This is a genomic window from Phocaeicola coprocola DSM 17136 (assembly GCF_000154845.1).
GTDB lineage: Bacteria > Bacteroidota > Bacteroidia > Bacteroidales > Bacteroidaceae > Phocaeicola > Phocaeicola coprocola.
On sequence record NZ_DS981510.1, the window covers coordinates 1 to 57,671 of the forward strand.

The following is a 57,671-nucleotide window of genomic DNA, read 5'->3' on the forward strand; positions in this document are numbered from 1 at the left end:
TTTTCCAAGGAAACATTCATAACACCTATGTGTGAGAACGATTTCCATGTCATCAGCCGCTTTCGGAATGACGTAATCCTGTACTATCCGACATTGGAGCAGAAAACAGGAAAACGTGGTCATCCCAAGTGGTTTGACGGCAGGATTGACTTTGCCAATCTGGATTTGACCCGGTGCAAGGAATACGAGGTGAACAAAGGAAAGCTATACGGATTGAGGGTATATGCAAAAGCTCTCAAAAGGTATGTTTCCTTAGCCGTCTGGTATCCGATGGACGGGAGGACAGACAAGTGGCAGCTTTACTTCTCTACAGACGATTCCATGGATGGACGTGAGGTGCTGGATTATTACAGAACCAGGTTCCAACTGGAATTTTGCTTTAGAGATGGCAAGCAGCATGCAGGAATCACCAACTGCCAGTCAACCGACTTCAGGAAGTTGGATTTTCACTTCAATGCATCGCTCGCAGCTGTCAACTTGGCCAAAGCGGCATGTAAGAGGCTCGGAATAGCCTATTCCATATCCTCTTGCAAGTCATTCATACACAATGCTTATATGCTTGAACGATTTATTTGCGTGTTCGGGATTAACCCAGACATGCAAGTTATTGACAAACTTTTCAAAGAACTCATTTTATTTACTGCCAGAGCCGCTTAGGCTTGGCGAATTTTTAACGAACTATTATATCTTATATGCTTTTTTAAATTGATTGCTGTTTTAATCCAAATATAAATAATCGTAATGCACCAGCGGTCGCTGCCCATGCATGCCTAGCATTTCGCGTGCTTCGGCAGAATCCACCCCGATACGTCCTACTCCTATCTGACGTCCGCGCGCATCCATTATCTTTACAATATCATCCTTTTCAAACTCTCCTTCAATAGAAACGACTCCAACCGGAAGTATACTTACAGCCTTCTTTCCCTTCACAGCCTTAACAGCCTGTTCGTTCAGATGCAGTTCGCCTTTGGCAAATCCTTCACTATGAGCGATCCATTTCTTTACGCTCGAAACAGCTTCAGAAGAAGGCACAAAACGAGTACACACGGTTTCGTCTGGATGCTGCAGCAAATCCAGCAGAATATTGTCTTTCTTTCCGTTGGCGATAATGACAGTAATCCCTTCGTCGGCTACCTTGCGGGCAATAGTTGTTTTGGTAAGCATGCCTCCTCGGCCAAAGCCCGACTTTTCTGTCTGAATGTAGTCGGACAAATCTTTCCCTTGCTCCACTTCACGTATCACCGAAGTACCCGGCTGCGAGGGCGAGCCATTGTAGATACCGTCGATATTACTCAGAATTATCAACGCCTGGACATCCAGCATAGAAGCAATCATGCCCGAAAGCTCATCATTATCCGTAAACATCAGTTCGGTTACAGAGATGGTATCATTTTCGTTTACAATAGGTATTACTCCACTTTCCAGCATCACACGCATACAATTTCGCTGATTCAAATAGTGGCGACGAGTAGAGAAGCTCTCTTTTGTGGCCAACACCTGTCCCACGGCAATGCCGTGCTCACGGAACAATTCATAGTAGCGATTAATTAATTTGGCTTGCCCCACAGCAGAATACAGCTGACGCTGCTGCACACTGTCGAGTTTCCGTGATACTTTAATCTCACTTCTTCCCGAAGCGACTGCACCTGAAGAGATAAGCACTACCTCTACTCCCGCTTTACGGAGCTCAGCTATCTGGTCCACCAGCGCCGACACACGAGTTACATCCAGTGTTCCGTCGCGACGGGTAAGCACATTGCTTCCCACTTTTACTGCTATCTTTGTAAACTGAAATGCCATAATAAACTTCCGTTTCTTTTCGTCCGGCAAATATAACTTTTTACTTCGTAATGCAAGCGAATAGCCTGAATAAAATATAAATTTGTTACTTATTGACACATATCAAGCCAAAATAAAGAGAAAATCAGTACCTTTGCGTGACAAAAAATTAACACATTATTTAATATGGTCAAAGCTATCTTCTTCGACATAGACGGAACATTAGTATCGTTCAATACTCATTCTATCCCAGAGTCCACCCAAAACGCATTAAAACAATTGCGGGAAAAAGGCATCAAAGTATTCATAGCCACAGGACGTCCTAAAGTTCTGATGATGGATGCGGTAGGTCATTTGCCCTTCGACGGATTCATTACTCTGAACGGAGCGCATTGTTTTACTTCCGATCATCAGGATATTTATAAAGGAAGAGTACCCGAAGAAGATATCGAACGCCTCATCGATTATCATCAACAACATCCGGAAACTCCGTTCGTCTTTGTACACGATGATGAATGGTTTATTACGAATGTCAATGAAGCTGTAAAAGATGTAGCCAAGCTAATTGAAATCAGTCTTCCTCCCATACGCCCGATAGAAGAGGCACGTAATAAGGAAATCTTACAAATCATGGGGTATTTCAAGGAAGATCAGGATCTGGAAGTATTCCGCAATGTCCTGACTCATTGCGAGCCAATGCGCTGGTATCCGCTTTTTGCCGACATCATAGCACGTGGCAACAGTAAGAGTAAGGGGATAGATCACGTGCTGGAATATTATGGTATCGACCTGAAAGATACAATGGCTTTTGGAGATGGAGGGAATGATATTCCGATGCTCGGACATGCCGGTATTGGCGTAGCAATGGGCAATGCTTCTGATGAGGTAAAAGCCGCCGCAGACTATGTAACGACTTCGGTCGATGAAGACGGCATTATGAATGCACTGAAACATTTCGGAGTATTATAAAAAAACAGCGGCATGAGAACATAAAACACATGCCGCTGTTTTTTCAAAGTGGATCCTTACAACCAAAGTTTCGCCAGATAGTCGTAATGACTGCCTTCCTTTATAATCTGAGCATGAAAGCCATATTGTGAGACATAAGCAGAAAGGGTATCGAAATCCACATACAGCCAGTCGAACGAATCGCCTTTCACTTGTTTATACTGCATTTGAAAATCTATCTCACCATAATAATCGGCTGCAAGATCGAGCACATAACTGCCGTCTTCGTCTTCATACAGATATTTCAAATCACTGGAATCTAGCAAGATACATCCACCAGGAGCCAGTAACTGCTTCATTCTTGCACAGAAAGCAGGAATATTCTTTAACTTTCCAATAATTCCGGAACCGTTCATAAGCATCAGAATCGTATCAAACTGTCCGGTAAAATGTTTATCAAACAGATTGACATGAAGAGCATTCAACCCGCGTTCCTGCATGACCTTCACCGATAGAGGAGATATATCAATGGCAAGACTCTCCTTACCCATTTCCTTAAGAGCCAGCGAATGGCAGCCGCTTCCGGCTCCTACATCCAGAATTTTACCCGTTGCCTGCTGCAAGGCAATCTGTTCCAGTTCCGGCATCGATTCGTATGTACGAAACAAACCGGCTACGGGAATTTCATCTTCATCAAACTGAGAAGAAAACACTCTCAGACGTCCCGCCTTGCCATACTTGAGATAATCGTAGATGGCAGCTCCCATCGGATCTTTTCCTTCGGATAATAAATTCAAGTCCATAATTTCAGATCATTCATTTTTTATATATATCCCTACAAAGATACAAAAAGAGTATCATATCATGCAAAGATGACTATTTATTCATTCTGTTTACATAATTTAAGAATAAAACAAAATAATCCACAAAAACTGTATATTATTTCAATATAATCTGTATATTTGCACCCAATTAAAGAATAATTATACACAATGAAAAGTAAGAACAGCCGACTTGATTCCATTAAAATGATTATCTCAAGCAAAGAGATAGGAAGCCAGGAAGAGCTTCTCCAAGAGCTGGCAAAGGAAGGTTTCCAACTGACGCAAGCAACTCTTTCACGCGACTTGAAGCAACTGAAAGTAGCCAAAGCAGCCAGCATGAATGGAAATTATGTATATGTATTGCCCAACAATACCATGTACAAGCGTATGACTGAACCACATTCCGCTTCCGAGATGCTCCGCCAGCCCGGATTCGTATCTATTGAGTTCTCTGACAATATTGCGGTCATCAAAACACGCCCGGGATATGCCAGCAGCCTTGCTTACGATATCGACAACAATCATTTTCACGAAATCATAGGAACAATTGCAGGTGACGATACCATTATGCTTATTGTCCGCGAAGGCTGTACCCGCACCAGCGTAAAACAAGCACTGGCACATGTAATACCGAATATAAACCTTATAAAATAAAGAAACAAAAAACAAAATGGATACTAAACAAATAGATGTTATGGTAGCCGACGCCTCACATGAGGTATACGTTGACACAATACTAGATACAATTCGTGAAGCAGCCAAAGTGCGCGGAACAGGTATCGCAGAACGTACGCACGAATATGTAGCTACAAAAATGAAGGAAGGAAAAGCTATCATCGCTTTGTGCGGCAACGACTTTGCAGGATTTACTTACATTGAATCGTGGGGAAACAAACAATATGTAGCTACGTCGGGACTTATCGTACATCCCAAATATCGTGGATGCGGACTTGCCAAACGTATCAAACATGCATCATTTACTCTGGCACGTCTGCGATGGCCGAAAGCTAAAATTTTCAGTCTGACATCCGGAGCAGCTGTCATGAAAATGAATACAGAACTGGGATATGTTCCTGTTACTTTCAATGAGCTTACCGACGATGAGTCGTTCTGGAAAGGATGTGAAGGCTGCATCAACCACGAAATTCTTGTCGCTAAAAAGCGTAAATTCTGTATCTGTACTGCCATGCTTTACGATCCGGCTTTGCACACAGACGACAAAGTAACCAACTTTTAAACATACACATTAAATAAAGAATATTAATACAGAAAAAGAGGCTTCATTTTTCAGCCATCGTTTTTCATAAAATAAATGCCTTATGGAAGAAAAGAAAAAAGTAGTAGTTGCCTTCAGTGGCGGATTGGATACTTCGTTTACAGTCATGTATCTGGCTAAAGAAAAAGGTTATGAAGTATATGCTGCATGTGCCAACACAGGTGGCTTCAGCCCTGAACAACTAAAACAGAACGAAGAAAACGCTTACAAACTGGGAGCTGTTAAATATGTTACACTCGACGTTACTCAGGAATACTATGCTAAGAGCTTGAAGTATATGATATTCGGTAACGTATTGCGTAACGGTACTTATCCTATTTCTGTAAGTTCTGAACGTATCTTCCAGGCACTTGCCATTGCTCGTTACGCCAACGAAATCGGCGCACATGCAATAGCTCACGGTTCTACAGGTGCAGGAAACGACCAGGTTCGTTTCGATATGACTTTCCTGGTTATGGCTCCGGGAGTAGAAATCATTACACTTACCCGCGATATGGCACTGAGCCGTGATTACGAAATCAACTACCTGAAAGAACATGGCTTTGAAGCAGACTTTACCAAACTGAAATATTCATATAATGTAGGTATATGGGGAACATCAATCTGTGGAGGCGAAATTCTGGACTCTGCTCAGGGATTACCCGAAAGCGCTTATCTGAAACAAGTAACCAAGACTGGAAGCGAACAGCTGAAACTGGAATTCAAAAAAGGAGAACTGTATGCCGTAAACGGTGAAGTGTTCGACGACAAGATTAAAGCTATTCAGAAAGTAGAAGAAATCGGAGCAGCTTACGGTATCGGACGTGACATGCACGTAGGTGATACAATCATCGGTATCAAGGGACGTGTAGGCTTCGAAGCAGCTGCCCCTATGCTGATTATCGGTGCACACAAATTCCTCGAAAAATATACATTAAGCAAATGGCAGCAGTACTGGAAGGATCAGGTAGCCAACTGGTATGGCATGTTCCTTCACGAAAGCCAGTATCTGGAACCTGTAATGCGTGACATCGAAGCCATGCTTCAGGAATCACAGCGAAATGTAAACGGAACCGCAATTCTTGAACTTCGTCCGTACTGCTTCTCTACTGTAGGAGTTGACTCAAAAGACGACTTAGTAAAGAACAAGTTCGGCGAATACGGTGAAATGCAGAAAGGATGGACAGCAGAAGATGCCAAAGGCTTCATCAAAGTGCTTTCTACTCCACTTCGCGCTTATTATGCTAACCACAAAGACGAGGAGAATATCTGATTATGTCTGGCAACCAGAAACTCAGACGTCCACGTACCGGAAGAATGATAAGCGGAGTATGTGCAGGACTGGCAAACTTCTTTGGTCTTGACGTATCTATTATCCGCATCGTATACGTGATACTGACTTTTTTTACCGCATTTGCAGGTATACCTATTTATCTATTAATGTGGATTATCATTCCACAAGAACCAAACCATTATTTTCATGATTAAAGCAGGAATTATAGGAGGGGCTGGATATACGGCAGGCGAACTGATTCGCCTGCTTATCAACCACCCCGATGTAGAAATAAAGTTCATAAACAGCTCCAGCAATGCAGGCAACAAAATCACTGACGTACACGAAGGATTGTACGGTGAAACCGATCTGGTCTTTACAGACGAATTGCCTCTTGATACTGTAGACGTAATATTCTTCTGTACAGCACACGGTGATACCAAAAAGTTCATAGAAAGCCACGACATCCCTGAAGATGTGAAAATCATTGACCTTTCGATGGACTACCGCATTAAGGATGAAAGCCATGATTTCGTTTACGGACTTCCGGAACTGAATCGCCGTACCATCTGCCAGAGTAAACACGTAGCCAACCCGGGATGCTTTGCTACATGTATTCAGCTTGGTCTGCTTCCGCTGGCCAAACACCTGATGCTGAACGATGATGTTATGGTAAATGCTATAACCGGCAGCACAGGAGCTGGAGTAAAACCCGGAGCAACTACACACTTCAGCTGGCGTAACAATAACATGAGTATCTACAAACCGTTTACTCATCAGCACGTGCCCGAAATCAAGCAATCTATCAAACAACTGCAAAACAGTTTCAATTCGGAGATAGATTTTATACCTTACCGAGGAGATTTTGCCAGAGGTATTTTTGCAACAATCGTTGTCAAAACCAAAGTAGAGCTGGACGAAATCGTAAAAATGTATAAGGACTACTATGCAGAAGACTCGTTCACACACATCGTAGAAAAAAATATCGACCTGAAGCAAGTAGTCAACACCAACAAATGCCTTATCCACCTGGAAAAACACGGTGACAAACTGCTCATCGTTTCCTGCATTGACAATCTGTTGAAAGGAGCAAGTGGACAGGCTGTACATAACATGAACTTGATGTTCAACTTAGAAGAAACTGTCGGCTTAATGTTGAAGCCCAGCGCATTCTAAGTCAGATTTAAATATTATATCAAGATATGAAACTATTCGATGTATATCCTTTGTTCGATGTAAATATCGTACAAGGAAAAGGTTGTCACGTATGGGATGACAAAGGTCAGGAATACCTTGACCTTTACGGAGGACATGCCGTTATTTCTATCGGACATGCACACCCTCACTATGTGGAAACAATCAGCAAACAGGTAGCCAAACTGGGATTCTACTCAAACTCAGTCATCAATAAGTTGCAACAGGAAGTAGCCGATCGCCTCGGAGCCATGTGCGGATACGACGATTACCAACTTTTCCTGATCAACTCCGGAGCTGAAGCAAATGAGAATGCCTTAAAACTCGCTTCGTTTTATAACGGACGCACTCGTGTTATATCATTTGCAAAGGCTTTCCATGGACGTACTTCACTGGCAGTAGAAGTAACAAACAATCCTAAAATCATCGCTCCTATAAACGATAACGGACATGTGACTTATCTGCCGCTGAATGACACAGAAGCCATGAAAGCAGAACTCGCTAAAGGCGATGTGTGTGCAGTCATTATAGAAGGTATTCAGGGAGTAGGCGGTATCCAGTTGCCTACAAGCGAATTCATGCAGGCATTACGTAAGGCATGCGATGAGCATAATACAGTACTGATACTCGACGAAATCCAGTCTGGATACGGACGAAGCGGTAAATTCTTCGCCCATCAGTACACAGGTATACGTCCTGATATCATCACAGTTGCCAAAGGTATCGGAAACGGCTTCCCTATGGGAGGTGTACTCATCAGTCCTAAATTCACTCCAGTATACGGACAGTTGGGTACTACATTCGGAGGAAATCATCTTGCCTGTGCAGCCGCTATAGCCGTACTCGATGTAATGAAGGAAGAAAATCTGGTAGAAAATGCCGCTCTGGTAGGAACACACCTGATTGAAGAATTGAAGAAATTCCCTCAAATCAAAGAAGTACGCGGACGCGGTCTGATGATTGGAATGGAATTCATCGAACCGATAAAAGAAATCCGCCAACAGCTCTTGTTCGAACAGAAAGTCTTTACCGGTGTAAGCGGAACCAATGTTATACGTCTGCTTCCTCCTCTCTGTCTGAGCATGGCAGAAGCTGATGAATTCCTGAGCCGCTTGCATGCAGTTCTAAAATAGCAATCCACAAGCTAAAACATACAAAGAAAATAGCCGGAACTCTCAATGAGAATTCCGGCTATTTCTTTTATTAGAATATTTTATTTTCAAGCCTCTGATTAAGAACATCTCAGTACCTGACCGATACGTAAAGTAGTAGTACGTTTAATACCATTTATCTGGCACAGGCGATCGATAGAAACATGATACAAGCGTGAGATACGTCCTAATGTATCACCCTGGCGGATCTTATGATAACGGATTGCTGATTTCTCTGCTTCTTCAGCACCCGATTTGCCGCTCTTTACAGCAGCTAAAGCACGTGTACGCTGATATTCGTAACGGTTCGCTCCGCGAATGAACAAATAACTGTCGGCCACAATATCCTGTTTCGGGAAATCGAACATAAATTCCGGATTGATAACCTCACCCAGGAAACGAGTTTCGAAATGCAAATGTGAACCAGTAGAACGTCCGGTATTACCACCCAATCCGATAGGATCACCAGCCTTTACATATTCATCTTCTTTTACAATCTGCTTTGAAAGGTGTCCATAAATAGTTTCCAGACCATTATCATGACGTATTACTACATACTTACCATAGCCACGGCGCTCATATTTTACCATACGTACTTTTCCGTCGAAAGCCGCACGAATAGTATCACCGATATATACCTTGATATCAAGTCCGTTGTGCATACGACGCCAGCGCGGACCGCATTTTGAAGTAATTTTTGTATGAGTGGTAGGCATGCAGAAACCCGTCAGGTCGATACGGAAGCTATCAGGAATCTGTACGGTATTGCCATAAGCGTGAACACGCTGGTTATTCCAATTGGGATAAAGACTGTAAGCAGGATAAACAGCTTGTTCTGCTTTAATCTGGCGAATCAATGCCAAAGAATCTACTGCTTTAAGTTTTCTGTCGATAGGAGCCTGGCGAGCCAACAAATCTTGTCCTGATACATTTACACTGACAAACGCCAAGGCTGCTATTGCAACTGTTCTAATACATTTTAAAATCATTATCGCTATACTATTTTTCAGCCTATACCTGCAAGTGGATTTCCGAACTCTCTATCTGCTTCTTGCGTTGGTATAACTGCCGGTTCTAAACAATTCTAATTAAAAAAGTCTTTTTCAGACACTAAGATTCCAGAGAATCGTTTCAAATATAGCATTTTTCCGGCAAAAGACAGAGCCTAGTTAACGATTTTTTATGTATTTTCATACCATAATCATTAACCTTACCCGATAATATGTTTTATAACATACAGCTATTACAGACAGTTTACATCAATCTGTAAATCAAACAACCAGGAAGACGTGATGCCCCAACAAACATTAAAGACGTGCGAAACGCCCATTCTGCCAGACATACTTCAGCGGTTCAGCAACAAGATAAGGTTTTATCTCCTTCAAGGTTTCTTTATCCAGATAATCGGGGGTAGTATAAACGAACGAAAGTGAAGTATCTTTTTCCGACAATACAGCTTTCAACAAAAACATATCAGCACGTATACGCAGGTTTTTCAACGAATCAGTTTGTGTTTCCGTCACAGGGGTTTTATAGAAAGCATCCTCGGCAGGCAGGGTAAGAAAATTCTCTGCCGGAAGAGATTTCCATGAGGTATCATAAAACGAAACACGACTGTCACTCACCGGTCCCTGATAAGTCTGTACGACACAAATCACTTTTACAGAATCGTTAAGAGGAAGCAACTTCATCTCTGCCGTACTGACTGCGCTTACTTTCAGCAACAGATAATCATCTGTCAGCTTCAACATTTCCGACGTGTTTCCAAAACGGTTTTTCACCTGAGCCTTCATATTGCTGGCAAGGAAATCGCCGAAATCGGCTCTGTTGACCTCTGTCAGCAACGGCGAAAGAGAATCGGGCAAAGCAACAAACAACGATTTCATATCCTGTGCCTGCATATTCAGACAGCACAACAGTATTCCGGCTATAATCAATATTTTTCTCATGAAATATTCTGTTTTTATTATATCATTCAGCGATGCTAAAAAAGCACTCATTGCCTGCAAAAGTAGCACTTAAATAGAATATATTGAAAAAAACAGCCCGCTTTTTAATGCAGTATAAAAACATATCTATAAACAAAAGCCACCCTGTACAAGGTGGCTCCTAAATTATCAACATCTACAACAGCATAAGCTGTTCTGTAAACTAATTAGAATACAATCTTACGTTCAATCTCCTCAAAACGGGGGAAAAGCAAATTATTCTCCAAGTGAATATGTTCAAACAGGGCATCGACGAAAGCTTCCAGTTCCTGCATCAGCAACCGGTAGCTGGCACATCCATCCTGAGGAACCGAGAAATGACGGGTCAGTTCAATAATATGCAAGTAACGGTTTCCTTCCCCTTCATGCTCCATTTTCATTACCCGAATCGGATTGGCAATGGTCCCGCAATGCATCGGTTCCATGCGTTGCCCTTGCTGCTGTGCTGCATACAATTCATACAAATAAGGGAACAATACGTTTTCCTCTTTTTGCAAGTGCATCTCCAAATCCTGGAGCGATTCACTGACCAATGCTCTCAATTCATGCAGCTCGGGATAAGCTTCTCCATGTACCCGTTCTACCTTCTCCAGCAATTCCATCAGTTCCGGTCCCCGCGAACGAATACCGCGATGATGTATTTTCAAAATATAATCCATCAGCAAATCGAGCGGCCACGATGCAAAGGGAATAGCTCCCTTTCCGTCCGAATCCTGATGCTGCAATGCCTGTATAACTTCTTCCACATCCAGCTTCAAAGCTGCACAAGCTTCATGCAGCTGAGTTTCTCCATGACAACAAAAATCAATCCCATATTTTTTGAATACTTTAGCCGCAGCAAAATTTTCGGCTACAATCTTGCCAACACTTGTATCTTTCCGGTCTGCTGTTTTCATATTTCCACTAGTTCTATTTGATTACGACTGCAAAGATATCCCGGTATCCGGACAAAATCTGTCACATAGGTGACAATGACCCATAATGAAAGTTAAATATCATTTTAGAAGAGCGATATATTTCGCACCAGATAAGTATCTATATAACAAGCAACTAGAAATGGCTTTTATTTTCGTACAAATTTTAAAAAAACATCAGCATATTTACTCTAAAACATGCTGATGTTTTCTTTCATTTATCAGCAAAAAAAATTTATCCCTTCCGCTTCAGGAAATCAGTAGGACTTTCACCAAAATAATCTTTATAACATTTCGTAAAATAAGACGGTGAACTGAATCCCACTTCATAAGTAATCTCTGCAATGGTCTTTTCGGTAGATGCAAGCAGTGAAGCAGCTTTTTTCAAACGTGCTATACGCAACAGTTCATTGGGAGAATATCCAGTAAGAGCTTTCGATTTCCGGTATAGCTGCACGCGACTCATGCCAATCTTGTCACCTAAGTCTTCCACGCTCAGTTCGGAATTGCCCAACTGTTCATCTATAAGTGCTCGAAGTTTCTCGACAAATCCTTTATCCAAATCCGCTATCGGCTCCTTGCGCAAGGAAGTCTTATCGGCAAAGAAACTTTGCAACCGGAGACGGTTGTCTATCAAGTTACGCAAACGTACCTGCAACAAACGTGCACTGAACGGTTTCAGAATATACGAGTCGGCTCCACATTCATACCCCTTCACTTTCTGTTCATCCATGGTATAGGCAGTAAGCATCATCACCGGAATATGTGACGTCTGTACTTCCGACTTCAAGCGGCGGCAGCATTCCATACCGTCCATCACCGGCATCATCACATCACAAATCACGGCATCGGGCACATATTTCATTGCCTGCTGCAAACCTTTCTGTCCGTTGGAGGCTTCTATTACTGTATACTTATCATGCAGAAGTGACTTTACATAGTCGCGCACGTCCTGATTATCATCAATAATCAATACAGTTTCTTTGTCATCCCGTTCAACTACTTCGGGAGCAGTCTGGATTGTTTCCTGATCGGCAGAAAGTACTGCTCCTTCTTTCAAGTTCGTAAGTACAATATTTTTCTCTACATTTTCTTCCGGCACTCCGTTCTGCTGGACAGGCATTTCGAGGGTAAACACCGTTCCCCTGCCCTCACCGCTGTCTACAGCGATTGTACCTCCATGCATCTCTACAAACGCCTTTACCAATGCCAGTCCGATACCCGAACCTGCATGATGTACATCTATCTGATAAAAACTTTCAAAAATATGCTTGACATGTTCTGCCGGCATTCCGATACCAGTATCTGAAACTTGATAACGCAACCAGCGTTCACCTTCTTTGGTAAACTGAGAAAGCTTTATTTCGATAGTACCATTTTCAGGAGTGAACTTAAATGCATTCGAAAGCAAATTATAAGTTATGCGTTCCATCTTTTCGGCATCGGCAATCATTACGTAACCTTCTTCCGAAGGTTCTACCGATACAGTAAAATGAATGTGCTTGCGATAAGAAAGTGTACGGAAAGCGTCAGTCCAGTCTTTGATATTTTCCGAGATATCGAAACGTGACAACGTCATACTCAATTTACCATTTTCGAACTTACGGAAATCAAGAATCTGATTAATCAACCGGAGCAACACCGTCACATTTTTCTGTATGATATTCAACAGGAAACGTTCATTTTCTCCTAACTTATTACTTTCTGCCAGCTGATTGACCGGAGCTGCAATCAAGGTCAGCGGTGTACGGAAATCATGAGAAACATTCGTAAAGAAAGCCAGCTTGGCATGCGTAGCCTCTTCCAGCTGTTTGGAAAGACTTATCAACTGGTCACGCTGTTCCTCCAAGCGTTTCTTCTGGTCAGACAATTCCGCATTCAGCCTGTTCTTTGTCCAGAAAGCACGTACAACGAAGAAAAGCAGCATTGCAACCAGAACCAAAATTACAATACAGGCATACAATAACATCCTTTGCGAAGAGTAACGCATCAGATACGTATCAAGCTGCTTATCGAGAACTTCTATTTTATTATCGAGCTGACCGATATGTGCAGTCTGCATTTGCATAATGCGTGCATTCGCCTTATTGACAAGTGCTGTCGACAGCACTGTTTCACGCGTATAATCCCGGCCTTGCAAAATATTCATGGCAACTTCCATCACCTTATCACCTCCGGTAGGATAAATAAAAGTCGCATCCAACTGCCTGTTTGCTACCTGTTCTACACCATAACCTTCACCGGCCAACGCATCGATCCCTACAAACAGCATATCATGCTCACGATGTTGTTTGACGGCCGCATCGTATGCTCCGGCTGCCATTCGGTCATTATGAGCAAAAACCATGTCAATATCCGGGAATTTTGAAAGAATGTCACCAAAAGCTTTCTCGGCCGGTACTCTGAGCCATGCGGCATCAGCCGAAGCAATGAGTTTTATGTCAGGAGTTTCCCGTAATGCATCCATCAGACCTCGATGGCGTTCGAGCGCAGAAGTAGAAGCTTTCAGACCAGCAACTTCTACCAGATTTCCTTTCCCCTGCAAGCGTTCAGCAATATAGCTCCCTACCTGACGCCCGATTTCATAATTGTCGGCTCCTACATATGCGGTATATTTGTCTGAACGTATTTTTCTGTCGACCAAAACAACAGGAATACCTTTGTTATAAGCTTTCTCTATAACCGGTGTAATGGCATCAGCTTCATTGGGAGAAACAATCAACAGATTAACTCCTTCACCAATAAGACTTTCTATATCGGCTATTTGCTGAGCATTATTATCTTTCGCTGTACGGATATCAATCTTAACACCCGGATAGAACAAAGCTTCACGACGAATCTCTTTGTTCATCTGTTCACGCCATTCATCGTCACTACACTGAGATACACCAACGACATAGCGTACCTCACGGGGAGCACACCCTGCCATCAGCAAACAGAACAACGCAACAAGAACAAACAAAACATGTTTCATAGCATTCAAAGGTATTATGATAAGATTCCTTCACATGTACAGTTCAACCATCAAACAGTACTGCACATGTGAAGGACAGGTAAAGATACAAAAAATTATTTTATGACGCGATCTTTCAACGATTGCGGCAATACAGGCATTGCTCCGTTCTGAGTACAAACATAAGCAGATGTTTCTACAGCCAGCTTATGAGCTTCGCCGATAGACAAGCCACTCAATATAGAAGAAACGAATGCTGCCGTAAACGAATCGCCTGCTCCAACTGTATCGGCCACTTCAACTCTAGGTGTTTCAACAAAAGAAACATTACCCGGAGTGAAGACATAACTTCCGTTTACTCCACAAGTAAGAATAAGCATCTTCAAGTTATACTTGGCAAGTAAGATCCAGCATTTATCCTGAAGGTCAATACCCGGATAACCGAACATACGGCTTACAGTAACCAGTTCTTCATCGTTTATCTTCAAGATATTACATTTGCTAAATGAATTACAAAGAATCTCTTTGGTATAAAATCCCTGACGAAGATTAATATCAAAGATCTTCAGTGTATCTTCGGCAGGCATAGCATCAATAAAGCGATTGATCGTATCACGTGATACAACGCTACGCTGAGCCAATGAACCAAAGCAAACAGCCTTAGTATGTTTTGCCAGATCTTCCAAGGCCGGTGTATAAGGAATGTTATCCCAGGCTACCCCTTCCTTTATATCATAACAAGGAACTCCTTCTGCATCCAGCTCTACCTGTACTGTACCGGTAGGATAAGGCACTATCTCTACCATAGCATTCAATTTCTTTTCACGGAAATTATCTAAAATCTCCATGCCGAGTTTGTCATCGCCTACTGCACTTACAACACGGCTGTTCAATCCGAACTGTGATACATGATAAGCAAAGTTTGCAGGAGCACCACCTATTTTCTTTCCTTCTGGAAGCACATCCCACAGTGCTTCTCCCATTCCTACTACAATTGTATTTTCCATATTCTAGTTTCTGTTATCAAAGTTAGACATTACTTTTTAATTTTCAAGGTGTAGAACAGCAAATAAATAACACCGACCGTCATTACGGCTACAGCTCCATCCTGTCCCATAGCATCACTGGCAAATCCCATAAACAGCGGGAATACTGTCCCTCCGAACAATCCCATGATCATCAATCCGGAAATTTCATTTTTCTTTTCGGGTACAGCAAGCAACGCCTGTGAGAAGATAATAGAGAAAATATTAGAGTTACCAAATCCGATCAGTGCAATGGCTGTGTAAATAACAGCTTCGGCATCCGATACAAATAATCCCGCCATCGCAAGCAGCATACAGATTACACTAACAACGAAGAACGAGCGTGCAGAAACCTTCTGCAAGATGATAGCTCCTGAGAAACATCCCAGCGTACGGAATATAAAATACAGACTGGTAGCAAAACCTGCCTCATCGAGTGTCATGCCCAGACGTTCCATCAAAATTTTAGGAGCAGTAGTATTGGTTCCTACATCGATACCTACATGGCACATGATACCCAGGAAGCAAAGCAAAATAAACGGACTTCCCAAAAGTTTCAGACAACTTACAAAACCTGAAGCCTTATCCGGTTTTTCTTCTTCAATAGGAGTTGCTCCCAACCAAAGAACAGCTATTACAGCTATTACCATGTATACAGGGAACAGCACACGCCATCCTAATCCGAATGTCGGCATTGCCTGAGTAGCTCCCCACATCGCAATATAAGGAGCAAGGAAAGAAGCAATTGCTTTGACAAACTGCCCGAATGTAAGTGAGCTGGCAAGTTTATCGCCCGAAATAATATTGCTCAACAGCGGATTGAGCGAAGTCTGCATCAAGGCATTTCCTATACCCAACAGGGAGAAAGAACAGAGCATAACACCGTAGTTATCTCCAAAAACAGGTATCAGAAGCGACACAAAAGTCACCACCAGACTAAGCATTACCGTTTTCTTTCGTCCGATTTTATTCATCAGAATACCCGTAGGTACAGAAAATATCAGAAACCAGAAAAATACCAGTGAAGGAAAGATATTAGCCTCCGAGTCTGTCAGATTCAAATCAGCCTTTACATAGTTTGATGCAATTCCCACCAAATCAACAAAGCCCATGGCAAAGAAGCAGAGCATAATGGGAACTAATTTCGCGTATTTCAGTTTATTAGTTGTTGTCATTGTTCTAAAATCTTATATGATAAATAATATGTTTACTTTTGCTCAGTAAGTTCGATCACACAGCTATGAAGAGGTTTGAATCCGAATACCTCCAAACCAATTTTCATCAGATAATCTCCTGAAAGGACCTTTCCATTGGCTTTTAATACTGATTTTACTCCCGGCATCAGGTTGATTTCTTCTACCTTATACATTTTATTCGGATCAAGTCCCTGCAACTTAACCGGGAAAAGCTTTTCTTCAAAACGAGGATAAACATCGTAAGCAAACAAAACAGCTTTCTGCTGGTCTGTGCTAACGTAATTTACTGCCATATGATTACCTTCGTAAGGAGAAACCAAACGATACTGTTCTCCATCCAAGATGGTAGATGACAAACGTTTCCAGTTTGCCACAGCTGTCTGACAATAAACCAGTTCGTCTGCCGACAATTCCTTCAAACCAATATCAAATCCCAGCTTACACATAGAAGCTACATCTGTACGGAATTTAATAGAAGCATTTTTGTTCCAGCTTGTAACGTGTGCACACATAGCCTTAGCCGGGAAGAATTGAGAGAATCCCCACTGGATATAAATACGTTCTACCGGATCGGTATTGTCACTGCACCAAAATTCCGTAAAATGTTTCAGAGCTTCATAGTCACAACGTGCACCACCTCCCGAGCAAAGCATCAAAGGAAGTTTCGGATAATTCTCCGATACCCGTTTCATAACGTTATAAACCCCACGTATATGATCAATATAAAGACGTCCCTGTTTATCTTTTAAATAAGGTGAATAGATATTTGTTATAGGACTGTTGCAATCCCACTTGAAATATGCCAAATCAGGATTTTCTTTCATCAGTTTATCTACAACCTCATACACATAATCCTGAACTTCTGGATTGCTCATATCAAGAACCAGCTGATTACGATAGTAATAAGTTTCACGGTTAGGATAATGAATAGCCCAATCCGGGTGCTTTTCCATCAGCTCACTTTTAGGATTCACCATTTCCGGCTCTATCCAAATACCAAACTCAACTCCTGCCTCTTTGGCGTAACGTACCAGTGCAGGAACACCTCCCGGAAGTTTCTGACGGTTAGCTTCCCAGTCACCAAGACCAGCATTATCACTATTACGAGGATATTTGTTACCAAACCATCCGTCATCAAGCAAGAACATGTCAACGCCCAAGTCTTTCGCCTCTTTCATCAGTTCGGTCAGTGTAGGCTCATCAAAGTCGAATGCAGTATTCTCCCAATTGTTGAGCAACGTCATACGAGTACCTTTTCCATCCTTCAACTGGTAATTGCGTGCCCAGCGCTGGAAATTACGGCTACCCTCACCTGTACCTTTACTCAAGGTAAAAATAAATTCCGGAGTTGTAAACACTTCCCCTTTAGGCAGTTCATACACAGAAGCATAAGGATTTATAGACGGAATAACCCGCAGATTGCCCACATTGTCAACTTCGAATGTGAAGCAGAAATTGCCTGTCCATCCGATGGTTCCCATTAACACATCACCTGTATTTTCAGCAACCGGTTGTCCAAGTCCTACCATAAAGAAAGGCTGTGCATGCATGGCAGCACGACTTCCTAGCTTAGTATCGACTATTTTTTTCCCGAACTGAAGCTGCTGACTAGTCATCTGTACTTCTTTCGCCCAATCGCTGCTGAACTCTGTAAGATAATACGACGGACTGCTGAAATAAAGCATGGTAGAAGCATAGCGGAACAAAGATATCGGTTTCTTTTCCTGATGCTTTATTTCACTCCAAGTCTTAATAATATTTTCTTTCGGATAAGCTATATAATGTAAAGTAACATCTACAGGATATTTGTCATCGCGAAGTAATATATCTGTCTGAGTTCCTCCTTCCACTTGTTTGGTAGAAGAAGATACATAGTACAGCCATGTAGAAGGATTACCGTCGCTATGGGTTACTCCCCATGCCGGTTCAAAGAAGTCCTCATTTCCGGAGGTGCTGCATACTTCCCATCCACGTTCTATCACACTGGCATCAGAGGCCGGATGAACACTCCATTCCAACAGGTCAAGATCGGATTCATGAAGTAACTTCTCACCCAAGTATGACTGATAAAGCCGTCCATTAGGAGCAACCTGAAGAACAAGATCAGTCTGATCGGTAGAAATACGGATAATTTGCTTTTCGGCAGCATATGCCTGCATTCCTACCAAAGCTGCGAGAGCTAAAGTACAAATATGTTTCATGGTTTACAGGTGTATAATTAATGAAGAGAATTTTATAATAAAAAGCAAGTTCAAGTTCCAAAGAACATGAAAGGACGCCAGAACCTGAACTTGCAGAGAACTGAAGCAATCTGACTGCTTACAGTCCTAATTTATAAATTTTCATATTGCTTATCTGTGCTTCACCGTTTTCTGCATAGAAACGCAAAGTGTTGTACGGTTGAGTCGGGAATACCAGATTAGTCATGGCAATACGTCCACCGTCTACAAAAATTTCAACAGAACATTTATCGACAAAAACATTCAGATGATAAGTTTTTCCTTCGCAAAGTGACAGAGGAGCCCATGTACCCAGTGCAAAGTCGTTTTTATAGTTAACAGACATTGTCTTACGGTGATCATCTGTTTCCTTTTCATGTACATTCATTTCTCCATGACGTGCCAAATCGACAATACCACTTTCAGTACGGTCGGCAACCAATTTATCTTCTTTCATATCCAGATAAACTTTTACCTTTTCGCCTTTGGCATTCAACAAGTCAAATCCAACAACTTGCGCCTTGTCAGGAGTTACATCCATTTCCAATTCATAAGCACCATCTGTCTGAGGCACAATTTCATCGATTTTATATTCCCCTTTTACTGCAAAATCATCAATATTACGGGTATCCTTACGCAATGCTTCTGTTTCCTTCACAGCATTGGCAGCCATATAGATTTGTCCGTCTTTTGTATAAAGAGACAATTCACGAGGCAAAGCATTAGCTCCACGATATTGACGGATAGGAGTTGCATTAGCATATTGCCAGTTACTCATCCAAGGAACAGCAATGATACGGTCGCCTGTATTAGAAAAACAAACAGTAGCATAATGATCTTTTCCGAAATCAAGCCATTTGGTTACTTCAGGTTTTGTATCGCATTTAAATTCTTTACCGTCGAAATCACCAACAAAATATTCTGTTGCACTACCACCAAACATACATCCTGGGTTGATATTAACAATCATTACCCATTTCATGTTATTCTTATCACCGTCAACCGGCAACTGAATAAAGTCCGGACACTCGAACTGATTTGGCTGAACACCATACCCCTTGCCAAATCCGCTTAAATATTCCCAGTCTTTCAAGTTAGAAGAAGAATAAAAACGCATCTCCTTATCTGCAGAAACAATCATATACCATTTCTGCGCCGGTTCATACCAGAACACTTTCGGATCACGGAAGTCTTTCAATCCGTCGAACGGAGTCAGAATCGGGTTTTTCTCGTATTTTGTATATGTACGTCCATTGTCGTTGCTATATGCCATACACTGAATCTGTCCGTGTTCATCACTTGCAGATGTATAAAAGGCAATCATAGCATCTTTACCGTAGCCTGCGCTGTTGTTATGATCAACGATAGAACTTCCTGAAAAGATATGTCCTAATGTATCACGAGCTATCGCCGGTTTTAAATGTTCCCAGTGAATCAGATCCTTACTGACAGAATGTCCCCAATGCATATTTCCCCATTTTGATCCATAAGGATTATACTGGAAATACAAATGATATTCACCGTCTTTATATACAAGTCCGTTTGCATCATTCATCCATCCATATAAAGGAGTGTGATGATAAATAGGACGGTAATAATCGGTATTTGCAGTATTGAATGTATCCGACAACTGAATATTTTCCCAGCATACAGCACCAGAAGGAACCTTACCAATAGTAACTGTTGCTTCTTCAACTCCCTGAGGCAATTCGAATGGTACATAATATTCTATGCTGTCTACGGCCAGACGAACGTCCATTGCCATATCAGCAGGACTGCCAGTATCAAGTTTTACTTTTCCTTCACTTGCTGCCTCCTGAATAGGAAGCAATAAATATTTAGTAGGATGAGTTATGCGAACAATAGTCAACGAATCTCCCTGATTTTCGAATGTCAAATTACTTTTCTGTGACTGACAAGCAATCATACTGCATAAAAAAGCTTGTCCCAGGATCAGATTAAAGATTTTACGTTTCATGGTATATGCTTTTAGAATGTTTTAAAGATACTAATTTTTGATTTATCGGATATTAGCCGACTTATTTTATTTATTACGAATACCTATTGAAAACAGGATAAACCTTGTCAGCTTTTGCAAACTCTATCTTCGCTTTGCGGAGATAGAGCATACAAAACTGCTTATTAATTAAGAAACTAACTATTAAAATTTAATTTGTGCAGAGAATTCTACGGTAAACGGACGAATGTAGCTTCCAGCCATTACTGTATTGGCATATTTGCCAGCTTCTTCTTTTGTTACCAGTTCAGCACCAGCTATACTTCCTTTTGCTCCTGTCTGATTCAAGAAGTTAACAACAGAACATCCCAAAGACAATTTTTTGTTAACCTGCCAGTTCAAACCTCCAAAGGTTTCCCAACGTCCGTTGAAATAATATGCATCATTGATATTAGCATAAGTCTTACTAAAGTAACGGAAACTAGTCCAAATTTTCAAATCTTTAGTAATCATATAGCTCGGGTCGATTTCAATAATTACCTGAGGAATTTCTGCAACGATATTGCCTGTAGCATTAATCTGACCAACATATCCATCAGAGAACTTAACCGATGTTTCATACTTTTTATAAGTCGGTTTCTGATAAGTAAACAGGAAGTGCAAATCGAATCCTTTAAACGGAGTAGCAACAACGTCGGTAGTCCATCCCAAAGTCTTGATATCATAGTTAAGTGGAGCAGCCAAGATTTCATTGACACCATTTACCGCATGCTGAAGATTCAATGTTGAGTTATTGTTTGTCTTCGAAATATATGAGAACAATGAAGTCAAGCTCAACCATTCATTATTGAAATAAATTCCGGCACGTCCCAGAGGAACAGATATCTTGTCTGTATTCGGTAATGTAGCAGGTGCAAAGTTCTCGATTCTAGGATGCTGAGTAATGTAAGTGAAGTCACCGGTAAATCCGAACTTATTTGTCAATTTATACGTAGCGGCAGCACTCAATGCATAATTAAACCAATCATAACTCATCGGAGTCGGTTCGATAGATACAGCTCCAGCTGTACCGGCAGCTCCTGCTGCATAACCAGTCTGATTACCATCTACATCGTATACAGGAACAGCAGTGGCTCCAAGATAATAATTAGCAAAACGTCCGACGTAATCACCATTGGCATTTTTTACTGCGGCATTGTTTCCACGAAGTGCCTGATACTCGAAACGTGCACCATAATACAAGTTTAATCTGTCTGTTATATCCCAGTCATGAGTAAAATAAACAGCCAATTTATTTTCATGACCTTTATAATATTCCGAAGCATTCTTATTGAAATCATAATAATATCCGTTTCCAGCATAAGAACGACCGGCTGCAGTTGCAAAAGCAGGATTCCACAAACGTACCGGATAACTGCCGTCTGTAGGAACAGACTGATCATACATGGTTGTATTTGAAGCATAGTCGATGTCATAATACCACTCATTCAATCCCAAACGCCATGTTCCATTAGACAATTTACGTGACAATTCAGTAGTAAACATAAATTCATCGATGAAACCACGATTCAAACATGACATACGGCTTTGCACATATTCACCGTCATACGGCTGCATTGCTCCGTCGGCTGCTTCATACTGATAATCAATAGAGCTGTTAGTACGCTGACTCAGTTCCATAGGAGTCTGATATACACATGAACCAGTAGCATGATCGTATTTCATAACGACTTTCCATGCCAGTCCATTATCCCATTTATAATCATTCATCAAAACGAACTCACTACCCTTATTCTGTACAGCATCGTAAAGATTTGTCTTTTTCAACTCGCCTGTACGCATATCGCGGTATACCATCTCATTATCCATTGGCAAGTAAGATGTAGTACCAAGAGCGAAATCGCCAAACTCTTTTACACTACCATCACCAACATATATAAATGGAGCCGACTGGGTAGCATACATATAAACCGGATGACTGTTGCTATAATGATACATTGCTGTAAATTCACCGCGATTATCATTATAACGTTTTGTCAAAGCAAATTTGTAGATCTGAGTTCTATCCTGGAACGGAGTTGATTTGATTTTAAAAGTTCCCGGATCAAAATCCTGATAAATGCTTCCACTATAAAACCAGTCTTTTGCAATTTCACCATTCAGATTCAATGAAACTTCTTGCATACCAAAATGGTTAGTCTTATAGTTTAATGTACCATGAAAACCTTTTTGTCCCAGCTGAGTAAAAGAGTTTACGGCATAACCGATATTACCAGTAGTAATAGCAGTTTCAGAAATCTTAAGAAGTCCCACATGGCTCAAGCTGGCATCAGCACGCCACAAAGAATTTACGCTGTGAGGATTCGTAGCATAAGTAACAGGAATACCATTCTCGAGTACATTTACATCCGCAGAAGGAAGACCAATCTGAATTTCACGAGGTCCGTTAGCACTAGCAGCATTCAACATCACATTGCGGTTGCCTTCTTCTTTAGAACCACCGTTGTTGTTTGATGATTTATTTTCCTCTTGTGCATATCCATTAGCACAAACTAAAGCAAGCAGCAAGACTGCAGCTCCCATACGATTGCCAAACTGTCTTTTTTCAGTCTTCATAGCATTAAAATTTTGTATGAAAAGTTTGATTTTTTATTTGCTACAAAAGTAGTCAGACGTCTAGTTAACGGGCATAACATATGTTACATCATATAGCAAAAATGTTTCATGAAACAATTTTGTCATACGACGCAACATTTTTACAAATCTGTGTATAAGCGCCTTACACGCTGCCTATACAACAGATTTGTTTCATAGGGCATTTCTTTATGTTTCAATTCTACAGCTAACGCTTATCAAATATGATTCAGCCAGCCTCTTCAAAAAATAGACTTCTATTCTATCTATTGCAATCTATACACATTCATTGATTTAACAATATAGCTTCCTTTATCTGAACTAAAAACCATTCTATTGTATGGTTCTGCAGGGAAAACCAGATTAGTCATCACATATTCCCCTTCTTCACCAAAAGCCTCAACACTGGAACGGTCAATAAATAAACGAAGATGTATTTGATCTGTATTCCTAACAGGAGCAACAGTCACAGCAGGAAAATCACGGCTGAAACCAACAATACCACTAGCACTACGGTCCATAACAAACTGCTTACGTACTACATCGTAATACATGGCTACTTTTTCACCTTTCTCATTCATCAGAGAAAAATCAATTTTAGATGTGCCTTTGTTTTCGATTGCCATTTCTATTTCATAAGCACCTTTATTGTCTGCCAGCAAACTTGCAACTTCATAGTTACCCTTCACCTCAAAAGTTGGTATCTTTTTTTCTTCCGCACGTGCTTTCTTTATTTCAGGTGAAGGTTTACTCTTCAAATACAATTCCCCTCCTACTCTATAAAGAGTCAGGTCACGCGCCAATGTATTCGCACTACGATATTGTGTAGTAGGAACATTATTTGCATACTGCCAGTTACTCATCCAACCCAATGCTATACAACGGCCAGCAGGAGCATTACTCCACGTAACAGTTGCATAATTATCTTTTCCCCAATCAAGCCATTTGGTCTGAGTTGGTGATTCATTCACAAATTTCTTACCATCGAACGAACCAACAAAATACTGAGCAGCACTGCCTCCAAAAGGTCCTCCAGGATTCAGATTACAAATCAATACCCATTTTTTCTCTTTTGTTCCTTCAATCGGAAGTTCTACCAGATCTGGACATTCCCATACACCACCATGTGCTCCTTGCATTGCTCCAAAACTACTTTCCTTCTTCCATTCTTTCAAATTGCCAGATGAATATATCTGCATTTCCTGCCCTACAGCCAACATCATCACCCAATGTTTACCCGGAGCATACCAGAAGACCTTTGGATCACGGAAATCACGCTCAGCCGAAGTCAGTATCGGATTATGTTCATATTTAATAAAAGTCTTACCGTTATCTAAACTATACGCCATACTTTGTGACTGTACATCTCCCCACGGAGTAGATTTTGCAGATGTATAAAAAGCGACAACAGCTCCTTTTCCAAAACCAGCAGTATTATCTTTATCGACAACACAAGAACCACTGAAAATAGCTCCCCATGCGTCAGGAACAATAGCTGTGCCTTCATACGTCCAATGAGTCAAATCTGTACTTGTAGAATGTCCCCAAGTCATATTTCCCCACATCGAACCATAAGGGTTATATTGGAAATACAAATGATACACTCCATCTTTATAAAACATTCCATTCGGATCGTTCATCCATCCATACACTGGAGTATGATGATAAACAGGACGGTAAGTTTCACGATTTGAAGAATAGAACGTATCGGAAAGTTTTATTTCCTTCCAACACAATGAAGATACCGGCATACCCGTAACATCAACAGAAACAGATTTTCCCTGATATGCAGACAAATCTAATGGTACATAATAGTCAACTTTTTCACGAGCCAGACGAATATTTATGTTTTGTTCCAACTGGAATTCATTATTAACAATAATGTTAACCTTACCCTCAGGTGCATTCTCTTGAACGGGAAGAAGTAAAAACTTCTTCACCGAATCCAAAAGAATGATATTCTGTTCATTAGCTAAATACTTGACAACCATGCTGTTCTCTGCACCTTGAACAGTCAGTGAGAGTCCTAGTGCAATAGCTAACAAACTTTTTTTTGACGAAAAATTCAAACTCATAATAATTAGATTAATAATAACTTACTTCAATATTGCTAACTTCAATGGTTCCCTCATAACTATTTATAGACCAGCAGTTCTTCTGTGTACCATAAATACGATTCGTATAGGCTACATTGTCATTGATATAAACAACACAAACAGAATTGTCTGTATAAACAGTTACATGATATTCATTATCGGCAGGAGTATTGAACAGGTATCCGTCAATTCCAGCAACAAATCCCATACCTTCTTCTCCTTGTTCTTCAAAGTTCAGTTTTTTCTTGTTACCGTTATCTTCTGGATTTACAATAATAGAGTAATACTTCTTCGAATCAGTACCACGGGCAAAAGAGAAACCAAACTTATCTGTTTTATCAGTAGCTTTTACAGTAAAGGAAATCTTATTAGCAACGTTCAAACGATTGAATAAAACGAAAGAATTTCCAGTCAATACATACTTACCTGCGTTTTCACTTACTCCGTTTTCACTTACTCCGTTTTCACTTTTAGCCATAACCTTCAACGATGAAACAGTAGTAAATTTATTATCAATACCTTGTATGCTACCCAATGATAAACTACCGTCTTCATGCTGGATGATACGGTGAGCAACCAAGTTACCAGCCCATTGAGGTTCATTCGGCTCAGCTCCGACAGCTGTATTGTTATTACCTTCACGAGTTGGACACCAGCCCCAAATATAACGATTAATACCATCTGAAGCAGTTTTTCCTGCATAGAAAGCACGAGAGTCCAAAAGACCTTCATGATCATCAGGCCATTTACCAGCGTCATTAACCGTACATGCCTTCAGTTCATCCAGCGTACGTCCTTTAAAATATTGGACTTTACGGATTGCTACATGCTTTTCTGAGTAAACCAAATACCACCAGTCACCCATCTTAAAGACATCTGGACATTCATAGAAGCGATCCCACATCATTGACATAAATACACCTTTGTGTTCCCAAGACTTCAAATCAGAAGAAACAAATTCTGCCAAAACGCCTTTTGTTCCCTGCATAGTAGAAACAATCATATGATAAATACCATCATCACCTTTGAAGACAAACGGATCGCGGAAATCCTTAACACTGTATCCATAGTCATTTCCCTGCAAATAAAATATCTTGCTTTTCGTCCATGTCTTAAAGTCAGAAGAAGTTGCCATCATCACAACTTCTTGGTTGGCAGTATGTCCTGTATAAAAAGTATAATATAACTTTTCAGAATCATTATATATCGTACTACCCGTACCTATTGCAGCATCAGCTTCCGACGCATTACCAGTAGAAATCACTTCCCCCAAAGACTGGTATGAGTCTACATTTTTTGTACTTACTCCCCAAATAGGATGATATGTTGCCTCCTGATTAGGACGAAATTCCTGCAAATACAAAATCTTAAAATTCTGTTCTATCGGATCATAAAACGGCATCGGATCGCCTGCATAACCAACATACGGTTTATAATAAGTAGTAAACTGTTCATCTGTTGAAGCAAAATATGTTGCAGTGCCATCCCAGTCTTTCTGTGTCAATATAGGATCATCATTATCATTGCAACTACCTAATGACATGAATGCAGCTAAAGCTAAAGAATATATCATTGTTTTCATAAATTACATTATTTTTTTAATGTTGTCCGATAAACATTTTACATATTCCAAATATCTGAATTTCTAAAATTCTTTTATCGGACAATCATTATTTAATTTTTATTTTGATTCACTTGTTAAATAATTAATTGCATTCTGAGTAATCTTTGCAACATTACCATGATATGAATCTGCTGAAGTATCTACTCCATAAGAATACCAATCATAACATCCAGAACCGATACAAAGTACTCCACCAGTCGTTTCACTTGAAAGGTATTCCCAAACAACTACGGCACCATCACCGCCATATCCTAGACTTACACCACCATGACTTGTTTCCCAGCTATTCAGTTCTTCATATCCTCCCCAATCGGAACCGATGTGCCACTGAGCAGTACTATTAGTTATCCGGTAGCCTGCATCACACATATAAATTCCCTTTTTACCATCAATCGTTGATATATCCACACCTTCATAAAGAGGATGAGTTTCATGATTGGTTACAAAGAAGCTCCAAGGACCTGTAGTTATTTCACCTGTCTCTTCCGACTGTCCCCAACAGTTATTAGGAGCATTTCCATCCTTGGTAATACCCAGCTTAGCTGCATAGAACGATGCATAACGAGTCAATAACAAGCTACCTCCATTTTCATAAAATTCTTTTACCTTCGAAACTGCTTGTACAGCACTCGGGGCAGCAGCTTCAAATTTATCCATTGAATCGATACCTCCATCGATATGCAGATGCCACCACATAACCTTGCAATCATTTAAATCAACTCTTCCGGTTCGAACATCTTCAAATGAGAGGTACTGAGCATTAGGAATATTCTTCAACATCCAGTTAGCAGCTTCTTTTTCTTCTGCATTTAGTTCATCTATAGAAGAAGCCAAACCTACATATACAGCACTAGGAGAATCAGACTGTACAACAGTTACAACATAAACAGCAACTGCACTCTGATAAGTAACTGTAAACTCTACTGGACTTGTAAAATCAACAGCTTGTCCTGAAGCTGGAGAAACCATTGCTCCTTGGGTTGTTTCAACCGTAGGTATAAGACTAGTAATATCGATACTCGTCGGTACACGTACCAAAATAGAATGATTTTCTTCATCAATAATACCAGTATACTCATTATTCAATTTAAATGATGTAATTCTAGCTTCATCATGCTTTACCGTAACAGTATAATCTAAATAAGCATCACCATTTGTTACTTTTATCGTTTGAGGAAAAGAGAAATTGGCAATATCTCCAACCTTCATTGAAGCTTCAGCACCATCGGAAACTTCAATTGCCGTTACCTTCATGGCATCTGTATTATAATCGACAGGTACTCCTACTACGACAGTTTTAGTCGAATTATCAATGACTCCCTGATATTCATCGAGTTGCAATGTATTCAGCCAAGTTCGCCCGTTCAACTGAAGATCTGACGTATTATCATCATCGCATCCTGCAACAAAAGCCAAAGAGAGAAGGATGAAAAAAACTTTATTAATATATTTTATTGCATTCATAATATTCATTTATTAAGATTTACAATTAAATTACCAGCCGCCACAATTCTGTGTATAATTACCATTACTAGCACTTATCTGCGCAAAAGGTATAGGCAAGTATTCATTTTTATTTTTAGTAAACGAAGCATTTGAATAAATAGCACAATTATCAGCTTCTTCTGCATAATATTTATTCAAGACCTGATCGGCTTCCCCCCAACGTACTAAATCGAAGAAACGATCACTTTCCATAGCCAATTCTACACGACGTTCAAATTTCAACATCTTCAAAGCCTCATCCTTGGTATAAGTTCCCGTATAAGGCTTCACATAGAAAGTAACACCATAAGCAGCAGGATAATCTGCAATCATAGTAGTACTTTGACCAGCACGATTACGAACTTCATTAATCAGACTAATTGCTTCATTAAGACGACCATCATTTAATTGAATCAAGGCCTCTGCACGCATTAATAAAACATCCGAATAACGCAAAACAATATGATTCATAGGACTACCCCACCAGCCACCTTTTATCAAATAATCTCCATCTGGATCTACATTGTGCTTCAATGTTACATAATAACCATAAAGACCATTACTACGACTCCAAGTAGAAGATTTATCCATCATATAATTCTTATTAAATTCATATGGGAATCCAGGCATACCTACAGTCAAAAACAGACGAGGGTCTACATTATCAGTTGTAATATCATAATCACTATTATTAAAGGTATCAAATAACGGATGACCATCCATATCAGTTCTAAAGGCATTTACCAAATTCTGACTTGGTTTATAAAAGTCACAACCACCATCTGTCACCCCTGGAATATTAGGAACAATCAATCCAAACGACCAGTTACAATTACCATTATTTGTTCCGTCATTCATAGAATATTGCATAGCCCACAATGACTCACATCCATTCTCATACTGAGGTTCCGGACGGAAATTATTATGGAAATCAGCTTCTAAATCGTATCCGCCAGCAGACATAATAGACTTCTCAGTATACTGAACTACTTTTGCCAAGTCTTCAGTGCTAATACTTGTTACCTCATTATTTTCAGGATTATCCTGACGATAGGCCTTATACAAATAAGTCTTTGCCAAATAAGCTGCAGCTGCGGCTCTAGTAGGACGCCCTTTATCGGCTTGTGTATCCGGCAGATTATCATAAGCGAACTGAAAATCATTTGCTATCTGCTGCCAGCTTTCATCATTTGTATAAGTTGTGTTAGAAAGATTATTATATTCTTCGGGAGTAAGATTTTCATCGTTTGCCAAAACAATGTGCTTGTACAACTGCTTCAGCAAGAAGTGTCCATGTCCACGTAAGAATTTCATCTCAGCAATTCGCTGCTGCTTTAGTGGATAAGTATTCTCATCAAGCTGATTCAGTAACTGTAAAGCCGTATTAGCACGAGAAATACAATTATACAAACGCTGCCACATATCACTGATATTCCATGCAGTAGTCATGACACCTTGCGAAATTTCCAATGCATGAAAAACATCACCATCTTCTGTTCCGTTTCCACCTTTATAGGCATCATCCGAACGCACATCATAATTCCACATAGAGAATGATGAGTTAATATCTTCCGCAGATATCCACACAGCATAAGCAGAAATAACCAAATTGTCTACATAAGCGGGATTCTGTAACTGCTCGTTATCGATAGTTCCTTGTGGCACTTGGTCTTCCAGAAAGCTAGAACATCCAGAGCAAGCCAACGCAAAACCTAAAACTGTCGCATATAATAAATTTCTCATAATTTTCGTTTTAATAGTTTTTCAATTTAAAAGCTAACATTAATACCAAAAGTTAAGTTCAAAGGAATCGGATAACCATAATTTGGATTTTCCGGATCAACTCCTGTAAATTCTTTACTCTTAATAGTAAGCAAGTTCTGTGCACTTAAATAAAGGCGTAAACGTTCCATTTTCATCTTCTTCGCAAAATTCTGAGGAACATTGTAACCTATCTGAAGGTTACGTAATTTCAAGAATGAACCATTTTCCACAAAATAGGTAGATACACGTTTTTCATTATTGACATCATCACGTGACAATGCTGGAATATCCGAATCAGGATTAGTCGGCGTCCATGCATCAAGCACTCGTTTTCCTTTATTTAAGAAACCAATATTCAGCCCACTCCATAAGTCTGTTTCCTTTTTTAAATCACTAATTACATCAACTCCCTGCACGCCTTGCCAAAACATTGTCAAGTCGAAATTTTTATACTCTAAATAGATATTCAATCCATAACTGAATGCTGGTGTCGGATTATAAATCCACTGCTGATCCTTTTCGTTGATAACACCATTACCATCCAAATCACGCCAGCGAATACGTCCCAAGCCAGCACCCTCTTGAGTTGCGTGATTATCAATTTCTGCCTGTGATTTGAAGATACCATCTGCCACATATCCTACCTGTGCACCATTGGGATGCCCAATTACACTTTCTACCCCATTACCTCCAAATGTACCGTTTGCAGCAACTGTTGCAGGAAGAGCAGTTATCTTATTACGATAAGCAGAGATATTACCATTCAAATCGTATTTCAAGCCAAATGCTGTCGTATTACGATAACCTAAGTTCAACTCGAAACCTTTGTTTTCCATTTCTCCGGCATTAATCCACTGAGTGCTGCCTTCACCCATAGCTGCAATACCTGCCATTTGAACAAGAATATCTGTTGTTTTCTTATAGAACCAGTCGAATGATCCATATAAAGTCTGATCAAACAAAGAGAAATCAAAACCCAAGTTTGTCTGAGTGGTAGTTTCCCATTTAATATCATCGTTTCCAATCTGGTTACGTTTAAATCCAGACTGAAGAATACTACCTCCATTTGTGCCAGCAATATCATAAGAAGTTCCGTAGCTTTGTCCTCCAGACTCAGTTACACCATAATTAGGAACATAAATAGTATAACGAGCTATATTTGAAATTTCTTGATTACCTGTCTGTCCCCATGAAGCACGAATTTTTAAATCATTCAGCCAAGTAAGCTCCTTCATGAATTTTTCATTGCTAATACGCCATCCCAATGAAACAGACGGAAATGTAGCATAACGATTATTTTTACCAAAACGAGAGGAACCATCACGACGAACAGTCAAAGAAAATAAATATTTATCATCATAGGTATAGTTTAATTTACCAAAGAAAGAAACCAATGAATAACCTTCACCCGATCCATAAGCCTGAGCTGTTCCTGTACCTGCATTAGGCCACATATAATCAGGATTTAATATACTATAATCTTCTTTATAACCAGAGAACCAACTATCATCTTCACGATTCAATTCCATACCAACCATCACGTCGCCACGATGTTTACCTACTTCTAAATTATAAGTAGCAACAGCGTTCCACATCCATTTTGTCCAATGTTCTTGTTTTGCTTCTACTGCATTTTTATCATTTGCAACATTTCCTTCTGTAATAGGATAAGTAAAAATACGTTGTTGCTTTTGAGAATAATCCAAACCAAATGTAGAACGGATATTAAAACCTTTAAACGGATTTAAATTAATATATGCATCTCCGAACATACGCCAATAAGTATAACGATTATCCGAATTTCTATCCAAACGCGCTACAGGATTTTCACGGTCAGGATAACCACCTACAGGTCCCGCATAATTACCGTTAATATCATAAACCGGTAAAGAAGGATTAAACTGTAATACATTTTGCAAGAAACCTTCTGGAGCCTGTACTTCAGAAGTACGGTTCAAAGTGAAATGCTCTCCAACAGTCAATACTTTTCCAATCAGGTTATAGTCTGAATTCATACGAGCAGAGAATCTCTCAAAATCAGTATCTTTTATAACACCCAGATTCTTATAATATCCAAGAGAAAAGAAAGAAGATCCTTTTTCCGACCCATTACTTACTGATACATTATATTGCTGAATAACACCTGTACGAGTCGTTTCATCAAACCAATCTGTGTCTGCTGACGGAACTGTGTTATTAGAGTCAAGAAAACGAGACATACTAATACTGTTCAATTTTGGATAGCCATTACTATCATATCCCCAATCATATTTATATCCCAAGGGGTTAGTATTTGGGTCCTGACCACCATTTACATAAGCCTGCCACATTGCCTGACCATATTCTTCTGCATTCAATACCTCCATTTTATTATTATACATAGAAGCAGATACCGACGCGTCAAAATTTATTTTCAACTGACCTTCTTTTCCTTTTTTAGTTGTAATGATAATCACACCATTGGCAGCACGAGAACCATAAATAGAAGCTGAAGCCGCATCCTTTAAAACTTGAATTGATTCTATATCATTACCATTCAATTCATGCATTCCACCTTTAGTAGGTACCCCGTCAATAATATAAAGAGGGTCATTGTTATTTAATGTACCAATACCACGAATACGAATTGTTGTTGAACCACTAGGATTACCATCGGCCGTAATATTCATACCAGGAACACGACCTTGCAAAGCTTTCATCGGATTATTTTCATTCTGCTTAGATAAATCATCCATACTAACAACAGATACGGCACCGGTCAAATCTGCCTTACGCTGAGTAGTGTAACCTGTTACAACAACTTCATCCAGCACTTCTGTATCTTCTGCTAAAACAATATTCAATACAGTTTGCGCTTTTACGACCTGACTTTTGAAGCCGATATAAGAAATTGAAATTTCCGCACCTTGCTTTACAGTTAAAGAAAACTTACCATCAAAATCAGTAATCGTACCGTTAGTCGTACCCTGTTCAAGAATAGTTGCCCCGATAACAGGCTCTCCATCAGATTTTGAAACTACTGTTCCAGACACTTGCAAACTTTGTGCTTGCACAACCATACACACCATGAAAAGGAGTGCTAAAAGAAATGTTCTTTTTATGCTTTCCATTTACAAATAGATTAAGTTTAACTTATCACAAATCTCACACTGCCGTTCAAAACGGTATTGCAAATGTATGTAGAGCTTAATAAAAGGAATCATTAGTGTCCCGTTAAAATCGGGACGAATTAAATATTAATCAAACAACCCCGGGAAAAGGGGATTTAATTGCTCTTTGACATCATTGAAATTAGTCTTATTGAACAACTCTTGTAAAGGTGTTTTATCCGTTAATGAAATGCTCAAAATCTGTAGGACCTCATAGGTCGAACGGCTTAAGTGCAAATCATGTTGGATAATAGCTACCAAACAATAAGTGATAATAGCCACACTTATCTGAATACGGACTGCGTTTTCTGTGGTGCCCCAGAACCTTTTGATTTTAAGGTGCTGCTTCAACCATTTGAAGAACAGTTCTACAAGCCATCTCTTTTTATAGAGATTAGCTACATCAAGTGCAGATATATGTTTGGCATTTGTCAGGAAGGTAAATTCACGATCATCTTCTTCATCATAGAACCTGATAATCCTGAATGATTCCGGATACTTCTTTTCAGAGGTATATCCTGATAATTTCACTTCAGCATCAGATAGTATATTCTTTGGTAGTCTGCGTTTCCATTTGCAGAACTTAAATTTAAGATTCGACTTGGCTCTTACGACAAAGAAAGAGCCAGTAAGATGAATCCGATATAGTTCCTTAAACGAATCATACGCTCTATCAAAAATATAGTATGCATTTGGTTCATAATGAATTGCAGACATTGCTGTTGAGTCATGTTTTGAAGCTGTGGTTACTGTAAAAAAAGCCGGAACCTGAGCCTCAATGTCATAAAGGACATGTGCCTTGACTCCACCTTTTTTACTTCGAAATTTAGCCCAAGGAAATGTTGCCAAACATAACGGAATGGTGGTTGAATCAAAAGCGTACTTCTTTCCTTCGATATCCAGAATATGAGTAGCTCGTTTATCACTGGCTTCTTTCATCATGAAGAATGCAAAATCTTCAAAGATTCTGTAATCCCTATTTTGGTTAGCTGATGCAAGTGTGGTTTTGGCCAAGGGTTCACGACCCAATCCCAAATGATAACACTTGGCTTGATGTGCTTCCAATGCAACAATCAGGTCGCGTAGGCTCTCACGATTGCTTAGCTGTCCGAACATCATAGCAAGAAGCTGGTTCCAGCAAGTGAAATGTTTGACGTAACGATTTCCATCGTATTTGTCCACGATTCTTCTGAATTTATTGTTGTTCAAAAACTCTACCAATTGAGCGAAAACATATTTGTCTTGATTCATTTGAAGCCATTTGATTTGGTTTCAAAGGTACAATTTCAAATCGTCGCGCTTTACAAATAGAGTATAATAAGCTATATTTCAGTTATTTCAAAGAACTATTTATCCACTTTTACGGGACAGTAATGAAAAGGAATATAATAAATGTTTCATCCTCGATTAAAAATGATACATGCAACATTTTTAATCGAGGATGAAACATTCTTACTCAAAGAACGGAATTTCGTTCTATTGTTTTTTATTTTAGAAAGCCTCCTTACGTTTCTTACTTGTAGCTATCAGATATATACCTAACAAAATAAGAGGCAGACTCAGCAGTTGTCCGATATTCAAAGTCATATTCACTTCTTCTGCAACTTGCGGATTTTTCATAAATTCCAGTCCAAATCGTGCACCAAAGAAAATCAAGAGAGAAACTCCAGTTATCAGACCTATCCGCTTTTGAAGGTGAAATTTGTAATACATCAGCCATGAGGTTACTAAGGCTATCAAGCAATAGAGCATTTCGTATATCTGTGTAGGATGACACGCTTGAGCTTCTCCATTCTGATTATACAAAGCTTGCCATTCACGAGAACGCACAAACTCAAATCCCCAAGGTAATGTAGTCGGGAAACCGAATATTTCCGAATTCATCAGATTTCCGAAACGGATACACATGCAGACCACAGCTACCGCTGGAATCATACGATCGAAAAGCCACCACACATTTTTTTTCGTAACTTTCTTTGAGTACCAAACCAAAGCCAAAATCAAGGCAAATACTCCTCCATGACTGGCAAGTCCTCCTTTCCAGATTTTCAAAATCTCCAACGGATGTGCTCCATAATAATCCCACTCATAAAATAAGCAATGTCCTAATCGAGCTCCTATTACACTACTTACTATACAATATACAAACAATTTATCTGCCCAATAGTCAGGATATCCTTCTTTTTTAAATAAACGCGATACTATTTCATAAGCGAAAATGAATCCGAGTCCCCACATCAATCCATACCAACGAATTTCAAGGGAGCCTAAATGTACCAGAACAGGATCTACATCCCAAACAATACTTGCTAACGTCATAATTTATATTTCTTTGATATAGCCACAAAGGAACAAAAAAAATCTCTTTCCCGAAACGATACAGGAAAGAGATTTCAAAGTTATCTGAAAATTAATTATACCAAATGAGCAATCAGTTCTTCACGGTCACCTTCCAACAAATCGATAACCGGAACTTCAATCATTGTATAGCATCCCGGCTGCTGTTTCATAGAAGCACGGGCAACACATACCAATACTTGAGCTGTAAGAGCCGGATTGTTGATCTTCATATCGAATTCGAACAACTGATTATGTGTCTTTCCAGATACACCCTTACGTACCAAGTTAACGCCATGACCAACATCATTCAAATCGTCTACACAAGGAACCTGAATTACATGAGTCTCGTCATTCACAAAATAAGGATCAGCTTTGATAGCAGTTTCTACAGTCTTGAAGTCTGCACCTTCTTCCAGTTCCACATAAACCATACGGCGATGAATACCTGTTCCAACTGGAATTGTCATAGACAGTGCATCTTTCACGCCAGCAATAGCACGTACAGCTACAGAGTGTCCCATACTACGTCCCGGACCAAAGTTTGTATAAGTAATACCTTTAGGAGCAATAGCCTGCAACAAAGCGCGAACTACAGAATCACTTCCCGGATCCCATCCTGCAGAGATGATAGATACAGCGTTGTGAGCTTTTGCTGTTTCTCCCAAAGAACGACGTAAATCTGTTATTTGTGTATGGATATCAAAGCTATCTACAGTATTAATACCCAAAGCCAATATTTCTTTTGCATACTTTTCTACGCTACGGGTTGGAGTAGCAAGAATAGCAACATCAACATTCTCCAATTCTTTTATATCCTTTACTACCGGATAGTTAGCCAACTCTGCCGGCTTGTTTTCAGCTCCATTACGACGTACAATACCTGCAACTTCGAAATCAGAAGCAGCTTCGAGTGCTTCCAATGTAAACTTTCCAATATTTCCGTAACCTACTACGGCTGCTCTAATTTTTCCCATATTATTTTTGATGTTTGAATTAATCAATACTTCGGTAAATTTTTACCGAAAGATTAAAAGTTAAACAACAGAACCGGCAAAAGCTGGTTCGGAAACACTAAAGAGGTCATTGAAATGTTGTCAAAAACGAATGGTTAAGCATGAAGAAATGTGCTGAAAAAGGAGAGCTAACATGCTGATAATAAAGGATGAAAGTATTGCATGATTCGTTATTTCTTAGTAAATTAGAAGTCTCTGAACTCTTCTGATTATGACTAAAGAAACACTCCTTATGCAATACCAATCCGAGTGCCTGTCGGCTCTCAAATCAGTAGCGAATATACAAAAACCTTTTGAAAAAACGTTCATGGACACCATGAAATTATTCATGGCCATCCCGGATCGTATAAACTTCCTCCAATTGGGCAGATATGGCTGTTTCTCAGAACAGACTTATCGTAACCTTTTTGAGCATGAAACTTTCGACTGGTTTGCGTTCAACGGCTCTATCATCAGCAAGCATCTCACAGGCAAAAGAAAAGCCATCGCCATCGATCCTTCCTATATTCCCAAATCAGGCAAGAAGACACCTTGGATAGGTTACTTCTGGTCTGGTTGTGCAGGAGAATACAAGCGTGGACTGGAAATCATGGGCATCGGTGTCATTGACATCGACAATCATGAATGCATGACTTTAGGTTCCATTCAGACGCCGGATTGTAAGACCTTGGATAATATGGACAAGAGCCTCGTTGACTGGTACAGCAGCTATCTTATCAGTAGAAAAGACAAGCTACAGAGCCTGTCCAGAACGGTGGTTGCAGACGCATTCTTTTCCAAGGAAACATTCATAACACCTATGTGTGAGAACGATTTCCATGTCATCAGCCGCTTTCGGAATGACGTAATCCTGTACTATCCGACATTGGAGCAGAAAACAGGAAAACGTGGTCATCCCAAGTGGTTTGACGGCAGGATTGACTTTGCCAATCTGGATTTGACCCGGTGCAAGGAATACGAGGTGAACAAAGGAAAGCTATACGGATTGAGGGTATATGCAAAAGCTCTCAAAAGGTATGTTTCCTTAGCCGTCTGGTATCCGATGGACGGGAGGACAGACAAGTGGCAGCTTTACTTCTCTACAGACGATTCCATGGATGGACGTGAGGTGCTGGATTATTACAGAACCAGGTTCCAACTGGAATTTTGCTTTAGAGATGGCAAGCAGCATGCAGGAATCACCAACTGCCAGTCAACCGACTTCAGGAAGTTGGATTTTCACTTCAATGCATCGCTCGCAGCTGTCAACTTGGCCAAAGCGGCATGTAAGAGGCTCGGAATAGCCTATTCCATATCCTCTTGCAAGTCATTCATACACAATGCTTATATGCTTGAACGATTTATTTGCGTGTTCGGGATTAACCCAGACATGCAAGTTATTGACAAACTTTTCAAAGAACTCATTTTATTTACTGCCAGAGCCGCTTAGGCTTGGCGAATTTTTAACGAACTATTAATTATTATAAAGGTAAGATAAATGAAACGAATAAACTCATTAGAGTCTCTACCAGAAAACATAGATATATTGACGGGTATTGACCTTATAGGCAACATAAAAAGGCTTTTTAAGACTCCTGCCCAGATGCCTGGATGCCTGTTCTTGTTGTGTATCCGAGGAAACTGTTCTATTACTATACATTTAAGCAAATATGAACTGAAGAAAAATTCCATAGCTATAATTTTCCCGCATCAGTTTGTACAAGTCATGGAAGAAAGCAATGACTGTCGCTTTATATTTGTCGGATTTTCAAAAAAGTTAATCCAAAGTCCTCCTTTATTCTCTCGAATGATAGAATACACCCCCTCCATTTTTGAGAAACCGGTAATAGAGCTAAGACCTGAAGTAGCAGAAATATTTTATGAATACTTCAAAGTCTTGACAAAGGCGATGAGACTGCCCAACAGTTTTATCAAGGACGAACAGGCAGATCTTATTTGCAGCCAGCTGATTATGGGATTAGGAAATATTTATAAGCAAGGAGAAAGCAACGAACGTCCGCATTATAACCGAAATCAGGAGATTGTAAAAGAGTTGGTACGCGTTGTGATAGAAAATTACAGATCGGAACGTAATATATCTTTCTATGCCGAGAAAATGCATCTTTCACCTCAGCATCTCAGCACTACCATAAAGAAAACTACGGGAAAAACGTTGACTGACATTATTTCGACTTTCGTCATACGGGATGCTCAGGCAAAACTCCGTTCTACCGAACTCACTATCCAAGAGATAGCCTATTCACTCAATTTCCCCGATATCTCATTTTTCGGGAAATATTTTAAGCGATATACAGGCATGTCGCCCAAACAATATCGGAATATGGAATAGTTGGAAAAATCCAACTATTCCTCTATAATTGTTACATCTGTGATATTCTTATTCCGTTTGCGGTGATAAAACAACAAGCGAATCAGATCGTTTACCGCATATACAATGGCTGTTACTCCCAAAACAATAAACGGAACGGTAGCTGCCTGGAACGGATTGAACAAAATAACAACACCAGATGCCAGAATCAACACAGAAACCAGATAGAAAAGAAGAGGTACCTTTACCGCTTGACGCACAGATATAAAGTTTATCAGCTGTGACAATCCTCCTAACACAAGCAGCGCTCCAAGCAAGTACATTAAGATATTTACAAAAAATTCCGGCATTATCATCAGCCAAAATCCCAATAAAGTACTTCCCAATGCAACAATAGGAAATGACCTGCGCATTTCTACATCCTTATGTCGGGAAGCAGCATAGTAAGAGAATAACCCAAACAAACCTGGTAACAAGAAAAGTACTCCTACCGTTATTACTAAATAAATAATAGCGGCTTCAGGCCATACAACTAGCAAAATTCCGATTGCCAATGCACATAAGCTACTTATCGCAGCATAATTCAATGATTTCATACACTTTTAATTTATTATCTATTACGAATATATCTTATTCTATCTATATAAACAAATAAAAACACCAATTTACCTAAAAGACTGTCACTTTTTTAAAGCAAGTCTATTCTCGTCCTTCTGATACCCCATTAACAGAACTCTTTACACTCATCAGCCAGTAAGGTAACCAGGAAATTTTATAGTTTTCTTCTGTTAAATTCATAAAAAAAGTAGTTTTTTACTTGCAAATCCGCAAATTATCTCTACTTTTGCAACATACAAACAAGTTATAGTTCACGTGTTATGAAACAAACAATGGTAAATACATTTTTCTGGTGGCACCTCTTGCAGCTTCAAAAAGTCGTAAGGGAACATCAGTCATGTGTATATATACCATAATAAATATATAGTAAAAATATAGCAAAGGGCTGTCGTACTTACGACAGCCCTTTTTGTTTTTTATCACTTTCCAACAGAATAATTTTATGAAAACTTATCAAGTAGACAAAAACGGTTTTTACGGAAACTTCGGCGGAGCATATATTCCCGAAATCCTCCATCAGTGTGTACAGAATCTGAAAAACGCATACCTGAAAGTCATGGAAACAGAAGAGTTCAAACAGGAATTCGCTCAACTTCTCCGCGACTATGTAGGACGTCCATCACCCCTGTATCTGGCAAAACGGCTTTCCGATAAATACGGATGTAAAATCTATCTGAAACGGGAAGACCTGAATCACACAGGAGCGCATAAAATCAACAATGCCATCGGACAGGTACTTCTAGCACGCCGCATGGGCAAAAAACGTATCATTGCCGAAACCGGAGCCGGCCAACACGGTGTAGCCACTGCTACTGTCTGTGCGCTAATGGATATGGAATGTATCGTATACATGGGAAAAACCGATGTAGAGCGCCAGCACATTAACGTAGAAAAAATGAAAATGCTGGGAGCAACAGTACGCCCTGTCACTTCTGGCAACATGACATTGAAAGATGCTACAAACGAAGCAATCCGCGACTGGTGCTGCCATCCGGATGATACGTACTATCTCATTGGCTCAACCGTAGGTCCTCATCCTTATCCCGATATGGTAGCCCGCTTGCAATCTGTCATCAGCGAAGAAATAAGAAAACAACTTTTGGAGCATGAAATGCGAGATTATCCGGATTACCTGATAGCATGCGTCGGAGGAGGCAGCAACGCTGCCGGTACAATTTATCACTACATCGATGATGAACGTGTAAAAATCGTTCTGGCAGAAGCTGGTGGAAAGGGTATACACAGTGGTATGTCAGCGGCAACTATTCAGCTGGGGCGCCTAGGCATCATCCATGGTTCAAAAACATTGCTTATACAGGACGAAGACGGACAGATTATCGAACCTTATTCCATATCTGCCGGACTAGACTATCCGGGCATCGGTCCCATGCATGCCAATCTTGCCGCACAACATCGCGCCACCGTATTGGCCATCAACGACGATGAAGCAATTAGTGCAGCCTACGAACTGACCAGACTCGAAGGAATCATTCCCGCATTAGAGTCGGCACATGCACTGGGAGCTCTCAGCAAAATCAAATTCAAGCCCAGCGATATTGTTGTCCTGACTGTTTCAGGAAGAGGTGACAAGGATATCGAAACCTATTTAGATAATCAACCCTATAATGACTAAGTCACAATTTTATAAGTTACAATACAATGAAAACATATACATATCATACAGCACATAAAGTATTGTTAGGCGATTTACATACTCCGGTAAGCACCTATCTCAAGGTACGCGATCTCTTCCCTCAAAGCGCACTCATGGAGAGTTCCGACTATCACGGAAGCGAAAACAACCGTTCGTTTATTGCCTTCAATCCGATAGCAAGCATCAGTATCAATCATGGAACAGCAACTATGAATTTTCCCGATGATACCTGCATGGAAAAAGAACTTGGTACAAACTTTACGGCAGAAGATGCCATCAACGGTTTTCTGTCGTGCTTCAGTATAGAAGGAGAATACTCTCATTATTGCGGATTATATGGATATACCACATTCAATGCCGTACGTTACTTCGAAGACATACCGGTAAAAGACAGCCACGAACCGAAAAATGATGCTCCGGAAATACTTTACATTTTATACAAATACCTGATTGTCTTCAATGATTTCAAAAGCGAAATGGTATTGATCGAGATGCAGGACAGTCAGGAAAAAAGTCACATAGGTGAAATAGAGAAAGCTATAAACAACCGAAACTATACGACTTATGATTTTCATCCTACAGGTGAAACTACCAGTACACTGACCGATGAAGAACATAAAGCCAATATCCGCAAAGGCATAGCACACTGTATGCGGGGAGATGTCTTTCAGGTAGTTCTCTCACGGCGATTTATTCAAAAGTTTCAGGGAGACGATTTCAAGCTGTACCGTGCACTGAGAAGCATCAATCCGTCACCATATCTGTTTTATTTTGACTTCGGAGGCTTCCGCATCTTCGGTTCATCTCCAGAAACACACTGTAAAGTAGAAAACGGACAGGCTACTATCGATCCGATAGCCGGAACTACCCGACGCAGTGGAGATAAAGAAACAGACAGCCAACTGACAGCTTCACTGCTTGCCGACCCGAAAGAGAATGCAGAACACGTCATGCTGGTCGATCTGGCACGAAATGACCTGAGCCGCAACTGCCACAACACACATATTGAGTTTTTCAAAGAGCCTCAATATTACAGTCATGTTATTCACCTGGTAAGTCGTGTAAGCGGAACACTCAGTGAAACAACCAATTCGGTACGTACATTCATCGATACCTTTCCAGCCGGAACATTGAGTGGTGCTCCCAAGGTACGTGCCATGCAGCTCATCAGTGAAATAGAACCACATAATCGTGGCGTATACGGAGGATGTATCGGATTTATCGGACTAAACGGCGCGCTAAATCAGGCCATTACCATACGTACTTTTGTAAGCCGCAATAATGAGCTTTGGTTTCAGGCGGGAGGCGGCATTACAGCATTAAGCAATGAAGAGAATGAATTACAAGAAGTAAACAACAAGCTGGGAGCTTTGAAAAAAGCGATCCTTCTGGCAGAACAATTATAATCATCCGACAATGAAAATAGTTATCATAGACAATTATGACTCGTTTACCTATAATCTGAGTCACCTGATAAAAGAGCTTGGAGCAGAAGTAACGGTACTACGAAACGACTGTTTCCATATAGAAGATTTAGAGAAATTCGACAAGATAGTGCTTTCCCCAGGTCCGGGAATCCCCAGTGAAGCAGGTCTGCTGCTGGATGTCATTAAAAATTATGCCGATCGAAAGCCTATTCTAGGAGTCTGTCTTGGTGAACAAGCCATCGGAGAAGTCTTCGGAGGCAGCCTGATAAACCTCGACACAGTATTCCACGGCATACAAAGTCCGGTAGAAATCGTTGCAGACGACTATATCTTCTGCGGATTACCCCATGAAATACCCGTCGGACGTTATCACTCGTGGGTAGTAGACACAAAAGATTTTCCCACTTGTCTGGAAATTACAGCCAGAAGTCGCGAAGGATATATCATGGCATTGCGCCACCGTCAGTATGACATCTGCGGAATACAGTTTCATCCGGAATCTATACTTACTCCCGATGGCAAACAAATGATACAAAACTGGTTAAACCACTAAAAAACAGCTACTACAATGAAAGAAATACTCATACGGCTTTTTGCTCACGAAGAGCTCTCGCACGAAGAGGCATGCAATCTGATGAAAGGCATCACACGTGGCGACTACAATGAAGCGCAGATTGCTTCGCTGCTCACCGTATTCCAGATGCGTGGAATAAAAGTAAACGAACTCACCGGATTTCGTGAGGCATTGCTGACAACACGTGTTCCGGTAGATTTCTCCGATTTCCAGCCAATAGACATTGTCGGTACAGGAGGTGACGGAAAAAATACGTTTAATATCTCTACTTGTGCCTGTTTCATCGTTGCCGGAGCCGGATATGCCGTAGCCAAACACGGAAATTACGGCGCAACCTCAGTAAGTGGAGCGAGCAACGTAATGGAACAGCACGGGGTGAAATTTACCAACGATGAAAGTAAACTTCGCCGTTCCATCGAAACATGCGGCATGGCATACCTGCATGCCCCTCTCTTCAATCCGGCCATGAAAACGGTTGCTCCGGTACGGAAAGCTCTGCAAGTACGAACATTGTTCAATCTGCTAGGTCCGCTTGTAAACCCATGTCTGCCGGCCTTTCAGCTGCTAGGTGTGGCCGATCTTCCCCAAATGCGGTTATACACCAATACCTTGCAGCGTCTGAATATCGGTTTTGCCGTAGTCAACAATCTCGACGGATATGATGAAATTTCCCTAACCGACGAATTTAAAGTCATGACCAATCGTTATGAAACAATTTACCGTCCCTCAGACCTAGGATTTACTATCTCACGAAAGGAAGAATTATACGGCGGAAGAACTCCGGAAGAAGCTGCCAGCATATTCGACAATGTCCTGCAAAACCGTGCTACAAAAGCCCAGACAGACTGTGTTCTGATAAATGCTTCGTTCGCCATACAAGCCCGCGAGCCACAAAAGCAAATAGAAGAATGCGTATCAATGGCCAGAGAATCACTGGAAAGCGGACGGGCTTGGAACACATTCTGTAAATTCGTCAGCATGAACAGCTGAAAACATCCGCACATTTTTATAAAAACATCACCATATTTTATAATAAACATCACCATGAATCAAGATATACTGACCGACATCATCGCCCATAAAAGAAAAGAAATCGCCATACAGGAAGCTGCTGTTTCGGCTTCGTTCCTCGAGAACCATATTGGAGGAACTACCGTTACACGCAGCATGAAACAAAGTCTGACAGCCTCATCCACAGGCATCATTGCCGAGTTCAAACGCAGGTCGCCATCGAAAGGATGGATAAACCGTGAAGCCGACGCATCGATCGTGCCTCACAGCTACGAACTGGCAGGAGCTGCTGCATTGTCTATTCTGACAGACGAACTGTTTTTCGGTGGGTCATTGAAAGACATTCGTAATGCCCGTCCTACGGTAAATATCCCTGTGTTGCGCAAGGACTTTATCATCAGCCGATACCAGTTACTGCAAGCCAAAGTGGCACAAGCTGACGCCGTGCTGCTAATAGCCGCAGCACTTAGCAAAGACGAATGTATGAGCTTGGCAAAAGAAGCACATGCATTACAACTGGAAGTATTACTCGAAATCCATACCGAACAAGAAACAGACTATATAAACGAATATGTCGACATGATAGGAGTAAACAACCGCAACCTGGGAACGTTTCATACCGATACGGAGAACTCCTTTCGCCTTGCAGAGAAATTTCCCAAAGATAAAGTTCTGGTTTCGGAGAGTGGCATTTCCAACCCTGAAACAGTCATCAAGCTACGTGAAGCCGGTTTCCGAGGTTTCCTTATCGGAGAGAATTTTATGAAAACCGAAAATCCCGGAAAAGCTTTAAATGAGTTTATAAACCAACTTCAATCTGCCTTATGATAGTAAAAGTATGCGGCATGCGGCAGCCTGAAAACATCAGAGCAGTGGAACAGGCAGGAGCCAACTGGATAGGATTGATCTGTTACGACCGTTCGCCCCGTTTTGTTTCATCGGTTCCTTCATATCTTCCGCAACACTCAAAACGTATAGGAGTTTTTGTCAATGAAGATTATGCAGGCATTACACATCGTGCACACGAGCTGAGCCTTGACTATCTGCAACTGCATGGCAAAGAAACACCTGAGCTATGTAAAAAGCTGCATGAAGAAGGTTTCAGACTTATCAAGGCTTTCGCCCTTCGAAAAGCATCCGATTTGGAGTGTACCTATGCATATGCTCCTTACTGTGATTATTTCCTTTTCGACACTCCCTGTCATGGATATGGAGGTTCAGGACAATCTTTCGACTGGAGTATATTGGGAAATTACAAAGGTGACACTCCTTTCCTCTTAAGCGGAGGCATACGTCCGGAAAGCTTGCCTGCCCTATCCGGTTTCCATCATCCACGCTGGGCCGGCATTGACCTGAACAGTGGATTTGAAACTGCTCCGGCACAAAAAGACGCAAAGCAACTAGCTTCTTTTATCGAACAATTCAGACTATTAACCAACAAATAAAAACATATCACTATGAACCGTATTAATGAATTATTTAGTAGAAAACGCCACGATATCCTTTCTTTATATTTCTGTGCCGGAAGTCCTACACTGGAAGGAACAGCAACAGTAATCAAAACTCTGGAACAAAAGGGAATTGACATGATAGAAATAGGTATTCCGTTCAGTGATCCCATGGCAGACGGAGTCGTCATTCAGAATGCAGCTACCCAGGCTTTACGAAATGGAATGACTTTAAGAAAACTCTTCGACCAACTGAAAGAAATTCGTCAGGAAGTAAGTATTCCACTTATTCTTATGGGCTACCTGAACCCCATCATGCAATATGGTTTCGATAACTTCTGTAGAAGTTGTCAAAATTGTGGCATAGACGGCGTAATCATTCCCGACCTGCCATTTAAAGATTATGTAGAAGAATTCCGCCCTATAGCAGAACGGTATGATTTGCGCATCATCATGCTCATTACTCCCGAAACCAGTGAAGCACGGGTACGAAAAATAGACCAGCACACTGATGGGTTCATCTACATGGTTTCTTCCGCTGCTACAACCGGAGTTCAAACCAATTTCGATGAAGAAAGGCAAGCATATTTCTGCCGTATCGAGAATATGCAGCTACGTAATCCACGCATGGTAGGTTTCGGCATATCGAACAAACAAACCTACAAAACAGCTGCTTCACACGCCTCCGGATGTATTATAGGAAGTAAATTTATTACTCTTCTCGACGAAGAACATGGTAATGCAGACCGAGCAACCGAACGTTTGATGCACTTATTAGGACGACAAAATTATAAGACATCAAACCCCTAAAATGATAAAAGTGAAACCATGAAAAGGGATAATTAATTGATTTATCACATAAAAACAATCATTTTGTTGTTTTCTTTCCCCAATTGTTGCATGGTTAGAACTCTTTTTACTATCTTTGTGACAAATTAAGCAATATACACTAACATGATAAAGCCAGATTATCCTTCCGTTTTGCTAATCTATACCGGAGGTACGATTGGAATGATTGAAAATCCGGAAACAGGAGCACTGGAAGCCTTCAATTTTGACCAACTTCAAGAAAACGTTCCGGAACTAAAACGTTTTAATTATCGTATATCCTCTTATCAGTTCAACCCTCCTATTGACTCTTCCGATATGGAACCGGCTTTGTGGAGCAAATTAGTAAAAATCATTCATTACAATTACGATAATTTCGACGGCTTTGTCATTCTGCACGGAACGGATACTATGGCTTACACGGCATCGGCACTGAGCTTCATGCTGGAAAACTTGAGCAAACCTGTTATTCTGACCGGAAGTCAGTTGCCTATCGGAGTGTTACGTACTGACGGTAAGGAAAACCTGATCACTTCCATTGAAATAGCAGCTGCCAAGTATCCGGACGGACGGGCAATAGTTCCTGAAGTGTGTATTTTCTTCGAAAATCTTCTGCTGCGAGGAAATCGTACAACCAAAATCAATGCAGAAAACTTCAATGCATTCCGTTCGTACAACTATCCCCCACTGGCTACAGCAGGTATACATATCAAGTATGAATACGACCGTATCCGGAAAGCAGACTTGAATCTTCCGATGCATCCTCATTATGTATTCGATACAAATGTGCTTATTCTCACCATATTCCCCGGCATCCAAGAAAATGTAGTAAGTAATGTTTTCCGTATACCGGGATTAAAAGCAGTGGTACTGAAAACATATGGTTCGGGAAATGCTCCGCAAAAACCTTGGTTTATCCGCTTGTTGAAAGAAGCTACCCAACGAGGCATTGTCATCGTAAACATTTCACAGTGTCCTGCAGGTATGGTAGAAATGGCACGTTATGAAACCGGCCTTCATCTTTTAGATGCAGGTGTCATCAGTGGATTTGATGCTACTGTAGAAAGTGTCCTAACCAAGCTAATGTTCCTGTTCGGACATAACCTGACCCCAAAAGAAGTACGGAACGAAATGAACCGTTCCATTGCCGGAGAATTTACGCGTCCTGAATTGTAATATTTTTGTAATACCTATTTCATCGTGGCGAAACAAAAAAGCATCACTTTTGCAGCAACTAATTATAACAAAAGCACTATGAACGATTATCGTATTCTTGTTGTAGACGATGAAGAAGACCTTTGCGAGATTCTGAAGTTCAATCTTGAGATGGAAGGGTATACGGTAGATACAGCTTATTCTGCCGAAGAAGCATTGAAACTAGACATCACACAATACAATTTGTTGCTGCTAGATGTGATGATGGGAGAAATATCTGGTTTCAAAATGGCGCGCATGTTGAAAGCTAATAAGGATACAGCCGAAATTCCTATTATTTTCATTACCGCAAAAGATACTGAAAACGATACAATCACAGGATTTAACCTGGGAGCAGATGACTATATCTCGAAACCATTCTCATTGCGTGAGGTAATCATGCGTGTGAAAGCGGTATTACGCCGCACGGCAGGTGTACAGATAAAAGAAGAAGAACAGCTTCAATACAAGGGGCTCGTTATAAATATACCTCAGAAGAAAGTCACGATAGACGGAGAGGAAACTTCGTTGACTAAAAAAGAATTTGAAATATTATTGCTGCTGCTACAAAATCAGGGACGAGTATTTTCACGCGAAGATATTCTGGCAAAAGTATGGAATGACGAAGTGTATGTACTCGATCGTACCATAGACGTAAATATCACCCGTTTACGCAAAAAGATAGGCAGCTACGGCAAATACATAGTAACCCGTTTAGGATATGGTTACTGTTTCGAATGTGAATAATTCTATAAAACTATCATGACTAAACTTTCATATCGTTTATTACCATTCAACAAACGGCTTTTTCTTTCAGTCATCACTTTGTTTCTCGCTTTTGCTGTCTGCTTTATGCTGTTTCAGTATCAGCGCGAAAAGTCATACAAAAGTGAACTGCTGAATACACAGTTGCAGAACTATAATGCGCAATTATATGATTTTATCAGCGAAAACGATAATTTCAGCGTAGATACTTTGCAACACTATGTTACTACGCATATGATTCCTAACCTGCGGGTAACACTTATCACTTCCAAAGGTGAAGTGCTTTACGACAATACCCAAAAAGATATCAGACAGTTTAAGAATCATAGCTCGCGCAAAGAAGTACAAGATGCCCTGATGTACGGCAGTGGATATTCTATCAGCCGTTACTCAGAAAGTCTGAACGGAGAAGAATTTTTTTATTCGGCACGTTATTATCCGGCCAAACAAATAATAATACGCTCAGCCCTTCCTTACAATGTAAGTCTGAGCGAACATCTGCGTGCTGATTCCGGATTCATCTGGTTTACTATTATCATCAGTTTGATACTGATGTCTATCTTCTATCGTTTTACTCATAAACTGGGAACTTCTATCACCCAGTTGCAGCAATTTGCATTAAAGGCTGACCGAAACGAACCGATAGATCTTGATATTCTGGAATCATTCCCAAAGAATGAACTTGGAGAAATATCACAACATATCATCAAGATATACAAACGACTGCATCGGGCTAAGGAAGCACTGTATATCGAACGTGAAAAACTGATATCGCATTTACAGACATCACACGAGGGATTGGGAGTATTTACCCGCGAACGAAACGAAATTCTGGTAAATAACCTGCTTACTCAATATGCAAATACGATATCCGACCATAACCTGACTTCTACCGAAGAAGTTTTCTCCATTCCGGAACTGGCTCCTATCACGGATTTCCTGAACCGAAACGAAGGAAATTTTCATAAGGAAGAAAAAAGATTTTCACTGCATATCGACAAAAACGCACGTTCGTTCTCAGTAGAATGTATTATTTTTCAGGATCACGCCTTCGAAATTTCCATCATAGACGTGACGCAGGAAGAAGAACAGGCTCGACTGAAACGCCAGCTTACACAAAACATCGCTCATGAGCTGAAAACTCCAGTGAGCAGTATACAGGGATATCTGGAAACAATTTTGAATAACCCTAACATTACACCAGCTACCATGCATACGTTCTTGGAACGAAGTTACGCACAGAGTAACCGCTTGACTATACTTTTACGGGATATTTCTGTACTAACACGTATGGATGAAGCTCCACATCTGGTAGAAATAGAAACAGTCAACCTGAGCAAGTTGATAGAAAACATGTTGAATGAAGTAGCATTGGGATTGGAAGAAAAACAAATAAAAGTTGTAAACAAACTTCCTTTCAACCTGATACTGACCGGAAACAACTCGCTGATTTATTCTATTTTCCGTAACCTGATGGATAATGCTATTGCTTATGCCGGTACGAACATAACAGTTACAATCAACTGCTTCCGTGAAGATGAAAAATTTTATTATTTCAGCTTTTCCGATACGGGAGTTGGAGTTCCGGAAGAACATCTGAACCGTTTGTTCGAACGCTTCTACCGAGTAGACAAGGGACGTTCAAGAAAACTGGGAGGAACCGGACTGGGACTTGCCATCGTTAAAAATGCCGTCTTGTTCCACGGAGGAACTATCTTCGCCAAGAACAATCCTCATGGTGGACTTGAGTTCGTCTTTACTCTACAAAAAAACAAAGAGGCGTAAAAACAAAGAGGCGTAAAAACAAAGAAAACATATCAATCTATATTTAAAAAAGCTAAGGCTGCTTTCAACTGATTATCATACAGTTAAAAGCAGCCTTATTTTTTATCCAAAACTTCAGCATATCTTCATCAAAACTTCTCGATATTTTTCTAAAAATCGTACAAATGTCAGAGAAATTTGTACGAAAAATTACTGAAACTTCCTGACATATATATCATAAGAATTAACGATCCAGCACACACCAGGTGCAAACAAAATCAGGGGAAGCTATATAATGTATATCAAAATGAATTTGTGAAGAAGTTCGCAACTCGTGCCCCTCACATCTGCCGTCCGTCTGAAGCTGGAATGGAACAATACGAAGATGCTCCAGAAAATCAACTCCTTGTTCATCGAGCAACTTATACATGGTTTCTTTTGCCGACCACTGGACAAGCAGATAAGCTGTATCGGATGAATGGCGAAGTTCGCCCGGATACATAAACCGACCGGCAACTTTCCGAACACGATTGGAAATATACTCGATATCAACTCCTACTTCGTATGTAGCATGGAGCCCAACAGCAACATATCCTCGCGTATGAGAGATTGTAATATGAAAACTTCCGTCGGTCAAAAATGGCTTTCCTGAAGAATAATGAGAAATATGTTTTTCTTCTCCACAAACAGCACGAAGTAATACCCGCACAGCAAGATATTCCAACTGGCGTGCCTCCGACTTCAACTGCGACAATTCTTCATCGTATGGCAAAGAAGCAACCAGCATTTTTCTCAACTCTTCGGCAGTTTCCTCAACGCGCCAGATAGCGAATAAAGCTCCGTTTTCAATCCACTTTTTAAGAAGAGGCATAGATGATCAATCTTTCTTTTCCTTACTTGTATTCATTCCTACAGTGACTTTCACCTTTACTATACGACGAACATCCATTTCGAGGATTTCAAAACGGTAACGGTCATAATTTATTACTTCATGCAGAACGGGAAACTCTCCTTTCAACTCCAGCAACAGTCCAGCCAATGTATCGGCATCTCCAGCTACTGCTTCAAAATCATCCGGATTGATTTCTGCCAGTTTATAGAAGTCGGAAAGCAAAGTCTTTCCTTCAAAGATATATACGTTCTCCGAAATCTTCACATAGGTACGTTCTTCTTCATCGTACTCATCGTTTATCTCACCCACGATTTCTTCGATAATATCTTCCATCGTCACAATGCCCGATGTTCCTCCAAATTCATCTACCACGATGGCAATATGAATTTTGTTGGCCTGAAAATCGCGAAGCAAATCGTCTATCATCTTCGTTTCAGGGACAAAAAACGCCGGACGTATCAAATTCTGCCATTTAAAGTCGGCTCCTTTATCCAAATAAGGGAGCAAGTCTTTGATATATAAAACACCTTTAATGTTATCGCGCGACTCTTCATATACGGGTATTCTGGAATAAGCATTTTCCACGATGCATTTTATAACCTCCGGAAAGGGAGTGTTTATTTCCAGATCTACAATATCAAGTCTTGAAGTCATGACTTCTTCTGCTGTTTCCTCACCAAAACGAATAATGCCTTTCAGCATATTGCTTTCTTCGGATATTTCATTCTTGTCGGTCAGCTCTAAAGCCTGCGACAGTTCATCGACCGAGAGATTGGGAACCTTACGTTTTTTGGTAAGCTTGTTTATCAAAAAAGTGGAATGTACCAGCAAATTCGACACGGGCTTAAAAACAGAACGCAACAGATAAACAACCGGTGCTGCTTTACGGCAAAATTTCAACGTATTTTGTGCAGAATATATTTTCGGCATGATTTCCCCGAAAAGCAACAACAGAAAAGTAAGCACAACCGTTATGAGCAAAAACTCAAGTAACTGAGCATCGCCAAAATCTATCACGCTGGCAAAAAAGAAATTGCACAACATGATTATTGTTACATTGACAAAGTTATTCGAAATAAGAATGGTAGCAAGCAAACGTTCCGAATCATCAAGCAAAGCTCTAATGCGTGAATCAGAAGGATGCTCATTTTCATCCACCTTACTCAGATCGGAAGGGGACAACGAAAAAAAAGCGATTTCGGATGCCGAAACAAAACCAGAAGCATACAATAATAGAATTGCAAGAATCAATGCAATTATAGCCCCCATAGAAGGGGGAACGACGGTCACTCCGTCACATAAATCCTGTAAGTAGGATATACACGAGTCAGGGTCCAAGGAATAAATATTTAGTTAAACATCAATTTTCTTTTTTCTCTTTCGCCGCAAGTCTGTACTGTCTGAAATATCTTATACAAGTAATATACCAGACTATGCCGCTTACGGAGAAAGAGCATTCGGCTTTAGAACGGCAAATCATCGGAAGCGTCAGCCGTTTGTACCGCTTGTGCCGATGAAGGCTGCTGAGGAGCGACACCCGGCTGCATTGGCTGTTGTGCCGTGCCAGCCTGAGTTGTACGCGGAGTAAGCATCTCCATATTATCGGCAAAAATCTCTACAATATAACGCTTGATTCCGTTCTGATCGTCATAAGAACGAGAACGGATTTTTCCTTCAATATACAGTTTGTCACCTTTATGAACATATTTTTCTGCTGTTTCGGCAAGGCCACGCCACAAGACAATATTGTGCCATTCTGTACGCTCCGGAACTTGTGTACCGTTCGCCAATGTATAAGCACGGTCTGTCGTAGCCAAGGGGAATGTTGCCACCGCTACACCATTATCCAAATAACGTACATCGGGATCCTTTCCCACATTGCCTATCAACTGAACTTTATTTAATGACATAATTTACTTTCTTTTAAATATTTGGCTTCAAAATTAGAGAAAAAAAACGAGAAGTCAAGCGCGATACGGGAAATTTATGTAAGTCGTCAATCAAAACTCTCTGATATTCTTTTCCCAGCATACTTATTTCAGACAATACAACTTCATAACAATCAGCATAGATAATCCGATGCGACAGCACATGCTTCACTCCTTCTGCCACCAACCTGATATTATCTATCTGACACCCTCCAAACAAACGTTCAAACTCCGGAATCTGAAGAATATGTTGCCCGTCAAGTGGAGCCTCTGTTTCTATCAAAGGAAATTCATACAGATTATGCCAGATGTCGCCTGCCCCGCGCTTATATATATAGGTATAAGCCCCTGCACGTACATAGAAATAATGAAAATAGCGATTAGAAACTTTTGTTTTATGCTTCTTGCAAGGTAACTCATCTACTATGCCTTTCTGCAAAGCCACACAACTGTCAGACAAAGGACAAAATAAACACGAAGGTGAAGACGGCACACACTGAAGTGCTCCAAAATCCATAATAGCCTGATTATACAATGCAGGCTGTGCTTTATCCAGCAGTTCATCAGCCAGCTCCGCAAATAGTTTTTTACCGGAATTTGTATCAATCGGCTCTTCTACTCCCATCCAACGCGATATCACTCTATACACATTGCCATCGACAACGGCACAAGGCATATCATAGGCAAAGGAACAAATAGCCGCTGCGGTATAATCGCCTACTCCTTTCATTTTCCTGACTCCTGCATATGTATCAGGGAATGCGCCCTCCCGGGCAATCGAACGAGCAGCCTCATGCAAGTTTCTGGCACGGGAATAATAACCCAGCCCCTGCCAATATTTCATCACCTCATCTTCATCAGCATCTGCCAAGGTCTGGAAATCGGGAAAACGTTCTATAAACCGGCAGTAGTAGTCATATCCTTGCGCTACCCGCGTTTGTTGCAGAATAATTTCAGATATCCATATTTTATAAGGATTTTTCGTATTTCTCCAAGGCAAATCACGTTTATTCTCTTTATACCAATTTATAATCTTGTCGCTCAGCAAACTCATCCAAAATGTTTTTTCAATATTTATACCAGTCAAATTTTCAGCAAAAATAAAGGTTTTAGCAAAGCACAAGCCACTTTTTATAAAATTTGTTCGAAAGAAATTTTTCTGAGAACGAGAAAAGCTATATATTTGCAATCCAAAAAATTAAGATAACGTATAACAATAATTATTAGCGAAATGACTAAAGCAGATATTGTAAACGAAATTGCTAGAAACACAGGTATTGACAAGGCAACAGTCCTGACCACACTTGAAGCGTTTATGGATTCAGTAAAAGAATCGTTGTCAAACGATGAAAACGTATACCTTCGTGGTTTCGGTAGTTTCATTGTGAAGAAAAGAGCGCAGAAGACTGCCCGTAACATTTCAAAGAATACAACTATTATTATTCCGGAGCACAATATTCCGGCATTTAAGCCAGCTAAAACATTTACTCTTTCAGTAAAGAAATAAATTAACATTAGTATTAACCCTATAAATTTTTAAAAGTATGCCTAGCGGAAAGAAAAGAAAAAGACATAAAATGTCTACACACAAACGTAAAAAAAGACTAAGAAAGAACAGACATAAAAGCAAAAAATAATTGTTAGTCTGTCCGACTTCAATAAAGAACAAACTTGTAAAGCTCCTACTAGTCTTTCAGGTTTGTTCTTTGTGTATGTGATAATACAGACTTTACAGACAAGTTTCCAATCTAAACTATTCATCTTACCGAAACATGTTACGTCTGTATATTTCGAAAAGCATTATTAACATTCTAAAAACTAAGTAACAAGTGACAAGCGAATTAGTAGTAGATGTACAGCCTAAAGAAATCTCTATTGCGCTCTTGGAAGACAAGAACCTGGTAGAGTTCCAGAAAGAAGAACGAAATCTGTCTTTCTCGGTTGGCAATATGTACGTAGGCAAGATACGCAAGCTCATGCCTGGACTGAATGCCTGTTTTGTGGATGTAGGTTTCGAAAAAGACGCTTTCCTTCACTACTTAGACCTCGGACCTCAATTTAATTCTTACCAAAAGTATCTGAAGCAGGTCATCAGCGACAGAAAAAAACTTTATCCAATGTCGAAAGCATCGATACTGCCCGACATTGATAAGGATGGAACCATTTCGAACGTTTTACAGCAGGGACAGGAAGTCATCGTACAAATCGTAAAAGAACCTATCTCAACCAAAGGACCGCGACTGACATGTGAACTATCTTTCGCCGGACGATACCTTGTCCTGATTCCGTTCAACGATAAAGTTTCTGTTTCCCAGAAAATCAAATCAAGCGAAGAACGCGCACGCTTAAAGCAATTATTGCAAAGCATCAAACCGAAAAACTTCGGAGTAATAGTACGTACCGTAGCAGAAGGAAAGCGTGTTGCAGAACTGGATGCAGAACTGAAAGTATTACTGAAGCATTGGGAAGATACCATCTCAAAAGTACAAAAGGCAACCAAACTGCCTTCATTGGTATACGAGGAAACAAGCCGCACGGTAGCCATGCTGCGCGACTTATTCAACCCTTCGTATGAAAATATTTATGTAAACGATGAAAGCGTTTACAATGAAGTAAAAGATTATGTAACGCTCATTGCTCCCGAACGTTCGGGAATCGTGAAGCTTTACAAAGGACAACTTCCCATTTTCGACAATTTTGCAATAACCAAGCAAATCAAATCTTCGTTCGGTAAAACGGTTTCATACAAAAGCGGAGCTTATCTTATTATAGAACATACAGAAGCTTTGCATGTGGTAGATGTAAACAGTGGCAACCGGTCCAAATCCGGCAACGGTCAGGAAGCCAATGCGTTGGACGTAAATTTAGGTGCAGCAGACGAACTTGCCCGACAACTCCGCCTGAGAGATATGGGAGGTATCATCGTTGTCGATTTCATTGATATGAATCTTGCCGAGAACCGACAAAAACTATATGAACGCATGTGCCAAAACATGCAGAAAGACCGAGCAAAACACAACATATTGCCACTCAGCAAATTCGGATTAATGCAGATTACCCGTCAGAGAGTTCGTCCTGCCATGGACGTCAATACCGATGAAGACTGTCCGACGTGTTTTGGAAAAGGGAAAATAAAGCCCTCCATATTATTTACAGATACATTGGAAAGTAAAATTGACTACCTGGTCAATAAACTGAAGGTCAAGAAATTTACATTACATATCCATCCCTATGTTGCCGCTTACATCAATCAAGGAATAGTTTCCTTAAAACGTAAATGGCAAATGAAATTCGGATTTGGTATAAAGATAATACCTAATCAAAGCCTCGCTTTCCTGGAATATAAATTCTATGATATGCATGGCGATGAACTTGACATGAAAGAAGAGTTCGAAATAAAATAACTCTGATACAAGAAAGGGAAAAATAAATATCCTAAGAAGTGCGGACGGATGCCTTACCATAAAGGGTGTCCGTCCGTTTTTATCCGGAACAGAGCAAAATCATTTTCCACTCACACACAAAAAGATTATTTTTGCATATAGAATCATCTAAATCTCCAATTTGAGCGTATGAAAAAAAAGAAATTCACACTGGAAGTTCCAGGAAATGCAAAAGAAATATTGCTTCACACATGTTGTGCCCCCTGCTCGTCAGCTATCATCGAATGCCTGATGCAACATGACATACGCCCTACCATTTACTATTGCAATCCAAACATCTATCCACTAGAAGAATATAACATTCGCAAAAATGAATGTTCGCGTTATGCACAGTCGTTAGGACTGGATATCATCGATGCAGATTACAATCACGAGGCATGGCGATGCACGGTTCAAGGACTCGAAGGAGAGCCAGAACGGGGCGGACGCTGTCTGCAATGTTTCAAAATGCGGTTACTCGATACAGCACGATATGCTCACGAAAATGGATTTTCTGTAATTACTACCACGCTCGCTTCTTCACATTGGAAAAGCTTAGAGCAGATTAATCAGGCAGGAAGATATGCAGTAGAAAATTATCCGGACGTCATCTGGTGGGATCAGAACTGGAGAAAAGGAGGATTAAGCGAACGGCGTATTGCTATAATAAAAGAATATGGATTTTACAACCAGCAATATTGCGGATGCGAATTTAGCATGCGCAAAGAGGAATCCCCCTCTCTATAACATCTCGATAATCAAAAAAGCATAACTCACTCATAATAAGCAGCTTTTCTACATATACTCCAATCATGCGCAATGAATAATTAGTCAAATATTTGACTAACAAGACTAAAATTCGTACTTTTGCAGTTCAAAAGTAAAAAGATAATCATGAGAGAAGGAGGAGAGTTTAGAGAGTTAATGCTGCAGGTATTCCGCACTCGCATGTCTTTCCGTAGAGCCATGCAACGAACTTTAAAAAGGAATAATGCAGGAATCACATTCGAAATGCTACAAATATTAAGTAGCCTGTGGCACGAGCAAGGTATCACCC

At 40.4% G+C, this 57,671-nt stretch carries 48 protein-coding genes (1 of these 48 running past the window's edge); 24 read left to right on the forward strand and 24 right to left on the reverse strand.

The features are described 5' to 3' along the window. A partial coding sequence (locus BACCOP_RS17865; RefSeq protein ID WP_007571596.1) for a transposase occupies nt 1-657 on the forward strand: 657 nt, incomplete at its 5' end. Nucleotides 658-717: 60 nt separating this feature from the next. Here the strand turns inward: BACCOP_RS17865 and proB are convergent. Continuing rightward, nucleotides 718-1,800 carry a glutamate 5-kinase gene (gene proB, locus BACCOP_RS17870; protein ID WP_040312242.1) on the reverse strand — a complete coding sequence of 361 codons (1,083 nt, stop codon included), beginning with the start codon at nt 1,798-1,800 and terminating at the stop codon, nt 718-720. A 165-nt stretch (nt 1,801-1,965) separates the two neighbouring features. On the opposite strand from proB, the gene BACCOP_RS17875 reads away from it, so the two are divergent. Further along, nucleotides 1,966-2,748 (forward strand): Cof-type HAD-IIB family hydrolase, encoded by a 783-nt coding sequence (locus tag BACCOP_RS17875; RefSeq protein ID WP_007571599.1) that lies wholly within the window; start codon nt 1,966-1,968, stop codon nt 2,746-2,748. Nucleotides 2,749-2,804: 56 nt separating this feature from the next. Here BACCOP_RS17875 and BACCOP_RS17880 read toward each other — a convergent pair whose 3' ends face one another. After that, complete coding sequence (locus BACCOP_RS17880) at nt 2,805-3,530, reverse strand: class I SAM-dependent methyltransferase (RefSeq protein ID WP_007571600.1); 726 nt, start codon at nt 3,528-3,530, stop codon at nt 2,805-2,807. Nucleotides 3,531-3,719: 189 nt separating this feature from the next. On the opposite strand from BACCOP_RS17880, the gene argR reads away from it, so the two are divergent. From argR to BACCOP_RS17910, 6 genes are all read left to right on the forward strand, one after another. After that, a complete protein-coding gene (gene argR, locus BACCOP_RS17885) occupies nt 3,720-4,205 on the forward strand; it encodes an arginine repressor (RefSeq protein WP_007571602.1) in 486 nt (161 codons plus the stop codon). Between the two features lie 16 nt (nt 4,206-4,221). Further along, nucleotides 4,222-4,788 carry a GNAT family N-acetyltransferase gene (locus BACCOP_RS17890; protein ID WP_007571606.1) on the forward strand — a complete coding sequence of 189 codons (567 nt, stop codon included), beginning with the start codon at nt 4,222-4,224 and terminating at the stop codon, nt 4,786-4,788. Nucleotides 4,789-4,870: 82 nt separating this feature from the next. Beyond that, nucleotides 4,871-6,079, forward strand: a complete 1,209-nt coding sequence (locus BACCOP_RS17895) for an argininosuccinate synthase (protein WP_007571609.1) — start codon at nt 4,871-4,873, stop codon at nt 6,077-6,079. A gap of 2 nt (nt 6,080-6,081) precedes the next feature. Beyond that, complete coding sequence (locus BACCOP_RS17900; RefSeq protein ID WP_007571610.1) at nt 6,082-6,294, forward strand: PspC domain-containing protein; 213 nt, start codon at nt 6,082-6,084, stop codon at nt 6,292-6,294. Next, complete coding sequence (gene argC, locus BACCOP_RS17905) at nt 6,287-7,255, forward strand: N-acetyl-gamma-glutamyl-phosphate reductase (RefSeq protein ID WP_007571612.1); 969 nt, start codon at nt 6,287-6,289, stop codon at nt 7,253-7,255. Before BACCOP_RS17900 ends, argC begins: the two co-directional genes overlap by 8 nt. 26 nt (nt 7,256-7,281) lie before the next feature. Next, on the forward strand, nt 7,282-8,406 hold the full coding sequence (locus BACCOP_RS17910) for an aspartate aminotransferase family protein (RefSeq protein WP_007571613.1): 1,125 nt from the start codon (nt 7,282-7,284) through the stop codon (nt 8,404-8,406). 98 nt (nt 8,407-8,504) lie between these two features. On the opposite strand, the gene BACCOP_RS17915 is transcribed toward BACCOP_RS17910, so the two are convergent. The 17 genes from BACCOP_RS17915 to BACCOP_RS17995 form a co-directional block, all read right to left on the reverse strand. Next, nucleotides 8,505-9,413, reverse strand: coding sequence for a peptidoglycan DD-metalloendopeptidase family protein (locus BACCOP_RS17915; protein ID WP_007571615.1), 909 nt, complete (start codon nt 9,411-9,413; stop codon nt 8,505-8,507). Between the two features lie 318 nt (nt 9,414-9,731). After that, on the reverse strand, nt 9,732-10,373 hold the full coding sequence (locus BACCOP_RS17920) for a DUF3256 family protein (protein WP_040312243.1): 642 nt from the start codon (nt 10,371-10,373) through the stop codon (nt 9,732-9,734). A gap of 206 nt (nt 10,374-10,579) precedes the next feature. After that, on the reverse strand, nt 10,580-11,308 hold the full coding sequence (gene ric / locus BACCOP_RS17925; RefSeq protein ID WP_007571618.1) for an iron-sulfur cluster repair di-iron protein: 729 nt from the start codon (nt 11,306-11,308) through the stop codon (nt 10,580-10,582). Nucleotides 11,309-11,561: 253 nt separating this feature from the next. Then, a complete protein-coding gene (locus BACCOP_RS17930; RefSeq protein ID WP_007571620.1) occupies nt 11,562-14,300 on the reverse strand; it encodes a hybrid sensor histidine kinase/response regulator transcription factor in 2,739 nt (912 codons plus the stop codon). A gap of 95 nt (nt 14,301-14,395) precedes the next feature. Beyond that, a complete protein-coding gene (locus BACCOP_RS17935) occupies nt 14,396-15,286 on the reverse strand; it encodes a carbohydrate kinase family protein (RefSeq protein ID WP_007571622.1) in 891 nt (296 codons plus the stop codon). A gap of 29 nt (nt 15,287-15,315) precedes the next feature. Continuing rightward, complete coding sequence (locus tag BACCOP_RS17940; RefSeq protein WP_007571624.1) at nt 15,316-16,479, reverse strand: MFS transporter; 1,164 nt, start codon at nt 16,477-16,479, stop codon at nt 15,316-15,318. 32 nt (nt 16,480-16,511) lie between these two features. Then, on the reverse strand, nt 16,512-18,701 hold the full coding sequence (locus BACCOP_RS17945; protein ID WP_007571626.1) for an alpha-galactosidase: 2,190 nt from the start codon (nt 18,699-18,701) through the stop codon (nt 16,512-16,514). Between the two features lie 118 nt (nt 18,702-18,819). Further along, complete coding sequence (locus BACCOP_RS17950; RefSeq protein ID WP_007571628.1) at nt 18,820-20,697, reverse strand: GH32 C-terminal domain-containing protein; 1,878 nt, start codon at nt 20,695-20,697, stop codon at nt 18,820-18,822. A gap of 183 nt (nt 20,698-20,880) precedes the next feature. Continuing rightward, complete coding sequence (locus BACCOP_RS17955) at nt 20,881-23,292, reverse strand: hypothetical protein (protein ID WP_007571630.1); 2,412 nt, start codon at nt 23,290-23,292, stop codon at nt 20,881-20,883. Nucleotides 23,293-23,576: 284 nt separating this feature from the next. Continuing rightward, entirely contained in the window at nt 23,577-25,385 is a 1,809-nt protein-coding gene (locus BACCOP_RS17960) for a DUF4980 domain-containing protein (RefSeq protein WP_007571631.1), read from the reverse strand. A gap of 10 nt (nt 25,386-25,395) precedes the next feature. Further along, nucleotides 25,396-26,988 (reverse strand): glycoside hydrolase domain-containing protein, encoded by a 1,593-nt coding sequence (locus tag BACCOP_RS17965; RefSeq protein ID WP_007571632.1) that lies wholly within the window; start codon nt 26,986-26,988, stop codon nt 25,396-25,398. A 99-nt stretch (nt 26,989-27,087) separates the two neighbouring features. Beyond that, nucleotides 27,088-28,503 (reverse strand): DUF4960 domain-containing protein, encoded by a 1,416-nt coding sequence (locus BACCOP_RS17970; protein ID WP_007571633.1) that lies wholly within the window; start codon nt 28,501-28,503, stop codon nt 27,088-27,090. Nucleotides 28,504-28,524: 21 nt separating this feature from the next. Next, the gene (locus BACCOP_RS17975) at nt 28,525-30,258 is read right to left on the reverse strand and encodes a RagB/SusD family nutrient uptake outer membrane protein (RefSeq protein ID WP_007571634.1); all 1,734 of its coding nucleotides are present in this window, start codon (nt 30,256-30,258) and stop codon (nt 28,525-28,527) included. Between the two features lie 26 nt (nt 30,259-30,284). Further along, entirely contained in the window at nt 30,285-33,389 is a 3,105-nt protein-coding gene (locus tag BACCOP_RS17980) for a SusC/RagA family TonB-linked outer membrane protein (protein ID WP_007571635.1), read from the reverse strand. Nucleotides 33,390-33,515: 126 nt separating this feature from the next. Next, the gene (locus BACCOP_RS17985) at nt 33,516-34,679 is read right to left on the reverse strand and encodes an IS4 family transposase (RefSeq protein WP_007564783.1); all 1,164 of its coding nucleotides are present in this window, start codon (nt 34,677-34,679) and stop codon (nt 33,516-33,518) included. Between the two features lie 240 nt (nt 34,680-34,919). Further along, nucleotides 34,920-35,747 (reverse strand): prolipoprotein diacylglyceryl transferase, encoded by an 828-nt coding sequence (lgt, locus tag BACCOP_RS17990; protein ID WP_007571636.1) that lies wholly within the window; start codon nt 35,745-35,747, stop codon nt 34,920-34,922. A 95-nt stretch (nt 35,748-35,842) separates the two neighbouring features. Beyond that, nucleotides 35,843-36,742: a diaminopimelate dehydrogenase gene (locus BACCOP_RS17995; RefSeq protein ID WP_007571637.1), complete on the reverse strand. Its 900-nt coding sequence runs from the start codon at nt 36,740-36,742 to the stop codon at nt 35,843-35,845. A 250-nt stretch (nt 36,743-36,992) separates the two neighbouring features. Between BACCOP_RS17995 and BACCOP_RS18000 the strand changes: the two genes are divergently transcribed. Further along, nucleotides 36,993-38,210, forward strand: a complete 1,218-nt coding sequence (locus tag BACCOP_RS18000; RefSeq protein ID WP_007571179.1) for a transposase — start codon at nt 36,993-36,995, stop codon at nt 38,208-38,210. A 48-nt stretch (nt 38,211-38,258) separates the two neighbouring features. Next, entirely contained in the window at nt 38,259-39,110 is an 852-nt protein-coding gene (locus BACCOP_RS18005; protein WP_007571638.1) for a helix-turn-helix domain-containing protein, read from the forward strand. Between the two features lie 14 nt (nt 39,111-39,124). Here BACCOP_RS18005 and BACCOP_RS18010 read toward each other — a convergent pair whose 3' ends face one another. Beyond that, the gene (locus tag BACCOP_RS18010; protein WP_007571640.1) at nt 39,125-39,685 is read right to left on the reverse strand and encodes a DUF308 domain-containing protein; all 561 of its coding nucleotides are present in this window, start codon (nt 39,683-39,685) and stop codon (nt 39,125-39,127) included. Nucleotides 39,686-40,149: 464 nt separating this feature from the next. On the opposite strand from BACCOP_RS18010, the gene trpB reads away from it, so the two are divergent. The 10 genes from trpB (at nt 40,150) to BACCOP_RS18060 (ending at nt 50,393) form a co-directional block, all read left to right on the forward strand. After that, nucleotides 40,150-41,340, forward strand: coding sequence for a tryptophan synthase subunit beta (gene trpB, locus BACCOP_RS18015; RefSeq protein WP_007571642.1), 1,191 nt, complete (start codon nt 40,150-40,152; stop codon nt 41,338-41,340). 26 nt (nt 41,341-41,366) lie between these two features. After that, entirely contained in the window at nt 41,367-42,767 is a 1,401-nt protein-coding gene (locus tag BACCOP_RS18020) for an anthranilate synthase component I family protein (RefSeq protein ID WP_007571644.1), read from the forward strand. Between the two features lie 10 nt (nt 42,768-42,777). Next, nucleotides 42,778-43,341: an anthranilate synthase component II gene (locus BACCOP_RS18025; protein WP_007571646.1), complete on the forward strand. Its 564-nt coding sequence runs from the start codon at nt 42,778-42,780 to the stop codon at nt 43,339-43,341. Nucleotides 43,342-43,356: 15 nt separating this feature from the next. Then, on the forward strand, nt 43,357-44,352 hold the full coding sequence (gene trpD, locus BACCOP_RS18030; protein WP_007571648.1) for an anthranilate phosphoribosyltransferase: 996 nt from the start codon (nt 43,357-43,359) through the stop codon (nt 44,350-44,352). A 54-nt stretch (nt 44,353-44,406) separates the two neighbouring features. After that, nucleotides 44,407-45,201 carry an indole-3-glycerol phosphate synthase TrpC gene (gene trpC / locus BACCOP_RS18035; protein WP_007571650.1) on the forward strand — a complete coding sequence of 265 codons (795 nt, stop codon included), beginning with the start codon at nt 44,407-44,409 and terminating at the stop codon, nt 45,199-45,201. Beyond that, entirely contained in the window at nt 45,198-45,818 is a 621-nt protein-coding gene (locus BACCOP_RS18040) for a phosphoribosylanthranilate isomerase (protein ID WP_007571652.1), read from the forward strand. The genes trpC and BACCOP_RS18040 overlap by 4 nt, the downstream gene beginning before the upstream one ends. A 12-nt stretch (nt 45,819-45,830) precedes the next feature. Beyond that, nucleotides 45,831-46,631 carry a tryptophan synthase subunit alpha gene (trpA, locus tag BACCOP_RS18045; protein WP_007571654.1) on the forward strand — a complete coding sequence of 267 codons (801 nt, stop codon included), beginning with the start codon at nt 45,831-45,833 and terminating at the stop codon, nt 46,629-46,631. A 144-nt stretch (nt 46,632-46,775) separates the two neighbouring features. Further along, nucleotides 46,776-47,825, forward strand: coding sequence for an asparaginase (locus BACCOP_RS18050; protein WP_007571656.1), 1,050 nt, complete (start codon nt 46,776-46,778; stop codon nt 47,823-47,825). A 78-nt stretch (nt 47,826-47,903) separates the two neighbouring features. After that, complete coding sequence (locus tag BACCOP_RS18055) at nt 47,904-48,590, forward strand: response regulator transcription factor (protein WP_022126375.1); 687 nt, start codon at nt 47,904-47,906, stop codon at nt 48,588-48,590. 15 nt (nt 48,591-48,605) lie between these two features. Further along, a complete protein-coding gene (locus tag BACCOP_RS18060; protein ID WP_040312241.1) occupies nt 48,606-50,393 on the forward strand; it encodes a sensor histidine kinase in 1,788 nt (595 codons plus the stop codon). 223 nt (nt 50,394-50,616) lie between these two features. Here the strand turns inward: BACCOP_RS18060 and BACCOP_RS18065 are convergent, their stop codons facing one another. The 4 genes from BACCOP_RS18065 to mutY form a co-directional block, all read right to left on the reverse strand. Next, complete coding sequence (locus tag BACCOP_RS18065; RefSeq protein ID WP_007571662.1) at nt 50,617-51,243, reverse strand: 4'-phosphopantetheinyl transferase superfamily protein; 627 nt, start codon at nt 51,241-51,243, stop codon at nt 50,617-50,619. 6 nt (nt 51,244-51,249) lie between these two features. After that, nucleotides 51,250-52,602, reverse strand: a complete 1,353-nt coding sequence (gene gldE, locus BACCOP_RS18070) for a gliding motility-associated protein GldE (RefSeq protein WP_022126372.1) — start codon at nt 52,600-52,602, stop codon at nt 51,250-51,252. A gap of 125 nt (nt 52,603-52,727) precedes the next feature. After that, nucleotides 52,728-53,174, reverse strand: a complete 447-nt coding sequence (locus BACCOP_RS18075; RefSeq protein WP_007571667.1) for a single-stranded DNA-binding protein — start codon at nt 53,172-53,174, stop codon at nt 52,728-52,730. 13 nt (nt 53,175-53,187) lie between these two features. Continuing rightward, nucleotides 53,188-54,246, reverse strand: a complete 1,059-nt coding sequence (gene mutY, locus BACCOP_RS18080; protein WP_040312246.1) for an A/G-specific adenine glycosylase — start codon at nt 54,244-54,246, stop codon at nt 53,188-53,190. A gap of 177 nt (nt 54,247-54,423) precedes the next feature. On the opposite strand from mutY, the gene BACCOP_RS18085 reads away from it, so the two are divergent. From BACCOP_RS18085 to BACCOP_RS18100, 4 genes are all read left to right on the forward strand, one after another. Then, complete coding sequence (locus BACCOP_RS18085; protein WP_007571669.1) at nt 54,424-54,699, forward strand: HU family DNA-binding protein; 276 nt, start codon at nt 54,424-54,426, stop codon at nt 54,697-54,699. 322 nt (nt 54,700-55,021) lie between these two features. Next, entirely contained in the window at nt 55,022-56,596 is a 1,575-nt protein-coding gene (locus BACCOP_RS18090; RefSeq protein WP_007571670.1) for an Rne/Rng family ribonuclease, read from the forward strand. 168 nt (nt 56,597-56,764) lie between these two features. Beyond that, nucleotides 56,765-57,361 (forward strand): epoxyqueuosine reductase QueH, encoded by a 597-nt coding sequence (locus tag BACCOP_RS18095; protein WP_007571671.1) that lies wholly within the window; start codon nt 56,765-56,767, stop codon nt 57,359-57,361. A gap of 147 nt (nt 57,362-57,508) precedes the next feature. Next, nucleotides 57,509-57,671, forward strand: partial view of a MarR family winged helix-turn-helix transcriptional regulator gene (locus BACCOP_RS18100; RefSeq protein ID WP_007571672.1) — the 5' portion only. It continues 278 nt past the right edge of the window; 163 of the gene's 441 nt are visible here — the first part of the coding sequence; it begins with the start codon at nt 57,509-57,511; its stop codon lies off the right edge, out of view.

Bases quoted from the DNA above. Each gene is read 5' to 3' on its own strand.
- proB (WP_040312242.1), bottom strand. From the start codon at position 1,800: ATGGCATTTCAGTTTACAAAGATAGCAGTAAAAGTGGGAAGCAATGTG.
- BACCOP_RS17875 (WP_007571599.1), top strand. From the start codon at position 1,966: ATGGTCAAAGCTATCTTCTTCGACATAGACGGAACATTAGTATCGTTC.
- BACCOP_RS17880 (WP_007571600.1), bottom strand. From the start codon at position 3,530: ATGGACTTGAATTTATTATCCGAAGGAAAAGATCCGATGGGAGCTGCC.
- argR (WP_007571602.1), top strand. From the start codon at position 3,720: ATGAAAAGTAAGAACAGCCGACTTGATTCCATTAAAATGATTATCTCA.
- BACCOP_RS17890 (WP_007571606.1), top strand. From the start codon at position 4,222: ATGGATACTAAACAAATAGATGTTATGGTAGCCGACGCCTCACATGAG.
- BACCOP_RS17895 (WP_007571609.1), top strand. From the start codon at position 4,871: ATGGAAGAAAAGAAAAAAGTAGTAGTTGCCTTCAGTGGCGGATTGGAT.
- BACCOP_RS17900 (WP_007571610.1), top strand. From the start codon at position 6,082: ATGTCTGGCAACCAGAAACTCAGACGTCCACGTACCGGAAGAATGATA.
- argC (WP_007571612.1), top strand. From the start codon at position 6,287: ATGATTAAAGCAGGAATTATAGGAGGGGCTGGATATACGGCAGGCGAA.
- BACCOP_RS17910 (WP_007571613.1), top strand. From the start codon at position 7,282: ATGAAACTATTCGATGTATATCCTTTGTTCGATGTAAATATCGTACAA.
- BACCOP_RS17915 (WP_007571615.1), bottom strand. From the start codon at position 9,413: ATGATTTTAAAATGTATTAGAACAGTTGCAATAGCAGCCTTGGCGTTT.
- BACCOP_RS17920 (WP_040312243.1), bottom strand. From the start codon at position 10,373: ATGAGAAAAATATTGATTATAGCCGGAATACTGTTGTGCTGTCTGAAT.
- ric (WP_007571618.1), bottom strand. From the start codon at position 11,308: ATGAAAACAGCAGACCGGAAAGATACAAGTGTTGGCAAGATTGTAGCC.
- BACCOP_RS17930 (WP_007571620.1), bottom strand. From the start codon at position 14,300: ATGAAACATGTTTTGTTTGTTCTTGTTGCGTTGTTCTGTTTGCTGATG.
- BACCOP_RS17935 (WP_007571622.1), bottom strand. From the start codon at position 15,286: ATGGAAAATACAATTGTAGTAGGAATGGGAGAAGCACTGTGGGATGTG.
- BACCOP_RS17940 (WP_007571624.1), bottom strand. From the start codon at position 16,479: ATGACAACAACTAATAAACTGAAATACGCGAAATTAGTTCCCATTATG.
- BACCOP_RS17945 (WP_007571626.1), bottom strand. From the start codon at position 18,701: ATGAAACATATTTGTACTTTAGCTCTCGCAGCTTTGGTAGGAATGCAG.
- BACCOP_RS17950 (WP_007571628.1), bottom strand. From the start codon at position 20,697: ATGAAACGTAAAATCTTTAATCTGATCCTGGGACAAGCTTTTTTATGC.
- BACCOP_RS17955 (WP_007571630.1), bottom strand. From the start codon at position 23,292: ATGAAGACTGAAAAAAGACAGTTTGGCAATCGTATGGGAGCTGCAGTC.
- BACCOP_RS17960 (WP_007571631.1), bottom strand. From the start codon at position 25,385: ATGAGTTTGAATTTTTCGTCAAAAAAAAGTTTGTTAGCTATTGCACTA.
- BACCOP_RS17965 (WP_007571632.1), bottom strand. From the start codon at position 26,988: ATGAAAACAATGATATATTCTTTAGCTTTAGCTGCATTCATGTCATTA.
- BACCOP_RS17970 (WP_007571633.1), bottom strand. From the start codon at position 28,503: ATGAATATTATGAATGCAATAAAATATATTAATAAAGTTTTTTTCATC.
- BACCOP_RS17975 (WP_007571634.1), bottom strand. From the start codon at position 30,258: ATGAGAAATTTATTATATGCGACAGTTTTAGGTTTTGCGTTGGCTTGC.
- BACCOP_RS17980 (WP_007571635.1), bottom strand. From the start codon at position 33,389: ATGGAAAGCATAAAAAGAACATTTCTTTTAGCACTCCTTTTCATGGTG.
- BACCOP_RS17985 (WP_007564783.1), bottom strand. From the start codon at position 34,679: ATGAATCAAGACAAATATGTTTTCGCTCAATTGGTAGAGTTTTTGAAC.
- lgt (WP_007571636.1), bottom strand. From the start codon at position 35,747: ATGACGTTAGCAAGTATTGTTTGGGATGTAGATCCTGTTCTGGTACAT.
- BACCOP_RS17995 (WP_007571637.1), bottom strand. From the start codon at position 36,742: ATGGGAAAAATTAGAGCAGCCGTAGTAGGTTACGGAAATATTGGAAAG.
- BACCOP_RS18000 (WP_007571179.1), top strand. From the start codon at position 36,993: ATGACTAAAGAAACACTCCTTATGCAATACCAATCCGAGTGCCTGTCG.
- BACCOP_RS18005 (WP_007571638.1), top strand. From the start codon at position 38,259: ATGAAACGAATAAACTCATTAGAGTCTCTACCAGAAAACATAGATATA.
- BACCOP_RS18010 (WP_007571640.1), bottom strand. From the start codon at position 39,685: ATGAAATCATTGAATTATGCTGCGATAAGTAGCTTATGTGCATTGGCA.
- trpB (WP_007571642.1), top strand. From the start codon at position 40,150: ATGAAAACTTATCAAGTAGACAAAAACGGTTTTTACGGAAACTTCGGC.
- BACCOP_RS18020 (WP_007571644.1), top strand. From the start codon at position 41,367: ATGAAAACATATACATATCATACAGCACATAAAGTATTGTTAGGCGAT.
- BACCOP_RS18025 (WP_007571646.1), top strand. From the start codon at position 42,778: ATGAAAATAGTTATCATAGACAATTATGACTCGTTTACCTATAATCTG.
- trpD (WP_007571648.1), top strand. From the start codon at position 43,357: ATGAAAGAAATACTCATACGGCTTTTTGCTCACGAAGAGCTCTCGCAC.
- trpC (WP_007571650.1), top strand. From the start codon at position 44,407: ATGAATCAAGATATACTGACCGACATCATCGCCCATAAAAGAAAAGAA.
- BACCOP_RS18040 (WP_007571652.1), top strand. From the start codon at position 45,198: ATGATAGTAAAAGTATGCGGCATGCGGCAGCCTGAAAACATCAGAGCA.
- trpA (WP_007571654.1), top strand. From the start codon at position 45,831: ATGAACCGTATTAATGAATTATTTAGTAGAAAACGCCACGATATCCTT.
- BACCOP_RS18050 (WP_007571656.1), top strand. From the start codon at position 46,776: ATGATAAAGCCAGATTATCCTTCCGTTTTGCTAATCTATACCGGAGGT.
- BACCOP_RS18055 (WP_022126375.1), top strand. From the start codon at position 47,904: ATGAACGATTATCGTATTCTTGTTGTAGACGATGAAGAAGACCTTTGC.
- BACCOP_RS18060 (WP_040312241.1), top strand. From the start codon at position 48,606: ATGACTAAACTTTCATATCGTTTATTACCATTCAACAAACGGCTTTTT.
- BACCOP_RS18065 (WP_007571662.1), bottom strand. From the start codon at position 51,243: ATGCCTCTTCTTAAAAAGTGGATTGAAAACGGAGCTTTATTCGCTATC.
- BACCOP_RS18075 (WP_007571667.1), bottom strand. From the start codon at position 53,174: ATGTCATTAAATAAAGTTCAGTTGATAGGCAATGTGGGAAAGGATCCC.
- mutY (WP_040312246.1), bottom strand. From the start codon at position 54,246: ATGAGTTTGCTGAGCGACAAGATTATAAATTGGTATAAAGAGAATAAA.
- BACCOP_RS18085 (WP_007571669.1), top strand. From the start codon at position 54,424: ATGACTAAAGCAGATATTGTAAACGAAATTGCTAGAAACACAGGTATT.
- BACCOP_RS18095 (WP_007571671.1), top strand. From the start codon at position 56,765: ATGAAAAAAAAGAAATTCACACTGGAAGTTCCAGGAAATGCAAAAGAA.